The sequence below is a fragment of the Parapedobacter lycopersici genome, from assembly GCF_040395035.1.
Classification (GTDB): domain Bacteria; phylum Bacteroidota; class Bacteroidia; order Sphingobacteriales; family Sphingobacteriaceae; genus Parapedobacter; species Parapedobacter lycopersici_A.
On sequence record NZ_JBEBRB010000013.1, the window covers coordinates 1 to 51,014 of the forward strand.

The 51,014-nt window shown below is 50.9% G+C and carries 43 protein-coding genes and 1 tRNA gene; 16 read left to right on the top strand and 28 right to left on the bottom strand.

The window, feature by feature from the left end; genetic code table 11:
- The 3 genes from ABWO75_RS04815 to ABWO75_RS04825 form a co-directional block, all read left to right on the top strand.
- Positions 1–327: ATP-binding cassette domain-containing protein (locus tag ABWO75_RS04815; protein ID WP_353183121.1), on the top strand; the 327-nt coding region annotated here is incomplete at its 5' end.
- 23 nt (positions 328–350) lie between these two features.
- Positions 351–1,634, top strand: a complete 1,284-nt coding sequence (locus ABWO75_RS04820; RefSeq protein WP_353183123.1) for an ABC transporter permease — start codon at positions 351–353, stop codon at positions 1,632–1,634.
- A gap of 1 nt (position 1,635) precedes the next feature.
- Positions 1,636–2,109, top strand: a complete 474-nt coding sequence (locus tag ABWO75_RS04825) for a hypothetical protein (protein WP_353183125.1) — start codon at positions 1,636–1,638, stop codon at positions 2,107–2,109.
- A 2-nt stretch (positions 2,110–2,111) separates the two neighbouring features.
- On the opposite strand, the gene ABWO75_RS04830 is transcribed toward ABWO75_RS04825, so the two are convergent.
- The 9 genes from ABWO75_RS04830 to ABWO75_RS04870 form a co-directional block, all read right to left on the bottom strand.
- Positions 2,112–2,819, bottom strand: a complete 708-nt coding sequence (locus ABWO75_RS04830; protein ID WP_353183127.1) for a 16S rRNA (uracil(1498)-N(3))-methyltransferase — start codon at positions 2,817–2,819, stop codon at positions 2,112–2,114.
- Positions 2,820–2,830: 11 nt separating this feature from the next.
- A complete protein-coding gene (locus ABWO75_RS04835; RefSeq protein WP_353183129.1) occupies positions 2,831–4,117 on the bottom strand; it encodes a hemolysin family protein in 1,287 nt (428 codons plus the stop codon).
- Entirely contained in the window at positions 4,117–4,668 is a 552-nt protein-coding gene (locus ABWO75_RS04840) for an inorganic diphosphatase (protein ID WP_353183131.1), read from the bottom strand. Before ABWO75_RS04840 ends, ABWO75_RS04835 begins: the two co-directional genes overlap by 1 nt.
- Before the next feature lie 31 nt (positions 4,669–4,699).
- A complete protein-coding gene (locus ABWO75_RS04845; RefSeq protein WP_257656937.1) occupies positions 4,700–5,353 on the bottom strand; it encodes a DedA family protein in 654 nt (217 codons plus the stop codon).
- A 129-nt stretch (positions 5,354–5,482) separates the two neighbouring features.
- Positions 5,483–5,896, bottom strand: coding sequence for an HIT family protein (locus ABWO75_RS04850; protein WP_353183133.1), 414 nt, complete (start codon positions 5,894–5,896; stop codon positions 5,483–5,485).
- Positions 5,897–6,032: 136 nt separating this feature from the next.
- The gene (gene greA / locus ABWO75_RS04855; RefSeq protein ID WP_353183135.1) at positions 6,033–6,506 is read right to left on the bottom strand and encodes a transcription elongation factor GreA; all 474 of its coding nucleotides are present in this window, start codon (positions 6,504–6,506) and stop codon (positions 6,033–6,035) included.
- Positions 6,507–6,659: 153 nt separating this feature from the next.
- Positions 6,660–7,355, bottom strand: a complete 696-nt coding sequence (locus ABWO75_RS04860) for a winged helix-turn-helix domain-containing protein (protein WP_353183137.1) — start codon at positions 7,353–7,355, stop codon at positions 6,660–6,662.
- Positions 7,356–7,397: 42 nt separating this feature from the next.
- Positions 7,398–9,068 (bottom strand): sensor histidine kinase, encoded by a 1,671-nt coding sequence (locus ABWO75_RS04865; protein ID WP_353183139.1) that lies wholly within the window; start codon positions 9,066–9,068, stop codon positions 7,398–7,400.
- Positions 9,069–9,074: 6 nt separating this feature from the next.
- Positions 9,075–10,964 (bottom strand): S9 family peptidase, encoded by a 1,890-nt coding sequence (locus ABWO75_RS04870; RefSeq protein WP_353183141.1) that lies wholly within the window; start codon positions 10,962–10,964, stop codon positions 9,075–9,077.
- Positions 10,965–11,122: 158 nt separating this feature from the next.
- On the opposite strand from ABWO75_RS04870, the gene ABWO75_RS04875 reads away from it, so the two are divergent.
- Positions 11,123–11,422, top strand: coding sequence for a DUF4286 family protein (locus tag ABWO75_RS04875; RefSeq protein ID WP_353183143.1), 300 nt, complete (start codon positions 11,123–11,125; stop codon positions 11,420–11,422).
- Positions 11,419–11,967 carry a dTDP-4-dehydrorhamnose 3,5-epimerase gene (gene rfbC, locus ABWO75_RS04880; RefSeq protein WP_353183145.1) on the top strand — a complete coding sequence of 183 codons (549 nt, stop codon included), beginning with the start codon at positions 11,419–11,421 and terminating at the stop codon, positions 11,965–11,967. Before ABWO75_RS04875 ends, rfbC begins: the two co-directional genes overlap by 4 nt.
- Here rfbC and ABWO75_RS04885 read toward each other — a convergent pair.
- From ABWO75_RS04885 to ABWO75_RS04915, 7 genes are all read right to left on the bottom strand, one after another.
- Complete coding sequence (locus ABWO75_RS04885; protein ID WP_353183147.1) at positions 11,964–12,284, bottom strand: DUF983 domain-containing protein; 321 nt, start codon at positions 12,282–12,284, stop codon at positions 11,964–11,966. The two genes, rfbC and ABWO75_RS04885, sit on opposite strands and share 4 nt — an antisense overlap.
- Before the next feature lie 126 nt (positions 12,285–12,410).
- Positions 12,411–12,692 carry a CAMCR motif-containing small membrane protein gene (locus tag ABWO75_RS04890; RefSeq protein ID WP_257656946.1) on the bottom strand — a complete coding sequence of 94 codons (282 nt, stop codon included), beginning with the start codon at positions 12,690–12,692 and terminating at the stop codon, positions 12,411–12,413.
- Positions 12,693–12,752: 60 nt separating this feature from the next.
- Entirely contained in the window at positions 12,753–13,445 is a 693-nt protein-coding gene (locus tag ABWO75_RS04895) for an RluA family pseudouridine synthase (RefSeq protein ID WP_353183199.1), read from the bottom strand.
- A gap of 42 nt (positions 13,446–13,487) precedes the next feature.
- Positions 13,488–14,936 (bottom strand): bifunctional 2-methylcitrate dehydratase/aconitate hydratase, encoded by a 1,449-nt coding sequence (locus ABWO75_RS04900; protein ID WP_502922392.1) that lies wholly within the window; start codon positions 14,934–14,936, stop codon positions 13,488–13,490.
- Between the two features lie 67 nt (positions 14,937–15,003).
- Positions 15,004–16,161 carry a bifunctional 2-methylcitrate synthase/citrate synthase gene (gene prpC / locus ABWO75_RS04905; RefSeq protein WP_353183149.1) on the bottom strand — a complete coding sequence of 386 codons (1,158 nt, stop codon included), beginning with the start codon at positions 16,159–16,161 and terminating at the stop codon, positions 15,004–15,006.
- Positions 16,162–16,191: 30 nt separating this feature from the next.
- On the bottom strand, positions 16,192–17,118 hold the full coding sequence (prpB, locus tag ABWO75_RS04910) for a methylisocitrate lyase (RefSeq protein ID WP_353183151.1): 927 nt from the start codon (positions 17,116–17,118) through the stop codon (positions 16,192–16,194).
- Positions 17,118–17,951, bottom strand: coding sequence for a universal stress protein (locus tag ABWO75_RS04915; RefSeq protein ID WP_353183153.1), 834 nt, complete (start codon positions 17,949–17,951; stop codon positions 17,118–17,120). Before ABWO75_RS04915 ends, prpB begins: the two co-directional genes overlap by 1 nt.
- A gap of 168 nt (positions 17,952–18,119) precedes the next feature.
- On the opposite strand from ABWO75_RS04915, the gene panB reads away from it, so the two are divergent.
- Positions 18,120–18,935 carry a 3-methyl-2-oxobutanoate hydroxymethyltransferase gene (panB, locus tag ABWO75_RS04920; RefSeq protein WP_353183155.1) on the top strand — a complete coding sequence of 272 codons (816 nt, stop codon included), beginning with the start codon at positions 18,120–18,122 and terminating at the stop codon, positions 18,933–18,935.
- A gap of 3 nt (positions 18,936–18,938) precedes the next feature.
- On the opposite strand, the gene obgE is transcribed toward panB, so the two are convergent.
- The 3 genes from obgE to ABWO75_RS04935 form a co-directional block, all read right to left on the bottom strand.
- A complete protein-coding gene (gene obgE, locus ABWO75_RS04925; protein ID WP_353183157.1) occupies positions 18,939–19,937 on the bottom strand; it encodes a GTPase ObgE in 999 nt (332 codons plus the stop codon).
- Positions 19,938–19,962: 25 nt separating this feature from the next.
- A complete protein-coding gene (locus tag ABWO75_RS04930) occupies positions 19,963–20,538 on the bottom strand; it encodes an adenylate kinase (protein WP_353183159.1) in 576 nt (191 codons plus the stop codon).
- A 66-nt stretch (positions 20,539–20,604) separates the two neighbouring features.
- Positions 20,605–20,678: transfer RNA gene (locus ABWO75_RS04935), tRNA-Arg, on the bottom strand.
- Positions 20,679–20,834: 156 nt separating this feature from the next.
- Here ABWO75_RS04935 and ABWO75_RS04940 point away from each other — a divergent pair.
- On the top strand, positions 20,835–21,683 hold the full coding sequence (locus ABWO75_RS04940) for an alpha/beta fold hydrolase (RefSeq protein WP_353183161.1): 849 nt from the start codon (positions 20,835–20,837) through the stop codon (positions 21,681–21,683).
- Here ABWO75_RS04940 and ABWO75_RS04945 read toward each other — a convergent pair.
- Complete coding sequence (locus ABWO75_RS04945; protein WP_353183163.1) at positions 21,678–21,926, bottom strand: hypothetical protein; 249 nt, start codon at positions 21,924–21,926, stop codon at positions 21,678–21,680. The two genes, ABWO75_RS04940 and ABWO75_RS04945, sit on opposite strands and share 6 nt — an antisense overlap.
- A 229-nt stretch (positions 21,927–22,155) precedes the next feature.
- Between ABWO75_RS04945 and ABWO75_RS04950 the strand changes: the two genes are divergently transcribed.
- Positions 22,156–23,079 (top strand): helix-turn-helix transcriptional regulator, encoded by a 924-nt coding sequence (locus tag ABWO75_RS04950; RefSeq protein WP_353183165.1) that lies wholly within the window; start codon positions 22,156–22,158, stop codon positions 23,077–23,079.
- Between the two features lie 97 nt (positions 23,080–23,176).
- Complete coding sequence (locus tag ABWO75_RS04955; RefSeq protein ID WP_353183167.1) at positions 23,177–28,774, top strand: alpha-2-macroglobulin family protein; 5,598 nt, start codon at positions 23,177–23,179, stop codon at positions 28,772–28,774.
- On the opposite strand, the gene ABWO75_RS04960 is transcribed toward ABWO75_RS04955, so the two are convergent.
- Positions 28,771–29,784 carry a D-alanine--D-alanine ligase gene (locus tag ABWO75_RS04960; protein ID WP_353183169.1) on the bottom strand — a complete coding sequence of 338 codons (1,014 nt, stop codon included), beginning with the start codon at positions 29,782–29,784 and terminating at the stop codon, positions 28,771–28,773. The genes ABWO75_RS04955 and ABWO75_RS04960 overlap by 4 nt on opposite strands.
- A 199-nt stretch (positions 29,785–29,983) precedes the next feature.
- Between ABWO75_RS04960 and ABWO75_RS04965 the strand changes: the two genes are divergently transcribed.
- From ABWO75_RS04965 to ABWO75_RS04995, 7 genes are all read left to right on the top strand, one after another.
- Positions 29,984–30,742 carry a PASTA domain-containing protein gene (locus tag ABWO75_RS04965; protein ID WP_353183171.1) on the top strand — a complete coding sequence of 253 codons (759 nt, stop codon included), beginning with the start codon at positions 29,984–29,986 and terminating at the stop codon, positions 30,740–30,742.
- A 33-nt stretch (positions 30,743–30,775) separates the two neighbouring features.
- Entirely contained in the window at positions 30,776–31,822 is a 1,047-nt protein-coding gene (gene mltG / locus ABWO75_RS04970) for an endolytic transglycosylase MltG (protein ID WP_353183173.1), read from the top strand.
- Positions 31,822–32,229, top strand: a complete 408-nt coding sequence (locus ABWO75_RS04975; protein WP_353183175.1) for an acyl-CoA thioesterase — start codon at positions 31,822–31,824, stop codon at positions 32,227–32,229. The genes mltG and ABWO75_RS04975 overlap by 1 nt, the downstream gene beginning before the upstream one ends.
- 5 nt (positions 32,230–32,234) lie before the next feature.
- Positions 32,235–33,227, top strand: a complete 993-nt coding sequence (locus ABWO75_RS04980) for a YihY/virulence factor BrkB family protein (protein ID WP_353183177.1) — start codon at positions 32,235–32,237, stop codon at positions 33,225–33,227.
- Positions 33,228–33,695: 468 nt separating this feature from the next.
- A complete protein-coding gene (rpsA, locus tag ABWO75_RS04985; RefSeq protein ID WP_353183179.1) occupies positions 33,696–35,639 on the top strand; it encodes a 30S ribosomal protein S1 in 1,944 nt (647 codons plus the stop codon).
- A 190-nt stretch (positions 35,640–35,829) separates the two neighbouring features.
- Positions 35,830–36,390: a YdeI/OmpD-associated family protein gene (locus tag ABWO75_RS04990; RefSeq protein ID WP_353183181.1), complete on the top strand. Its 561-nt coding sequence runs from the start codon at positions 35,830–35,832 to the stop codon at positions 36,388–36,390.
- 5 nt (positions 36,391–36,395) lie between these two features.
- Positions 36,396–36,830 carry a DUF1801 domain-containing protein gene (locus ABWO75_RS04995; RefSeq protein ID WP_353183183.1) on the top strand — a complete coding sequence of 145 codons (435 nt, stop codon included), beginning with the start codon at positions 36,396–36,398 and terminating at the stop codon, positions 36,828–36,830.
- Between the two features lie 83 nt (positions 36,831–36,913).
- On the opposite strand, the gene ABWO75_RS05000 is transcribed toward ABWO75_RS04995, so the two are convergent.
- The 7 genes from ABWO75_RS05000 to ABWO75_RS05030 form a co-directional block, all read right to left on the bottom strand.
- The gene (locus tag ABWO75_RS05000) at positions 36,914–39,136 is read right to left on the bottom strand and encodes an NADP-dependent isocitrate dehydrogenase (RefSeq protein ID WP_353183185.1); all 2,223 of its coding nucleotides are present in this window, start codon (positions 39,134–39,136) and stop codon (positions 36,914–36,916) included.
- Positions 39,137–39,251: 115 nt separating this feature from the next.
- On the bottom strand, positions 39,252–41,141 hold the full coding sequence (locus ABWO75_RS05005) for a RecQ family ATP-dependent DNA helicase (protein WP_353183187.1): 1,890 nt from the start codon (positions 41,139–41,141) through the stop codon (positions 39,252–39,254).
- Positions 41,138–43,282, bottom strand: a complete 2,145-nt coding sequence (locus tag ABWO75_RS05010) for a ComEC/Rec2 family competence protein (protein ID WP_353183189.1) — start codon at positions 43,280–43,282, stop codon at positions 41,138–41,140. Before ABWO75_RS05010 ends, ABWO75_RS05005 begins: the two co-directional genes overlap by 4 nt.
- Before the next feature lie 107 nt (positions 43,283–43,389).
- Entirely contained in the window at positions 43,390–45,168 is a 1,779-nt protein-coding gene (locus tag ABWO75_RS05015; RefSeq protein WP_353183191.1) for an L-lactate permease, read from the bottom strand.
- A 194-nt stretch (positions 45,169–45,362) separates the two neighbouring features.
- Positions 45,363–46,499, bottom strand: a complete 1,137-nt coding sequence (locus tag ABWO75_RS05020) for a lactonase family protein (protein ID WP_353183193.1) — start codon at positions 46,497–46,499, stop codon at positions 45,363–45,365.
- 119 nt (positions 46,500–46,618) lie between these two features.
- Positions 46,619–47,914 carry a RagB/SusD family nutrient uptake outer membrane protein gene (locus ABWO75_RS05025; protein ID WP_353183195.1) on the bottom strand — a complete coding sequence of 432 codons (1,296 nt, stop codon included), beginning with the start codon at positions 47,912–47,914 and terminating at the stop codon, positions 46,619–46,621.
- An 11-nt stretch (positions 47,915–47,925) separates the two neighbouring features.
- Positions 47,926–51,014: SusC/RagA family TonB-linked outer membrane protein (locus ABWO75_RS05030; protein WP_353183197.1), on the bottom strand; the 3,089-nt coding region annotated here is incomplete at its 5' end.

Consider the following 51,014-nt stretch of genomic DNA (forward strand, 5'->3'; position numbering starts at 1 on the left):
CGTATAGACATCGGCCGGATCCGCGAAGTGCTGGATATACTTGATTTGTCCGATAAAGAAAACAATTATCCGGATACCCTGAGCCGCGGACAGATGCAGCGCGTAGCCATTGCCCGGGCAGTAATTAACCGGCCGGCCATTTTAGTCGCCGATGAGCCGACAGCTTCTTTGGACGACCGGAATACGGCCAGTGTGGTTGAGCTGCTGCTTCGACAGGCAGATGATCAGGGTGCCACCCTGGTTATTGCAACGCACGATAAGCGGGTAAAAACCCGGATTCCCCATGCCTACCAGGTAGGCGCAGGACTTCGTCCAACACTTAAATAGCCAACGGACTACAATCTCGCCAAATGAATATACTGCATATAGCATGGAAAAATATACGGCAAAATCCCGCTGCTTCCATTTTAGGGATCTTGCTAACCGCGTTTGGAACAGGGATATTATGTGTATTGCTCGTGGCATCCAAGCAGATTGAACAGCAACTAACCAACAATAGCCAGGGAATAGATCTGGTAGTTGGCGCCAAAGGAAGTCCAATCCAGCTTATGCTGAGCAGTATTTATCACATCGACAATCCGACGGGAAATATCAGCTACCGTGAAGCCCGGGCCCTAGCCGCAAACAGACTGGTGAAACTGGCTGTTCCCTTATCTTTGGGTGATAATTATCAGGGTCACCGGATTGTCGGGACCGACAGCTCCTTTTTGCAATTGTACAGCCTGGAACTGGAAAAGGGTCGCCTTTGGCAATCCGATTTCGAAGTCGTCGTTGGCACAACGGTCGCGCGCGATTATCGACTCCAATTGGGAGACCAACTGTATGGTGCACACGGTTTGAGCAAAGAAGGAAACACGCATAGCCATCCCTATACCATTGTCGGCATCCTGCAGTCTGCAAAGAATGTCGCCGACCGATTGGTATTGACAAACCTTGCCAGTGTGTGGCATACGCATGAAGACGCACATGGTTCCGGCGGCGAAAATCCGGAAAACGAACCGGAAAACGCACCTATCGCGGGTCAGGGGCTTCCGGACAACCAGCCTCCCCAACTGGTAAAAAACATGTTGGAAGGCTTTGGCAGCGGAGGCCGCGAAATCACCAGTCTGCTCATTCAATACAGCAACCCGTCGGCTATTGCGATACTTCCCCGTCTTGTTAACCAAAGTACTTCTATGCAAGCCGCATCGCCTGCCCTCGAGAGCGCGAGGCTATTCTCCCTGCTGGGTATCGGTATCGACTCGATTGAGGTACTCGCATATGTGATTATGGTAATGGCCGCCCTCAGTGTATTTATCAGCCTGTACAGTGCCCTCAAGCGACGTAAATACGATTTGGCTATTATGCGGACATTAGGCGCATCGCAGGGAAAATTATTTGGCATTGTCATCGCAGAGGGGATTTTACTTACCTTTACAGGAGCACTGGTCGGCCTGATTATCGGCCATCTCGCTTTTTTCCTGATCAGCATCCGAACGGGCGACGCAGCGACGTTATTACAGGCATCCACGTTATACCTCCAGGAAATCTGGTTATTGGCAACAGGCGTATTAATCGGCTTGCTGGCCGCCGCATTACCGGCCATCAAAGCATATAACACATCAATATCAAAGACATTATCAGGAACACAATAACATGAAAAAGTTAATTATTATACTGACTGTTGTATTGGGTATACAAACAGCAAAGGGGCAACAGCCATTCCAAGGCGTGCCTGACCATACGCCTATGATGAATGAATCGTGGGAGGCAATCAATAAGCTGCGGTATAAGGTTACCCAAAACAATAATGAAACCATATACACGCCATTTTTCCCAGATGAATTAAAGGCGATAGATAACAAACTCATCACACTGCCAGGTTACCTCATCCCATTGAACGGAGGCCGGGATCATGAAACGTTTATGTTATCAGTGCTGCCAATCATGCAATGCATGTTCTGTGGCCAGAATGACGTTCCGCCAATGGTGGAAATATTTATGAAAAAGGGAGATCGGGTACGGTTTACAGAGGCCCCAATTAAAGTGAAGGGAAGAGTAAAACTCAATGTTGACACATCGAGGGGAAATTCAGAAATACAGATCCTGGACGCTGAACTGATCGACTAAGATCAGCGGTTCACCAGCGCCGATTCCAGGCATGCTGCGAGGGCGGCGGTTTCCGTACGTAACCGCGCATTGCCAAGGGTGATGGGCAGAAATCCAGCAGCTGTTGCCGAAGTGATTTCAGCGGCGTCAAAATCCCCCTCGGGACCAATCAGCACCAGCGCAGCTTCTTGTGGCCGGAGCAATTCGCCCATGTACTTTTTATCGCCATCTGCACAGTGTGCAATAAAGCGTTTACCCGGAAAGGGCATAGCCATGAAGGCATCAAATGTCTTTGGCTCATTCAATGTCGGCAACGCAGCTTTCAACGACTGTTTCATGGCCGCTACCATCACCTTTTTTAAACGATCCGTCTTTACCTCTTTCCGTTCGGAATGCGCACAGATTAGCGGTGTGATTTCATCAACCCCTACTTCGGTGGCTTTTTCAAGGAACCATTCCATACGGTCTATATGCTTGGTAGGTGCTACGGCCATATGCAGGTAATAGGATCGTTTTCCATAGTCCGGGTGCATATCCAGGATTGTCAGCACCGCCCGTTTTGGATGGGCATCCACGATCTCAGCGGTATATAATCCTCCCCGGCCGTCCACCAGGTGAAGCCGCTGTCCCTCCACCATGCGCAGTACCCGCACGGCGTGTTTACTTTCTTCTTCGTTCAGTTTGAACGTTCGGTCGCCGGGTTGTATTTCGGGAGTATAAAACAGTTGCACGTCGAAACCTATTATTCAATGTCCTGGTCGTCGGATGTGTCGATGAGTTCCAGCTTAACGAATTCGATATTCTGTTGGGTCTTTTTCATAATAATAAAATTATACCCATGGAATTCCATATGTTCCCCCACGTCCGGAATCCTGTCGAACAGGTCGCTTACCAGACCGGATACCGTATCATAGTCACTGCTTTCCGGCAGTTCAAGTGGAAGCAGTTCATTGACATCATGTACATTGGCACTGGCATCTACCATGTATTCCGTTTCCGATATTTTCTCCACAACGGGAATCTCTTCGTCATATTCATCCTGGATTTCCCCAACAAGCTCTTCCACGATATCTTCGAGGGTCACCATCCCGGCCGTACCGCCAAATTCATCAAGCACAATGGCCAGCTGTATACGTTTCTGCTGGAACTCCGCCATTAGGTCATTGATCTTCTTCGTTTCCGGAATAAAATAAGGTTTCCGGATAATGTTTTTCAATACCAGTTCCTTTCCATTGGAAATAATGGGCAGCAGGTCTTTGGTATGTACAACACCAATAATCTGGTCGATACTGTCATCATATATCGGTATACGGGAATAACCTTCCGCAGTGATCTTCTCCAGAAATTGGTCTACCGGACAGTCCATTTCGACAGCAGAAATTTTGTTCCGGGGCACCATAATGTTCTTAACGATCCGTTCATTAAAATCGAATACGTTCTTTATCAGTTCATGTTCGGAGGTATCCAATGCGCCGCTTTCCTTCCCCTGGTCAAGCAGGTGTTGGAGTTCTTCTGCCGAGTGGTAAACCTCACTGATATCGGCCCGGAAACCGACCAGACGCAGCAGAAAATGGACGACGCCATTAAGCAGCCAAGTAATCGGCCCGAGAATCAGATACAGCGCGCGCAACGGTAATGCGGCACTCATTGCTGTGCCTATTGGTCGCCGCATGGCAATTGCCTTAGGTATCCATTCACAGAAAATAACATGGATGAGAACAACCGCCAGAAAAGCCAGTCCATAACCCAGGTTTTCGGACCAGCCAAATGCATCAATAAAAAGGCTTCCGATGAGCATTACCCCCATCCAGCCGAGTGCCAATGATGAAACCGTAATACCAATCTGGACAGCCAATAAATAGCCCCGCACATTACCAATAATGTGCTTGACTATTTGAGCAATTTTACTGCCCGTTTTGACTTTGATTTCGATCTGCGATGCTCGTACTTTTACAATCGCATATTCCGCCGCCACAAAAAAACCATTGACAACGATCAAAACCAATGTCCAGAAAATTTCCCAGCCCATTAGGTGAATGTGAGGTTAGCAAATTCTTTTTGGTACAAATCAATACTTTCCTGTATCACTTTGTACGCATATGAACGGCCGAACAGCTGCTCTATTGTAACGTTTTTATGTTCCAATGCTTTGTAATCCTGGAAAAAGCGCACAATCTCTTTCATCGTATGCGGTGGCAGCTCCGAAAGGTCATTAATGTAGTTTACCGACATATCGTGTTTGGCAACAGCGATAATTTTATCATCCTGCTCTCCGTTATCGATCATGTGCATCACGCCAATCACTTTCGCTTCAATGACACTCATCGGATAAACATCAACCGAACAAAGTACCAGAATGTCCAGCGGATCTTTATCGTCGCAATACGTCCTTGGAATAAAGCCGTAATTCGCCGGATACATGACAGAAGAAAACAACACGCGGTCCAATTTGATCAGGCCGCTTTCTTTATCGATTTCGTACTTTGCCTTGGATCCCTTCGGAATTTCAATAATTGCGTTTACCGATGCCGGGATTTCATCACCGGGGGATACTTCATGCCAGGGGTGTGCTATGCTCATTATGGAAAGAAATTAGGTATTTTATATTAAATTATTCATTTTCAATTGTCTTTTTCGTCCGATGAGCGGCTTTCCTTCTGATCAGTGCGATCAGGATGGGTGTAAAGGTCAACATAATGAATCCGACAATAATATATTCGATGTAATTAATGATTTGTGGAAACTCGCGGCCAAGGAAATAACCTGAAAGTGTCAGGATCGTTACCCATATCACGCAGCCTCCCAGGTTATACAGTACAAATTTCCGGAAGTTCAGCTGTACAATTCCTGCAAATATTGGCGCAAAAGTCCGTATAATGGGAACGAAACGGCCAATAATCAATGCAGCTCCCCCGTATTTATGATAAAACTCTTCCGCCATTACAACATATTTCCGCTTAAACAGCCAGGAATCCTTTCGTTTAAACAACATAGGGCCCGTTCGCCAACCGAACCAGTATCCGGTGAAATTCCCCAACACCCCGGCCAGAAACAGTCCAACACAAAGCGTCGTGATATCCACGTCAAGCATTCCGGAGGCACAGAACAGACCCGCTAAAAACAGCAAATAATCTCCAGGGAGAAAAAAACCAAAAAAGAGTCCGGTTTCCGCATATACAACAAACAACACCAGATAGAAACCGCCTGACTTTATTAACGCTTCGGCATCCAGCAATTGTAAGAATGATCCCCAGAACTCTTGCATAAATATGGTTACAAAATTACGAATATAAAATTGAAATGATGCGGATATTTTAATCAGGAGCTACCTCGGTATACTGACAGGGAGATCAGGTAACTGAGATCCGGAGAATAACAATAAACGTATCTGCGGTTATCCGTTCTGTGTAATTGACAAGACCGCGTTTTTTACGGCTTCGGCACTTTCCGCAAGTTCATCAGGACCGAGTTGCAATTTCGGCTTATTAAAATTCATGTCGCCCACTTCATCAATGGGAATCAGGTGAATGTGCGCGTGCGCCACTTCCAGACCAACCACCGCAACTCCCACCTTTTCACAAGGATAGACTTTCTTTATACCCTGTGCCACAATTTTGGCGAATATCCACAAGCCGGTATATTCACTGTCGTCCATGTCAAACACGTAGTCTGTTTCTTTTTTGGGAATGACCAGCACATGCCCTTTAGTCAGTGGATTAATGTCCAAAAAGGCCAGATAATCGTTACTTTCAGCAACTTTATATGCTGGGATTTCCCCATTGACAATTTTAGAAAAGACGGTGGGCATGTTTTTACTGTTTGATCAGTTACAAATATAATAAAAACGGCCACTTTGATAAGCGGCCGTTTGAATAAATAACGAATAAGGCTTGACCAGGTTACTATGTGCGGTTATGGCAACCCGCACATAACCGTTACTGACCCTACCTTGAGATATCCAGGATTTCCAGCTCTACTTCGCCGGCCGGTACCTGGATCTGAGCTTTATCACCTACTGATTTACCAAGCAGCCCCTGAGCAATAGGTGACTTAACCGATATTTTACCGGCCTTAAGGTCAGCCTCTGTTTCAGAAACCAACTGATAGGTCATTACTGCCCCGTTTTTTATGTTTTTTAGTTTCACAATGGACAGCGCCAGCACTTTAGTTGTATCCAATGTGGACTCATCAATCAGGCGGGCGCTGGCCAGGGTACTTTCCAGTTTGGCAATTTTAGCCTCATGCAGCCCCTGAGCCTCCTTTGCGGCATCATATTCTGCATTTTCGGACAAATCCCCCTTATCCCGCGCCTCGGCAATGGCCTTGGCAATCTTGGCTCTCCCCTCTGTTTTAAGATACTGCAACTCTTCCTTGAGTTTTTCCAATCCCTCTTTGCTGTAATACGTTACTTCTGCCATAATTTGTTATGAATTAAAAAAATAAAGTCAAAAAAAGAAGCAAGACCACGTCACCGTTTGGGACGTGGCCTTGCTCGTTTACACGAAGATAGAGAATCTTTTTGAATAAAACAAAAAAAGCCAACGAAATACGTCAACCCATCGTTATCGTATTCAATCGGGATTATTCACAAACTTATATCCCATGCCCCGTACCGTCTGCAGGTAAGCGGGTTTGTCCGGGTTAAGCTCAATCTTCTTGCGTAAACGAACAATATGCATATCTAATGTGCGGGTGTTTACATTGGAGCTGTATCCCCAAACCACCTGCATCAGCTCATCCCTGCTGATCACCCGGCCCACATGCTGCAAAAAATACAGCAGGATCCGGTTTTCAAGGATTGTTAATTCAATTTTTTTGCCATCCCGAACCAGGGAATGAATATTGGGATGGTGCTCAGTATCGCCGAAGGCGTATAAATCCACCCCCTGGCTGTTAATAAAATACTTGATTTTATTTTCGATCATCGCCACCAGTACGTCCATACTGAATGGTTTGGTAATGTAATCAGACACGCCAAAACTATATGCATCAATCTTGTCAATGTCCTGCGACTTTGCGGTCATCATAATGACCAGGTTAGCGAAGCCGCTTTTCCGGAGATTATCACAGATATCGGAGCCCTGCTTTCCCGGCAGCATCCAGTCCAGCAGCACGATATCCGGCTTATGTTCCAGTATCAACGCCTCGGCCTCGTCGCCATTGCCGGTCTGCAAAATTGAATAACCTTCCGATTCCAACCGATGTGAAACGAGAAACCGTAAGTTTTCATCGTCTTCAACAATCGCTATTTTGATGTTATTATGCATAGTTATTTGCTATTTTAGTGTTGGGTATCTGTTGTTTTAATTTTAGTCTGTCGGAAATATAATTTTAAACGTCGTTCCCTTGCCCAACTCACTTTCAACCGAGATGGCTCCACCTAAAAAATTGACCAGCTCCTTACAGAATGCTAATCCCAGCCCCACACTGCCCTGTTGATTGTATTGATTCTGTACCCGATAGAATTTCTTAAAAATATGTGCGAGTTCATTTTTCGCTATCCCGATTCCCTGGTCCCTAAATTGTATTTCAATATTCTTCTTTGAATCACTCACGATAATACGCAACGTTTTATTGTTTGGTTTGGAGTATTTATATGCATTATCGATAAGGTTCTGGAATATGCTGTTCAGCAGCACCGGATCAGTATACAATACCCGTTCCGTTTTAACCGTGCACTGAATGGCAAGATCAGCATATTTTATACTGGATGCAACCAGTATTTTATCACAAAATTCGTGCAAATCAATATCTTCCCGTTTTATTTTAATCGATTTATTTTCAATCTGCGTAAAGGAAAGCAGCGTATTCATCAAATTATTGAGCTTGTCCGCTTCTTCATCCAGTATCTTTCCGTAATGCATCCGTTCCCCGTCAGATAGCTGTTTGGCGTGATGGATATTGTTGCCGGCAATTTTGATTACGCTAACCGGGGTTTTGAATTCATGGCTCAGGTTATTGATGAAATCATACTGCAACTTGAACATACGCTTGTTTACATAGAGATTGCGGTATATCAAGTAAGCAATAATAGCTAATAATAGGTATATCGCCAAAACACTTGCCATTACCGGCAAGAACCGACGGTTGACCTCGGTACCTAAAAATGAACGGCTGGAACTGAAATAGATCTTATAGTCGGCCAGTGCTCCCGGCAATGGCGTTTCCGTTGAAAGGAGGTCAGGATTGGTATCAATCGACTCATATACCAACGGCAGAATCTGTACACGCTGGTACAGTTCGGGAACCGTATTCTCCAACGATAGTTTATTGGGGTCAATAAAAAAAGTAAAAATATCCTGTTCGTAACTTGTTTCATGCGGATGTTTACCATACATCAACTCCTTATAAACCTTAAGGTCATTTCTTCTGGGGATATTCATGTAGGAAATTTTCCCCGGGTTTACGGAATAAAAAACCTTAAATATATCGTCGTTATAAACACTTTTTGCCGTATCAACCCGTTCAATAAATGCAGCAAATTTAACCGCCATATTATTAAAGTCGTCCGAGAGGGAAAGGGGGAACTGTCCGTGACGGTTGGGCTCTACCGTCGTTCCGGACGTGGTATCAGGGGCACGGAACACATACACACCCTTCGGATTAATCACCAGGTTATTGGCCGAAAAGCCACGGTTTACCAGGGGGTCATTGCTTAAGGACACATCGTAAAAAACAATCCGCTCAATAAACGGATAACTCTTCAGCACACTATCGACATACGTATAAACGCTGGATGAATCCAGGTAGCCCTGATAGAATGATATTTCGGGAATCCGATTATGAAAAAAGTCGTTGAATGGTGCTATATTATGTTCAAGCACCTCGGTCTTTCTGGATGTAAACTCATTTTCAACATACTTGACCGTCAGGTCACGGGCCAGGAAGACCGCCAGCACAAAAGAAGCGATGACAACCAGGATAAATGCAATAACTAACGCATAGTTTTTGCGATACGTATGGCGTTGCTGCTGCTTCATGCCGCCCTACTTTAGGTACTTGTCAAAAAATTGACCAAGCTTCCGGTAAAACATGATCCGGGTTTCCTCGTTATGGAAATACCGGCCCTCTTCCTCGCGCAGCATATAAGTAACAGGGATTTGCCGCTTTTTTAGTTTTTGCACAAACTGATTGGTTTCGTTTACGGTACTCCAGCTGTCCTTGCCGCCCTGAGCAATAAAAACAGGAATCCGGATGCTGTCAGAATAAAAAACCGGCGACATTTCCTTGATCAGATCAGGTTCCCGTTCCGGGTTACCAACGATCTCATAATACATCTGCAGGTAAGGTTTCAGGTGTGGCGGAAATTCCTTCAGGTAAGTAAACAGGTTCGTAAATCCGGCATACGATGCCGCACAGGCATATAAATCCGAATTAAAACACGCGCCATGGAGGGCCGAATATCCGCCAAAGCCAGTACCGTATATCCCAATACGCGCCGAGTCCACAATTCCCTCGCCGATCAGCCACCGCACGCCGTCGGTGATATCGTCCTGTACTTTGCCTCCCCATTCCTTAAAGCCGGCAGTCCAGAACGCCTTGCCATAGCCGCCTGATCCCCTGTAATTCAACTGGAAGACAGCATATCCGCGACTGGCAAAGAATTGAACTTCCGGATTAAACTCCCACTTAACGCGGTCGCCGGGACCATTATGCGGATACACGATCAGGGGTACTTTTTTGCCTTTGTGCCAGGTCGGCATGGTCAGGTAGCCCTGGATTTCCCGACCGTCGCGCGAAAGGAACTTAACCGGTTCCATGGCGGCCATCGTCCGCCCGTTCAGTGCCGGATTGTCATCCGCCAGCTTAACCAGGCTGTCTTTGACAATGTCATAGTAATAAACAGCGCCCGGGTCCTTGTCGGTATAGGAATGCACAATAAAACGGTTGTGCGCTGTATCCCGGTCGATTATGTCAATTTCATACCCTTTGAGCTGCTGCTCAATGGCCCGGTAAACGCGTTCTGACCGGGCCGTCAGGTAATGCCGGCGCTGCTTCCACGTCGAATAAAGCGCGTAAGACATCTCGCCCCGGTCACTGGAATACCCGCCGTAATCAATATCCACGTCGGGGTGACTGTAAATCTCTCGCACCTCCTCACCTGTTTCCATATCAATCTCCACCAGCGCAAGTTTGTCGCGGTTTACGTTGGAAAGCGCAAAAACATGGCTCTTGTGCTCACGCGAAAAGCCCAGCGGGCTAATTGATGTTTTAAAACTATTACTCAATACCGGTCTGAACTTTTCCCGTTCACTGTCGCGGTACAGCATAGTTTCCTGCACACTGTCACTGGCCAGCGCCAGTCGCAATTCTCCGTTCTGATCGGCATACCATTTAATGATATTGCCCGGGTTTTCAGCTACCAGTTCTTTCTTGCAGGCGTCCGTGTAAAGCCGGTAAACATCAAATACCGAGGAGTCGCGTTCATTAAGGGACACCAGGAGGCCATTATTCTGCACCTTGGCGGGTGAAATCCACCGTAATTTCACTTTTGACGGCTGCATAAGGAGCCGCACGGCCAACGACGTACGGTTTACGCCGAATACCCGAAGGCTATCATCAAAGTACTTGTCCTTGGTGAATATCAGCTCATCGTTATCCGCCCAGAAATAAGAATGAATTCCCATATCCGTTTCGGACGTAATGCGCGTCTCTTTATTGTTTTCGTCGAGGCTGATGACGTAAATATTCTGTTGGCCATTATACAAGCCCAAATAAGACACGTATTTTCCGTTCGGCGACAACTGGAACCCGACTTTCTCCGAAGAAGAAAAAAAATCTTCTACGGGGATCTGGCGGCTTTTCCTGTTATCGCACGCGCCCAGCAGGGCCGCAACAGCCAAAACGATTAATAATTGTACATAATTACGCAGCATTAACCATACTCCTTACTACTTATCCAAAGGTGTAAAATTTTATATTAAAAGCCCTTTATGCAACCTTAATTTTACAACTTCACCCGATTCCCTCACAGGGTACAGCCAGGCCCGGTTTATGGATCTTACGATCCGGTTAGATTGTGTATCTTCGCAGCATGTTTTTATACAATGTCACAGTCATAGCCGATACCGACATCCACGGGGCAATACGGGAAGCGATCGAACAACAGCTACGTTCCTACCCCAAAACAACTGTCCGGCTATTGGAACTGGTAGATTCTCCGCACGAAGGCGTTACCTATTGCATTCACCTGTACGCCGAAGATGAAGCGGCTATCGGGCAGTTCCAGCAAACCCATTTGCTCCGTTTGCAACAGCTGGCCAACAGCGAATACGCAGGCAAGGTATTGTTTTTCGACAGTAAAATGAAGTATTTAATCGATTTTTCCCAATGAATTTTTTATCAACCCCTATCAGCGGCCTCCTCGTCATCGAACACCAAGTATGGGAAGACAGCCGCGGCTTTTTTATCGAAACCTACAACGAAAAACCGTTCCGCCTGAACGGAGTCAATGAAACATTTGTCCAAGACAACCTTTCCAACTCCCGCCGGGGGGTGTTACGGGGCATGCACGCCCAAAGCGGACCGAATGCGCAGGGCAAGCTGGTAAGGGTGCTTCGCGGCAGCGTACTCGATGTTGCAGTCGATATCCGAAAAGATTCCGCCACCTACGGGCAGCACTTTTCCATCGAATTAACGGAACGCAACGCCCGGTCGTTATGGATCCCCAAAGGGTTCCTGCACGGATTCCTCGCCCTTGAAGAAAACACGTTGTTTGCCTATAAGGTAACCGGGTTTTACGATAAAGATGGTGAGATAGGCGTACGTTGGGACGACCCTGAACTCGGGATCACCTGGCCGATTCCGGAAGACCAGCTCATCGTTTCCGACAAGGATCGGCAGCTGCCTCTCCTGCACGAAATCAATAACCCGTTTTAACTCACCCGGTCGTCCTCATTCAGTCCCTGCTCCTGCAGCAGGTCTTCATATTTCGGGTCATACTTAATCTTGGGGGTCAGGTAATGGAGCAGGACGAGCCTCGAGTACCGGTAATTAAATGGCGAGAACAGCAAAATGGTACTCAGCAATACGCCGAGGTACAGCCACGGTGATTCGCTGCGTGTAAGCTGGTAGGCAATCATGGCCGCCGCTATCGTCTCAATCACAGAGAATGCATAGCTCACGTACATGGCTGCATAAAAATAGCCCGGCTCAATTTCGAAGCGAAACCCACAGTGCGGGCACACATCGTTCATCCGTTGTTTTCTAAGGCTGTAAGTTCTTCCGACAAACATTTTTCCTACCCGGCATTTCGGGCATTTGGAAGCGGCGACCGCCTTGATCCTCGAGGTATGGACGCGGTGCATAGCGTACGTTCCGGATTAATTCAGGACAATGGGTTTGTCGTCTACCTTCACCGTTTTCTTGGCCCGGTATTTCTTATACCAAAGCACGCCGACAGCCGCGGCAGCCAGGTACGGCATCGCCAGCAGGAACAGGATCCCGTTATTTAATCCTTTCCCATCCGTATTACCGTTCTGCGTGGCGTTCTCCGCGGTGAGTGTACACATCGCACATTGCGCCCGGGCCGTTGTATAGGATACTGCCGTGGATAACACCACAGCAACAGCCAATATTCCCAAAAAACGCTTAATTGATTTCATGTTACAAACTTAGCTAAACACGTTTGCAAAAACAAGGATTTTTTACTTGCTCCGCGGCACCTATTGTTCAAACAATTCAAAGCGCTCCCAGAACCCGTCCCGGGGTAGTCCGGCCTTTAATTCCATTGGTTCTTTTTTTATCGGGTGGACAAAAACCAGTTTTTTTGCATGCAGGCAGATTGTTCTCCGGAGACTTCCCCTGGGATAACCATATTTATGATCGCCCACAATCGGGCATCCCATTGCAGCCAGTTGTACGCGGATCTGATGGGTCCGCCCCGTAACCGGGTATACTTCAATTAGGTAATATCCGCCCAGTTCACCGATTAACCGGTAATCCAGCTCTGCCCGCACGCGATTTGGCGCTTCCTGCAGATGTGCCTTGGTGATGTTCTGCTTACGGTCGCGCGACAGCCAATGGACCAGTTTTCCCTCGGGCGATTCGGGAGGGGTGCGCACCACTGCCCAGTATGTCTTTTGGATCTGCCGGTCCTTAAAGAGCCTTTGCATCCGTTCCAGGCCCTTGCTGGTCTTCGCAAAAAGAATAAGGCCGCTTACAGGTCGGTCCAGCCGGTGGACCACCCCCACGAATGCACCATTTGGTTTTTGGTATTTGTGGGTCAGGTACCGATTGACCATGTCTTCCAATGGTTCATCGCCTCCCGGATCGGCCTGCACCAGGTATCCCGCACGCTTATTTACAGCCAGCAGGTGATTATCTTCGTAGATGATGTCTTTATCGGTAATAGGCATAATCCCCTCTTCGCAATTACGTGGCAAAGATAAAGATTTTGGCTACAACACCATCATATCCACGAATTCATTAACGGGTTTTGCCATCAGTCGCTCCATATCCAGCGAAGCTTCCAGAATCCTGGCCCGCTGTTTTTCGGAAAATACACGGGCCAGATTGGTTTTGTACTTTTCCATCAGCATCGGTATTCCCTCCGCTCGGCGCCGTTTATGGCCGATCGGATAAGCTACCTCGACTTCATCCAGTACCGTTCCGTCCGTCAGGGTAACGGTAAGCGCATTGGCAATCGACCGCTTTTCGGGATCGTGGTAGTCCAGTGTAAACTGGCTGTCCTCTGCCGTTTCCATCTTGGCCCTTAGCGCATCAATCCGCGGATCGGTCGCTACCCCATCTTCATAGTCCGCCGCCGTAAGCCTGCCGAAAATCAACGGCACGGCAATCATGTACTGAATGCAGTGGTCGCGATCGGCGGGGTTATGCAACGGCCCTCTTTTATCGATGATCCGGATCGCCGCCTCGTGTGTCCGGATGCGGATATGGGCAATGTCTGCCGCGGTTTTCCCCCGCGCACGAAGCTCGTCATACAGTATCATGGCCGCCTCTGCCGCCGTCTGCGCATGGAACTCTGCCGGAAAGGAAATCTTAAACAGTATATTTTCCATCACATACGAGCCGTAGCCGCGTTGGAAGGTAAATTCCCGTCCCCCGAACAGCACATCATAAAAACCCCACGTCTTGGCGGTCAATACCGAAGGGTAACCCATCTCTCCTGTCTGTGCAATCAATGCCAGCCGGACTGCCCGCGATGTTGCATCTCCGGCCGCCCACGACTTGCGGCTTCCCGTATTTGGCGCATGTCGGTATGTCCGCAGTGCCTGGCCGTCCACAAAAGCAAGCGAAATAGCGTTTTGCAGCTCTTCGCGCGACAGGCCAAGCAGTTTTCCGACAACGGCCGTGGAGGCAACCTTGACCAGCACCACGTGGTCCAGTCCCACCCGGTTAAATGAATTTTCCAGGGCAAGTATGCCCTGGATCTCATGTGCGCGCACCATCGCGTCCAGCACCTCACGCATGGTCATCGGCGGCTTGCCTGCCGCCACCAACGTGCGTGACAACCAATCGGCTACGGCCAGGATTCCCCCCAGGTTGTCAGACGGATGGCCCCACTCCGCCGCGAGCCAGGTGTCATTGAAATCAAGCCAGCGGATCAGCGTACCAATATTGAATGCCGCCTGTACCGGGTCAAGCTGAAAAGCCGTGCCCGGCACCTTCGCGCCGTTGGGCACTACCGTACCCGGTACAATCGGGCCCAGTAATTTTGTACATGCCGGGTAGGTCAGTGCCTCAAACCCGCAGCCCAGGGTATCCAGCAGGCAGTAATATGCAGTCTGCATGGCTAAGTCGCTGTTGACCTCATAGTCCAGCACGTAGTTGGCAATATCGTTTATCACACGGTCCGTTTCAGGACGTACATTAGTAGTAGAAGACATGATGTTAATTGATGATCGTCAGTAATTAAAGTAAACGGCTGCTGTTTGCCGGGTCGGATTGTCCGGTTTATTGCCGCAGGTCAATGGGTATGAATTCCCGGTTATCCGGCCCGGTATAATTGGCGCTCGGACGGATAATCTTACCATCCTGCCGCTGTTCCATGACATGCGCGCTCCAGCCTGTTACGCGTGAAATAACAAAGAGCGGTGTAAAAAAAGCCGTCGGAATACCCATCAGGTGATACGAAACCGCCGAAAACCAGTCCAGGTTCGGGAACATATTTTTTTCCTCCCACATCAGTTTTTCCAGTCGCTCCGCTACGTCGAACAGCGTCATGTCACCCGCCGCTTCCGAAAGCTGCTTGGCCACCTTTTTGATCACCTGATTCCGCGGATCGGCTACCGTGTAAACCGGATGGCCAAAGCCGATGATGATCTCCCGGCGTTCCAATCGTAACCTGACATCTGCTTCCGCCTCCTCCGCACTCGCATACCGGCTCTGGATTTCATAGGCTACTTCGTTGGCTCCACCATGTTTAGGGCCCCGCAGCGCGCCTATGCTTCCGGTGATGCACGAATAAATATCCGCGCCTGTACCGGCGATGACGCGGCCGGTAAATGTAGAGGCGTTAAACTCATGTTCGGCATATAAATTCAACGATACCTCCATGGCCCTGCTCCATGCCGCATCCGGCGCTCTACCGTGCAGCAGGTGCAGAAAATGGCCACCGATGGTTTCATCGTCCGTTTCCACATCAATACGTTTGCCGTTATGCGCATAATGATACCAATACAGCAGCGCGGAAGCGTACGAAGCCAGCAGCTTATCCGCGATATCGCGGGCTGCCACCGGATTATGATCGTCTTTTTCCGGGTAAATGGTACCCAGTATCGAGGTATACGTGCGCAGCACGTCCATCGGATGGGCAGCCGCACGGATTTGTTCCAGTACATTTTTAGCAATCTGGGGCAATCCGCGCAGTGAACGGAGTTTCTCCCGATACGCTTGGAACTGCGCTTTGTTCGGTAATTTCTCGTGGATCAGCAGGTACGCGACCTCTTCAAAGGATGCCGACTCCGCAAGATCAAGGATGTCATATCCCCGGTAATGCAGGTCATTACCACTTTTTCCAACGGTGCACAACGCAGTGTTGCCGGCAGGAACGCCCGAAAGCGCCACCGATTTTTTTGGTTTAAACCCGGTATCCTGATGCTTTTTATCCATAAATTTCCATTTTAAATATCACCGATCCCATCAGCCGTCATTCCCATACAGCTCGTCCAGTTTTTTTTCAAAGCGATGGTAGCCGATACTTTCGTAAAGTGCCGAGCGGGTTTGCATGCTATCCAGCACCTGTTGCTGTGTACCGTCTTTGCGGATATGGCTATATACAGTCGATGCGGCCTGATTAGCTGCGCGGAATGCCGATAACGGGTACAGTACCAACGCTACCCCCGCTGCGGCCAATTCCGTAACAGTCCATAAGGGTGTCATCCCGAATTCCGTAATGTTCGCCAGCACGGGAAGCCCTGTGGCATCCGCAAAAGCGCGGTATTGCGTGAGGTCACTTACTGCCTCCGCAAAAATAAAATCGGCTCCAGCCGCCGCATAAGCAACGGCGCGTTCCAGCGTACGATCCAGCCCCTCGTTAGCCAACGCATCAGTGCGGGCGCCAATGGCGAACTGCGCATCGGTACGGGCATCCACCGCGGCTTTCAGCCGGTCGGCCATTTCCTGTTTGCTCACCAGTTCCTTGTTTGGGCGGTGTCCGCAGCGTTTGGCCCCTACCTGGTCTTCGATATGCATCGCCGCCGCACCGGCCTTGATTAAGGCCCTAACCGTACGGGCAACATTGAAAGCCGAAGGGCCAAAGCCGGTATCGGCATCCACCAGCAGCGGGGTATCGCACACGTTCGTGATGCGTTCCACGTCAATAAGCACGTCCTGCAACGTCGTTATTCCCAGGTCCGGCACCCCCAGTGATCCTGCCGCTACCCCACCCCCGGACAGGTAAATCGCCCGGAATCCGGCCTGGGTTGCCAGCAACGCGTGGTTGGCATTGACAGCGCCCACGATCTGCAGCGGGTTTTCCCCGGCGATAGCCACCCGCCAGCGGGCGCCGGCCGACTGCTGATGATCCGTTATGTTATTATTCTTTTGGGTATGCATATTCGAGGTCATTAGGCACGGATGAACAGCGACGGAATTGCCGTGGAATAACCCGCTACCGCTTTGGTGAGACTTGGTGCAAATATCGTATGAAAAAATGTCCTGTGAGGGCGCGTAAAGATCAGCAGATCCAGCTGCTCGTCGGTCGCTGCCGCACTTACGGCATTTATATCCACCTTATCGACCTGGACCGCCTTAAAAGTGAAGTTTCCGTCCGGAAAAGCGGCACGCACTTTCCGTTCCCATTTGGATAACGACTTCTCCGTGGCATCCCGGTGCTCGCCATCCGTATAAAAATGCAATACTGACAATTTCGGATTCAGCGGGATACTCCGGCTGAACGTAAGCAGCGCATCCAGTTCACTGTCGTTATAATCGGTAAAAAACCCGGCATTTTTAAACGCAAAATCAGGGGTATCCGTCGGCACTACCAGCACCGGAATCGGCGATTTCTTGATGACTTCATAAGTGGTGCTGCCCAATATACTCTCCGCAACATTAGACACCCCCTTAGTTCCCATAACCACCAATGAAAACGGACCGTCTTTCAGCTTTTGGGTTACCACATCAATCATAAAACCCTTCACGTATTCGCCTTCAATCGTTACGTCCGGAAATTGTTTCTTCAGGGTTTTTACAATATTTTCCATTTCCTTCGCTGATTCACTCTCCGCCCATTTGATTTGCTTTACGCTGCTGCCCTCTTCCTTATATCCCGAATACAGGGCAATATACACATGCAGGAGCAATACCCGCTGTCCTGATGCGGCGGCCAGCGCACAGCCATATTCAGCGGCAACAAAGGCGTTTTTGGAAAAATCCGTAGGGATCAGTATTGTTTTCATAGGCGTTCTCAATAGTTCGTGTAAGATACGTATTTCAGGATGAATTACACAATCCGGCAGCCGGCAAATCCCGGATGCCGGAAAAAGATGCATCCGGTTAATCACGGCTCACGGCAAATAGCGGATTTTTTTTTAGGTTTGCATCATATCCGTAAATCAAGGAATCACATGTCCGTAAATAAAGAAATCAAGCGCATCACCACCCACAGCATCCGTGAAATGAAAGTGCGGGGTGAAAAAATTGCCGTACTCACGGGATACGACTACTCCATGGCAAGGATATTGGACCAGGCTGGCATCGATGTCATCCTTGTTGGCGACTCTGCTGCCAATGTCATGGCCGGATACGAAACCACGGTTCCCATCACACTGGATGAAATGCTTTATCATGCTTCCGCGGTGGTGCGGGCAGCAAAGCGATCGTTAGTTGTGGTAGATTTGCCCTTCGGCACCTACCAGGGCGACAGCAGCGATGCGTTGAAGGCGGCTGTCCGGGTGATGAAGGAAAGCGGCGCCCACGCGTTAAAAGTGGAGGGCGGTATTGAAATCAGTGACACCGTTAAACGGATTGTGGATGCCGGCATCCCGGTCATGGGGCACCTGGGACTTACCCCGCAGTCCATTTACAAATTCGGCACCTACACGGTACGCGCCAAAGAGGAAGCGGAGGCCGAGAAATTAAAATCGGACGCCCGACTGCTTGAAGACGCCGGCTGTTTCGGCGTGGTGCTCGAAAAAATACCTGCGAAGCTGGCTGCCGAGGTTACACGCGACCTGACAATTCCCACTATTGGAATCGGTGCCGGCGCTGCCTGCGATGGCCAGGTGCTGGTTGTGCATGATATGCTGGGCATCAACCAGGACTTTAAGCCGAAATTCCTTCGGCAATACCTCAATTTATTTGATGAAATCAGCGGCGCTGTGACGCGGTACATTGCCGATGTGAAGCATGCGGAATTTCCCAACGAAAAGGAGCAGTATTAACCGTTAACCGTTAATCGCCTGCCAGATCAGGTCTTTCAGCTGGGCAATATTTTTATTGGAAACCGCTGAAATGAAAATGCTGGGTATGCCTTTCGGGATTTCCTGTTTCAGGGCTTCCTGCAACTCATCATCCAGCAGGTCGGACTTCGTAATGGCCAAAATACGGGGTTTGTCTTTCAGCTCCGGATTAAATGCAATCAGTTCTTTCAGCAGCACCTCGTATTCTTCGGCAATGGTCCGGTTGGTATCCGCGGGAACCATAAAGAGCAGTACGGAGTTCCGTTCAATATGGCGGAGAAAACGGTGCCCCAGTCCCTTGCCCTGGGAAGCCCCTTCGATAATCCCGGGAATGTCGGCCATAACAAACGACTTATTGTCGCGGTACGACACAATCCCCAGGTTAGGCACCAGCGTGGTAAAAGGATAATCTGCAATTTCGGGCTTTGCAGCGGAAACCACCGAGAGCAGGGTCGACTTCCCCACATTGGGAAAACCTACCAGGCCTACGTCGGCCAACACTTTCAACTCCAGAATAATCCATTCTTCCCTACCGGGTTCACCGGGCTGGGCGAAACGGGGCGTCTGCTGTGTCGGGCTTTTAAAGTGCCAGTTTCCCAGTCCGCCGCGCCCACCGGCGGTCAACACCTTTGTTTCACCGTCGACGGTAATCTCAAACAGCATTTCGTTGGTTTCCGCATCACGCGCCACGGTACCCAGCGGCACCTCCAGCACCTCGTCCTTGCCGTTGGCACCGTGCCTGAGCGCACTGCCGCCGGGTTGGCCGCCTTCGGCAATGATATGCTTGCGGTATTTCAGGTGGAGCAGGGTCCAGAGCTGGCTGCTTCCCTTCAGGATGATGTGCCCCCCTCTCCCGCCGTCGCCACCATCGGGACCACCCTTTGCCGTAAACTTGTCGCGGTGCAAATGGGCAGAGCCGCCGCCGCCATGGCCCGAGCGGCAGCATACCTTTACGTAATCTACAAAATTCGAGCCCTGGGCCATTTGCTATTCAGTTTCAGGCGTTTTTTTACTGCTTCCAGGTATCCACTACGCTTTTTATCGCGTCGAAAATTACCTCGATATCGCCGATGCCATTAACCTTGGTCAGTTTACCCTGTTGCTCGTAATACGGAAGCACATGAACGGTTTTACCGAAATACTCTTCAATCCGTTTTTTCAATTTTTCCGCATCATCATCCGCCCGGTTACTGATGGCTTTGCGTTTCGCAATGCGGGTGGTCAGCTCTTCCTCAGTCACGTCAAGCGCAACAACACCGGTAATGCCGGTCTGCTTACTTTCCAGGAATTTATCCAGCGCCTCGGCCTGCGCCACCGTGCGGGGAAATCCATCAAAAATAAAGCCTTTTGCCTGCGGGTGCTTACCGATTTCTTCCTCCAGCATCGCGATGGTAACGGAATCAGGCACCAACTCTCCATCGGCAATTAACTTGCTGACCCGTTGGCCCAATTCGGTCTGATTGCCAATGTGCGCCCTGAAAAGGTCGCCCGTTGAAATATGAACCAGTTGATAGTGATCAATCAGCTTCTGTGACTGGGTACCTTTCCCTGCTCCCGGAGGGCCAAATAAAACAAGGTTTAGCATAGTAAATACAAGTGTAAAAAATAATAGCCTAATCGGATTCAGATTAGGCTATTGGGGTGAAACATGTGCGCTTGAAGGGAGTCGAACCCCTAACCTCCTGATCCGTAGTCAGGTGCTCTATCCAGTTAAGCTACAAGCGCATTCCCGAATCGGTTTGCAAAGATAGAAATCAGATTGGTATATCTGAAATATTTTTAGAAAAAATACCCAATTCCCCTGTATATGCCCACAAATACCGTTACTTTATTATCTTTAAAAGCTCAAAACTTATTGACTACTATATTGTTGCTTCCCATATGGCAAACCACGAAGAACTGATCAAAAGAAAACGAATCCGCATTGGCGACATCAGCATAAGCTACCTGATCCGGGAAGGTACCCACCCGGAAAACACCGTGCTTTTCATCCACGGTTTCCCCTTCAATAAAAACATGTGGCGCTCCCAGCTGTCGGCACTGCCACCGCACATCACGGGGATCGCGATAGACGTACGGGGCCACGGCAACAGCACCATTGGTCATGGTTTCTTCAGTATCGACGTGTTTGCCAAAGACCTGTTGGTTTTTATGCGGAAAATAAACATCGGAAAAGCCGTGTTATGCGGCGTTTCCATGGGCGGCTACATTGCCTTGCGGGCCTATGAAATCCAACCGGAATCCATTTCAGGCCTCATCCTGTCCGACACCAACTCACTTGCCGACAATAACGCGGCCAAACAGAAGCGGTTTGATACAATCCAGTCGGTGCTGAAGAACGGGAAACGCGCGTTCTCCATCGGTTTTGTCAACAATGTATTTTCACAGAAAAGCCTGGCCGAAAACCCTGAAGCAGTAGATCTGATCAAAAGCAGCATCCGCAGGAATGTGGAAAGCGCCATATGCGCCACGTTATTGGCGCTGGCCTCGCGTACCGATACCACAGAAAGCTTAAAAACAATACCGGTTCCGGTGCTGGTTATCCGCGGTGCGGAAGATACCCTGACGACGCGTGAACAGGCCGAAATACTCGTGCAGCACATTCCGGATGTCACGTTTGTTGAAATACCGGAGTGCGGCCACTTACCCAACCTGGAAGATGAGGCGCAGTTCAACCGGGCGATGAACGATTACCTGGCGCGGCTGGCGCTGCCGGGTAGCGGACTATAGAATTTCGCATAGCAATCCTTCATCGTTAAAAAAACGGACTACTGCCCCGACGATGTCATCCGTGGCTTCCATACGGAAGACCCGGTCACAGTCCCACAGGTCAAAAGAAAACCGCGCGCCGGGGAACCGTTGCTGCAGTTCGTTAATAATAAATTGCGCCTGCTGCCGCTCGGCTACATCCGTGCGGAATATGGTAATCATCGTCTTTCCGTCGGGAGAAGGTCTCATATATACACTATTCATGCGATGCAGTTTTGATAGTCAGGTGACCGGCCGGACCGAAGTCAGCGGTGCAGGCCAAAGATGAAAAAGTAAACTGTACCATCGCCCGTTCAAGACGGATTAAAAACCCGCCAAAAATTATAATCGATTGGTTATTTGTGGAATAGCAAAAATTTACACTCCTTTTTATACCGATGTCCGATTAAAATTTAATTTTGTGTTGCAGATTATGTCACATTAATGGTACGATATGGAAGCCTACCTTGATTTCCTGCAGGCCAATCTTACAAATCTCTTCATTGAGAATCCGAATGATTTAAACGCTGATGTTCATCTTTCACTCGGTGGCCTGGAGATTTTTTCAGTCAGCAGCCAACGGCACCAATGGCTTTCCGTAAGCGACTGCTACAAAGAGCCCACATTGACCATGTATTTTTCCTTTGAAGGTATCTGCATGGGGGAAGACAGGCGGAATGCCAGCTTAACAACCCTCCAGACCAATCAGCATATCCTCAGTTTTTCTCCTTATTTTGAAGGCAATTACTCCATACGGGGCCAGCGGATCAACAGTTTTGGGGTGAGCATGACTGCTCCTTTTTTCAGGCGGTTTATGCTGGATGACCTGAATTGCCTGGAGCAGTTCTGGAATAAGGTAAATCGGAATGAGGAAGCCGATATCGCACCCCAACCGCTTCCGATCACACCGCAGCAGGCAGCCATCGTCAGCGAATTACAGCACTGTGTTTACCGCGGCCAGATGAAACAGCTGTTTTATGAATCGAAGATTGCGGAGCTGTTTCTTTCGCAGGCACAGCAGGCGGAGTCCATGACCTCCCTGAAAAAAAGCACCCTGTCATCGCGTGAAAAGGAACAACTGTACATGGCCCGGGAATATGTGGAGGCCAACATGCTGCATCCCATCAGCCTGCGGAACATCTGCCAGGCAACAGGACTGAATGACTTTAAACTCAAAAAAGGATTCAAAGCGCTTTTCGGCGTTACGGTTTTCGAGTACCTGTCCAATCTGCGGATGCGACATGCGCACAAGCTGCTCACCGATACCTCCTCCCCTGTGTTTGAGGTTGCCTATTCCCTGGGATACAGCGATCCGTATAATTTTACCAAAGCATTTAAACGGCATTTCGGTTACCTGCCCAGCAAGCTCAAGGCCTAAAGGTATCCCGGAAATCCGTGATTTTCATTTTCCTGCCACCGGCTGTTACCATTTCCCCCTAAATTACAGTACATTCGCTTAGCTATAATCCACTACCATGAGTAATACTCCGCTACCTATCCCGCGCAAAAACATCCTGATCACGGCTGCCGCTGCAGCGGTGGTCATCGCGGCGGCCATCTTTACGATATGGAAATACAGCCAGGCCGATACGGTAAACGCAGGCAATACGGCCTTTGCCAAATACATCGAAGGGTACACTACCGGGGTGATCTCCCGCGAAGGTACGGTGCGGGTACGGCTGGCCACGCAGGTTAATACCCTGCACCAGCCCAATCAGGAGGAAAGCCGCAAACTTTTCGACCTGAGTCCTTCGGTCAAGGGCAAAACGTATTGGATAGATGCACGTACCGTTGAATTCCGGCCGGACAAGCCGTTCGAACCCGGAGAAACGTATGTCGCAACCTTTCAGTTGGACCAGGTGGCCGACGTCAGCGAAGCGCTTAAGCAGTTTACGTTTGATTTTAAGATCATTGCGCCATCTTACCTTGTCGAATTCGACGGCCTGAAAGCACAGACCGGTAACTCGACCGACCGGATGAAATTTACCGGAACAGTACTGCTTGCGGATGTGGAGGAACCGGCAGCGGTGGAGAAAATCGTAAATGCCACCTATGGCGGCAAAGCGACAGCCATCAGCTGGCAGCACCAGCCCGGGTCGCGTACTGCGACATTTACGATTGATTCACTTGTCCGCGGCAAACAGGCCACTAAGCTGATGCTGGCAATCGATGGCCGGCCAATAAGGTCCGAAAAGCAAAGCAAAAAGGAAATTGAAGTACCCCGCTTGGGCGATTTCAAGGTACTGGATGTCCGTGCCGTGCACGAACCGGAACAGTATGTATTGGTGCAGTTCTCCGATCCCCTGCTGGTTGCCCAGAACCTCGATGGCCTCATCCAGATCAGTGAAACGAATGACACCCGCTATACCATTGATGGCAGTGAGGTAAAAGTATATGCACCTGATTTACTTGAAGGCAGTTATTCCATTGCCATCAATGAAGGGGTGGAAAACATCAATTCCCAGAAAATCAGTACGGCTTATGCGGCCAACATAAATTTCGAAAACAGGCTGCCCGCGGTAAGCATACCGGGTATGGGTACCATACTGCCGGGTTCCGACCGGCTGACCATGCCCTTTGAAGCGGTCAACCTGCGGGCGGTGGATGTAACCATTGTCAAGATCTTTGAAAACAACGTACCGCAGTATTTCCAGAACACCTACGACAGCAAATACGAATTACGCAGGGTCGCTAAGCCCGTAGTACAGACGACCATCGCGCTTGACACCGACAAGAGTGTCAACCTGCGGCGAAAAAACCGGTTTTCGCTGGATATCGATCACCTCCTTAAGACGGAACCAGGGGCTATCTACCGGGTACTTATCGGTTTCCGGCAAAGTTATTCCATCTATCCCTGCAGCGATCAGGACATGGAGGCCATCCGGGAGGCCGAGGAAGCGTATCAGGGCAGCTATTATGCCGATAATATTGATGAAGACGACGAATTCTGGGCACGCTATAACAGCTATTATCCATACGATTACGATTGGGATGAACGCGACAACCCCTGCCACAGCTCCTATTATACGACGGATCGATGGGCCAGCCGCGACATGCTGGCATCCAATATCGGCCTGATCGTCAAAGGGGGCAACGACAACAGCATGACGGTGGTGGCAACGGATATCCTCACGGCACAGCCGATGGCAGGTGTCGAAGTCAAGGTACTCGACTACCAGCAGCAGGTGATCCAGACGGCGACCACCGATAACGAAGGTTTTGCACGTTTCGACGTATCCCGCAAACCGTTTATGCTGATTGCATCCCGCCGGGATGAACGGGGCTACCTTAAATTAGACGACGGTGCCGCACTTCCTCTCAGCCGGTTCGACGTGGGGGGCGATGTTGTTCAGAAAGGCATCAAAGGCTTTATTTACGGCGAGCGCGGGGTGTGGCGACCGGGCGATTCGCTGTATATCGGATTCATCATGGAAGACCTTTCGGCTAATTTACCCGAAGGGCATCCGGTTACGTTTGAACTGTATAATCCCAAGGGACAATTGAGCAAACGCCTTGTCGAATCCAAACATACCAACGGGTTTTACACCTTCCTTACCAACACCGAAAGCACCGCACCCACCGGCAATTGGCTGGCCAAGATCAATGTGGGTGGCGCAACATTCCAGAAAACGCTGAAAATCGAAACGGTAATGCCAAACCGGCTTAAGCTCACCCTCGATTTCGGCAATAAAAAAATACTGGGCAAAGGCACCGATACCAACATCGGCTTATCGGCAAACTGGCTGTTCGGAGCCAGCGGCCGGAACCTGAAAGCCCGTGTGGAGGCCACAGTGTCGCCCATGAAAACGGAGTTTCCGGATTTCAAATCGTATACGTTTGACGATCCTACACGTGCTTACGCAACAGAAAGCCAGGTGCTGTTCGACGGCACGCTGAACGAACAGGGAAAGGCTGCGTTCTCTTCGGATATTTCGGCGGTCAATAACGCGCCGGGTATGCTGCGGGCCAGTTTCACCACGCGGGTGTTCGAGCCGGGCGGTAACTTCAGCATCGACAACGTGAGCATGCCTTACAGTCCGTACAACAGCTATGTCGGCATCCGTACGCCCGAGGGCGACCGCCTATCGGGCATGCTGCTTACCGATAAAGACCATGAGGTAAGCATTGTCATTGCAGATGCCAACGGCAAGCGGATCAGCGGAAACCGACGCGTACAGGTCGAGTTTTACAAAATCCGCTGGCAATGGTGGTGGAATCAGGAAGGAGAATACCTGGGCAATTTCACACAGGACAAATACAACCAGCTGCTCAAAAAAGAAACCATTACTGTACGGAATGGAACCGGCAAATGGAACCTCCGTGTCAACTATCCGGACTGGGGGCGCTACCTGATCCGTGTAGTAGACCCCGAGAGCGGACACGCGTCCGGCAAGACGCTGTATGTCGACTGGCCCGGATGGGCACAGCGCGAACAGCAGAACAATCCTACGGAAGCTTCCATGCTTTCGTTCACGTCGGACAAGGCGCAATACCGCGTGGGCGACGAGGTAACCCTGACCATCCCTTCATCTGAGGGGGGGCGCGGACTGATCAGTCTCGAAAATGGCAGCCGGGTGCTCCGGAGCTGGTGGATCGATACCAAAAAGGGACAAACAATACACCGGTTCAAAGTGGAAGAAGCCATGGCACCTAATCTGTTCGTAAACGTGACCCTGCTGCAACCGCATGCACAGACCGCAAATGACCTGCCCATCCGGATGTACGGTGTAATACCGCTGATTGTAGAAAATCCGAAAACCCAGCTGAAACCCCGGATCGATATCGCGGAAACACTACGCCCGGAAACGAAATCAAACATCACAGTAACGGAAACGGGGGGCAAGGCCATGACCTATACCATCGCGATCGTAGACGAAGGGCTGCTTGACCTCACGCGGTTTAAGACCCCCGATCCGCACGCAAGCTTTTACGCCCGCGAAGCGCTGGGCGTAAAGTCGTGGGATCTGTTCGATCAGGTCATCGGAGCATGGGGCGGCGACCTGGAGCGGATTCTCAGTATTGGCGGCGACGGTGACATCAACCGGAACGTAAATCCGGCGAAAGCCAACCGTTTCAATCCGGTGGTCAAATTCCTGGGTCCTTTCACACTCCGCAAAGGAGGCAAAAATACCCACGAATTCACGCTGCCCCAATATGTCGGATCGGTGCGGGCGATGGTTGTGGCCGGTCAGGACGGAGCCTATGGGTTCGCTGAAAAAGCCGTGGCGGTAAAGAAACCGCTGATGCTGCTGGCTACGCTTCCCCGGGTAGTCGGCCCCGGGGAAACATTTAAACTGCCCCTGACGGTCTTTGCGATGGAAGACCGCATTAAACAGGTACAGCTGCAGGTAACTGCCGGTGGCGGCCTGTCAGTTACAGACGCCAAACAAACGGTTTCGTTTGCCGAACCGGGCGAGAAAATGGCCTATGCCACCGTCAGCGCCGGCAACAGCACCGGGGTCGGCAAAATCAGAGCGGTTGCCAAAAGCGGCAATGAAACGGCAGTTTACGAAGTGGAAATCGACATCCGTAACCCCAACCCGTTCGTTACCGCCGTCAGTGAGTCGACGGTTAAGGGCGGGTCCGACTGGCAGCAGGAGATTAAGCCGCTGGGCCCGGGAGACGGCAACAGCATGATGGTCGAAGTATCCACACTCCCGCCGATTAACCTGACCAAACGGCTGAGCTACCTGATCCGGTATCCACACGGCTGCCTCGAACAGGTAACGTCGGGCGTATTCCCGCAGCTGATGATCGACCGGCTGACGGCGTTGACAGCAGACCAGAAACGTGCGGTGGACCGCAACATCAAAGCCGGTATCAACCGGATACGGGGATACCAATTGCCCCCGGGCGGTTTCGGCTACTGGCCTGGTGCCAGCGATGCCGATGAATGGAGTACAAATTACGCGGGCCACTTCCTGCTGGAGGCCCAGGACAAGGGATATGCTGTCCCGGCCGGCATGCTCGACGCATGGAAACGGTACCAGCAGCGCATGGCGCAGCAATGGGCGCCCAGTCAGTACAACTGGCGGGGCGGCGACCTCGTACAAGCCTACCGGCTGTACCTGCTTGCCCGGGCTAAGGTACCTGAAATGGGAGCCATGAACCGGCTGAAGGAATTCCCCTACCTGTCGGATGAAGCCGCATGGCGCCTGGCTGCGGCATATCAACTGGCAGGCCAGGGCATCGTCGCCGGTCAGCTGATCAAAGGCCGGAGCACGTCATCCAAACCGTATGACCACGCCGGCTATACGTTCGGATCCAACCTGCGCGACCAGGCCATGATCCTGGAAACACTGGAGCTGATGGGCCGGAAGCAGGAGGCGGAAAAGGTGCTGCTGGCCGTGGCCGCCAGTCTGGGTAACGAAAACTGGTACAGCACGCAGACCACTGCCTACGCCCTGCTGGCCATTGCCAAATTCGGTGGCGGTGCAACCGGCAAGAACAGTTTTACCTATACACTGAACGGCAAGAATACGCCGGTTGAAATGGAAACATACCTCCACCGGATTACGCTCGACGCAGCTAACCCGAACAACCGGATAGCCATCCGGAATCCGGGCGACAAGACACTGTATATCCGCGTGATCCGCGAAGGCCAACTGCCCCCGGGTGAAAACCCGCCGCTGGACAATCATCCCGAACGGCTTTCCATGACGGTACGGTATACCACGCCCCAGGGTGAGGTCATTAACCCCGCCCAACTGACACAGGGCACGGATTTCGTTGCAGTTGTGACACTCAAAAACACGGGAAACATGGGTACGTATGAACAGGTGGCACTGACGCAGATTTTCCCTTCGGGATGGGAAATTATCAATACCAGGCTCAGCGACAACGATACGGCTTTGCAAAGTGCCCCGGCAACGTACCGCGACATCCGCGACGACCGTGTGCTTACTTATTTCAATATCCAGCAGCAGGAAACACTGACCTACCGCGTGTTGTTGAATGCATCTTATACCGGCCGGTATTTTCTGCCACCGGTACATGCAGAGGCCATGTACGACAACCGCATAAGTGCGTCAACCACCGGCAGCTGGGTAGCGGTAACTCCCGAGCAGCATTAGGCCACGTCAGCGGCGGCCTTCAATGCCTGCTCAATGAGCTCGCCGTAGAAGGCGGATTCCTTCATGCCGGCCGCACGCACCTGCTGGGGGATAAAGCTTTGAGCGGTCTGCCCGGGAATGGTATTGATCTCGATGAAGTAAAACCGGTCCGTGCCGCGGTGGAGGAAAAAGTCTACACGCACCATGCCTTTGCAGTTCAGCCGCAGGTAAATGGCCTTCACAATTTGTTCCACCCGCTCGCGCTGTTCCGGGCTAAGGTCGGCAGGGGTTACCTCTTTGGTCAGGCCCGGTGAATATTTGGCCTCAAAATCGAAAAACTCCCGATCGGTGATTACCTCTGTTACCGGCAGCACCACCAGTTCCCCGGCGCGGCGGTAAATGCCGACGGAAAACTCGCGGCCTTCCACAAATTCCTCCACAATGACCTGTCTTCCGGTATTCGCGGCATTGAATGCTTTTTCCACCGCTGCTTCCAGTTGGTCGCTCGCCGTTACCTTGCTCATCCCGATACTGCTGCCCCCGGCGTTCGGCTTTACGAAGTAGGGTAATGCCAGTCCGCTCAACAATGCTGTCGCCTCGCTGCGCTGCGCATCAAACAGCTGTACGGATTTGGCCAGGTGCAGCTCAGGGATGCCGTTAAGCACGGCTTTCGTATACGCTTTGTTCATGGTCAGTGCCGAGGTCAGCGTGTCGCACGATGTATAGGGCAGTCCAATCAGGTCCAGGTATCCCTGAAGACGGCCGTCTTCGCCGGGCGATCCATGAACCATGATGAACGCCACATCAAAACGGATGGTATGGCCAGCAACGGATAGGGTGAAATTTTCACGGTTTACCGGATATTTTTCTCCGTTTTCCGCCGGATGAAACCAGCCATCGGGTGCAATCACGACCGGATATACGTCGTATCGGGAAGCATCAAGCTGCCGGCCGACAAATTCGGCGCTTTTCAAAGAAACTTCGGCCTCGGCCGTGTATCCACCGGTAATTAATGCTATTTTTGTGCGCATGGTCGTTCGTTGAGTTCAGGCAAACATAGCTAAACTCATTTTGATATGCAAGCAGGGATCCGGACCGATCAGCTGGAAATTTTCAGGATATGCAGCCGGCAGGCACGGGGTGCCCGGTGGATGATAAATTATGGCGTTAATATTGCTATGACATACGCGATACGGATGTATCGGATAAATCGACAATGCAGGATTTGATATGAATAAATTCTTCCAATACCTAAGAACGGAAACCTTCAGGAAAACCCTTATTGCGGCACTTATTGCCTTGGTTGCCTTCTTTTTAGTCATCTTTTTCGGGCTCAGGCAGTATACACGGTATGACGAATCGATACTCGTGCCGCAGCTCAAGGGCATGCTGATCAACGAGGCGGTAGAGAAGCTCGAGTCACAGGGTTTCTCGTACGACCTGGATTCGGTATACCAGATGGACGCACGACCCGGACTGGTGATTGAGCAGGACCCGGATCCCAATACCAAGGTAAAAGAAAACCGGACGCTGTACCTGACGATCATCACGCGTACGGCGCCCGAAGTTGCGTTTCCGGACCTTGTGGAAAAAACGTTCATCGAAGCCCGGGCGATGCTCAACAGCTACGGCCTCAAACTGGGTGACACCACCTATATTCCGGACATTGCACGCGACGTGGTGCTGGATGTCAAATTCGGCGGGGAAAAGCTAAATGCCGGACGACCCATTCCCAAGGGATCGATCATCGACCTGGTGTTGGGCGACGGCCGGGGAGCCAATGAAGTGCAGGTACCCGACCTAACCGGACTAACCCTGGAACAGGCGCGGTTCGCCCTCCGGGGCGTATCACTGACGCTCGGCGCAATCAACTACATGGGTCCCGTGGTGGACAGCCTCTCCGCGGTCATCGTATCGCAGACCCCCACACCGGAAAATCCCCGGGTAAGCATCGGAACGCCCGTTAACGTGGCACTGACCAACCAATAATCACCAATAAGGAGCCCCAACCAAATCAGTCATATGGGAGAAAAAAAGAAAGGGAATATTGTCAAGATCAGCGTAGCCGTGCTGATCGTCGCTGTTGCAGTCGGCGGCTTTATTGCATTTAAGTTTTACCAGCGTTTTTTTGCACCCAACGTCACCGACAGGGAAACATACCTGTATGTTCATTCCGGCTGGGACTTTGAAGACCTCATAGCCAGCATGGGCCAGCTCGGAATCGTGCAGGATACCGCATCTTTCCGCTGGGCGGCTGAAAAAATGGATTACCCCGGCCGGGTCAAAGCCGGTAGGTATAAGCTGGAACCCGGCACAAACAACCGTACGTTAATCAATAAGTTAGGCGGCGGGTTTCAGGATCCGGTGCAATTGCGGTTCGCAAACGTTCGGTTAAAGGAAAATTTCGCGGCGCTGCTGGCCAGCCAGCTGGAACCGGATTCCCTGGCGTTTATTAACCTGCTTAACAGCGACAGTGTAGCGGCGAAATACGGGTTTACCACCCAGGATTTTTTCAGCATGTTCATCCCCAACACGTATGAGGTGTACTGGAATACCTCTGCGGAAGGCTTCATCGACCGGATGGCTACGGAGTACAACAAATTCTGGGACGATGGACGACGGGCAAAAGCGGCCAGCCTGAACCTCACCCCTTCGGAAGTCAGCACGCTGGCTGCGATCGTCAAGGGTGAAGCCCTTCACGTCGCCGAAATGCCCACGATCGCCGGGCTATACATCAACCGGCTGCACCGGGGCATGCTGTTGCAGGCCGACCCTACAGTCATTTTTGCCGCCAATGATTTTACCATCAGGCGGGTATTGTATCGACACCTGGCCCTGGATTCGCCCTACAACACATATAAATACACCGGCCTCCCCCCCGGCCCCATTATGATGCCCAGTATCGCGTCCATCGATGCCGTACTCAATTATCAGAAGCACGACTACCTGTATATGTGTGCGAAAGAAGACTTTTCGGGCTACCACAATTTCGCGGTAACGCAGGCCGAGCATAACGTCAACGCCCGGCGGTTCCAGCAGGCCCTCAATGAACGAAATATCAAACGCTAATGTTTACCTTTGAAACAAAAGTAAGGGTTCGATATGCGGAAACCGACCAGATGGGTTATGTTTATTACGGCAATTATGCTACCTATTATGAGATCGGCCGCGTAGAAATGATGCGTAGCCTCGGCACATCATACAAGGCACTGGAGACGGGCGGCGTCATGCTTCCTGTGCTGGAGATGCAAACCCGGTTTATCAAGCCGGCCAGATACGATGAGGAGCTGGTGATCCGGGTGCATTTAAGGGAAATGCCGACTGTAAAAATCGCATTTGACTATGAATTGTTTAACGAAGCAGGCGAACTGATCAATACCGGCAATACGACGCTGGCCTTCATCGACATGAAGCGCAATAAGCCCTGCAGGGCACCCGCAGATTTTACCGAACGCCTGCAACCCTATTTTGGATAACAAACATGAGTTGGGCACACCGCAATTTACTGAAATTCAAACCCTACTATCAATTTTTGGAGTGGACGAAGGTCGTGGTGCTTCCCGGTTTCGGCTCCCTACCGCTGTATACCGTTGCCACCTTTTTTTTTCAGGAAATTGCCCGGGAATCAATTCTCAACAAGGCTTCTTCACTGGCCTATAATTTTATGCTGGCCATTTTTCCGGGAATCATTTTTTTATTTACGCTGATCCCCTACATCCCCATCACGAATTTCCAGGAAAAACTGCTTGATTTCATTGAAGTCGTTATGCCCCATAATGCTTTCCTTGCTGTGGAGACTACGCTCGAGGACATCGTGCGGAACCAGAACAGCGGGCTCCTGTCGGTCGGTTTTATCCTGGCGACCTTCTTTGCCACGAACGGGGTGGGTTCGCTGATGCTGGCCTTCAATAAGGCTTCCCTGGTCAGGGAAAGCCGCAGCTGGGGGCGCCAGCGAGTGGTAGCCATTGGGTTAACCATCATGATCATCATTGCATTGGCTATCGGCATGACCATATTTACCGCCGCTGGATACATCATCGGGTATCTCCGTGAAAACATCCATATCAATGCGGCTTTCTGGGGTTTTGTTATTGCTGCTTCGCGATGGCTAATCTTATTCGGGATTTACTTTCTTACGGTCAGCATCCTATATAAATTCGGACCTGCATCATCAAGACGGTGGAAATTTTTCAGTCCGGGCGCCATGCTGGCGACCATATTGGCCATTCTTACCTTCTCGGGCTTCGCATTTTACATCAACCAGTTCGGCACGTATAACAAACTCTACGGCTCCATCGGTACACTCATTGTGATCATGATCTGGATTTACCTGAACTCCCTGATCCTACTGGTCGGTTTTGAATTAAATGCCGCCATCGCGCTGTCCAAACAAAGCATTAAAATCGTCAAACCCCGGAATTACAACACGTTCAAAGCGAGTCAGCAGGCTGCCCAGGAACATAAAACCCACTAATGATCGGCGGATCACGGACGATTGCCCTCCGTTGCATTCCAAATGGGCCTGCCTCGGCGTGTTTACGGGTATCCGTTGGCAGTTATTCGGGATTTCGACGGGATTCCTTCGGGGTCGCTTCGGGATTCCTTCGGAGCTTCTTCGAAGCGCTTCGGAATGCAAACGGTTGCACCTGAAGCAGCGTCGAAGCGGACTCGAAGCGTGGTCGAAGCCCAGTCGAAGCGCGGTCGAAGCCATCTCGAACAAGTGTCGAACAAGTCCCGAAGCGTCCCCGAAACCGACCCGAACAACGGTCGGACACACCCGGAAGCCGACCCGACCATGCTTTTGTATCGTCGCCGGACGTCCCCCGAACCGAAGTCGGGTGTCACAGATTACGAAAAATATAACGAATAACTACCTAATAATAAAACTTTTTCATACCTTTGCAGTCCCGATAAAAATCGGGAAAAGGAGACAAATCAATTAATGGCAAAAAAACAAGAAGTAGAAAAAGAACTGGCAGCAAAAAAAGCTGAGCTTCAGGGCGCCGAGGACACCTTGGTGAAAGAACGGGAAGACATCGAATCAGAAGCTGATTCGAATCTGATCGATGAAATCAAATCGACCGCCTGGAGCACCCCTGATTCCGATTTCGATTGGGAAAAGGACGACAAAGGCTTCAGCAACTACAGCGACGAAGAGCGCTCGAAGTTGGAAGAATTGTACGCAGGCACATTTAACTCCATCAACAAGGGTGAAATTGTGCAGGGTACCGTGGTATCCATCAACAACAAGGATGTGGTATTGAACATTGGCTTCAAGTCAGACGGTTTGGTATCGCTTTCCGAATTCCGCGACACGCCCGATTTAAAAATCGGCGACACCGTGGATGTGTATGTGGAATCACAGGAAGACGCCAACGGACAGCTGGTGTTATCACGCAAGCGGGCAAAAACCCAGAAATCCTGGGAAGAAATCAACGAAGCGCTTGAAAATGATACCATCATTGATGGCTTCGTGAAAAGCCGTACCAAAGGTGGCCTGATTGTGGACATCAAAGGTGTGGAAGCATTCCTGCCCGGATCACAGATTGATATTAAGCCGATACGCGACTACGATATTTACGTGGGTAAAACCATGGAGTTCAAAGTGGTCAAAATCAATCACGAATTCAAAAACGTGGTTGTTTCGCATAAAGTACTTATTGAGGACGACCTGGAAAACCAAAAATCCGAGATCGTTTCCAAACTTGAAAAAGGACAGGTGCTTGAAGGAACCGTTAAAAACATCACAGATTTCGGTGTGTTCATCGATCTTGGTGGCGTAGACGGCCTGCTGCACATTACCGACATTTCATGGGGTCGCATCGAGCACCCACGTGAAGTGCTGGCCCTCGATCAAACCATTAACGTGGTTGTGTTGGATTTCGACGACGAGAAAAAACGCATTGCGCTCGGCCTGAAACAACTGACCGAACATCCTTGGGAATCCCTGGATACCGCATTGGAAGTAGGTTCCAAAGTAAAAGGCAAGATTGTAACTGTAGCCGACTACGGCGCATTCCTCGAAATCACACCGGGTGTGGAAGGATTGATCCACGTATCCGAAATGTCTTGGTCACAAAGCCTCCGCAGCCCGCAGGAATTCCTGAAAGTGGGTGACGAAGTGGAAGCGGTTATCCTTACACTGGATCGCGAAGACCGGAAGATGAGCTTGGGTATCAAACAATTAACCCCTGATCCCTGGAAAAACATCGCCGATCGCTACCCGATTGGATCGAAGCAAAAAGCGGTTGTTAAAAACATGACCAACTTCGGTGTGTTTGTAGAGCTCGAAGAAGGAATCGATGGCCTGATCCACATTTCCGACCTTTCCTGGTCTAAAAAGATCAACCATCCCAACGAATTCACCAAAGTTGGTGAAGAGCTGGAAGTGGTCGTATTGGAACTCGATGAGGAAAACCGGAAACTGAGCTTAGGACACAAGCAATTGGAAGAAAACCCATGGGATACTTTTGAAACCATTTTCACCCTGGATTCCATCCATCAGGGAACGGTAATTAAAGTTGGTGAAAAAGGCAATATCGTATCACTGCCCTACGGCGTTGAAGGTTTCTGCCCGGCTAAGCACAGCGTGAAAGAAGACGGAAGTTCATTGAAACTGGATGAAACGGCTGATTTTAAAATCATCGAATTCAACAAAGAGAACAAACGTCTGGTGATTTCGCACTCCCGCATCTGGGAAGACCAGCGTGCCGAAGCGCGGATGGAAGATTTCAACAATCGTAAGAAAGAAGCCAAAGCTGCTTCCTCTGCCGTGAAGAAAGTGAAGGAATCCGTTGAGAAGTCCACTTTGGGCGATCTGGATGTACTTGCACAGCTGAAAGAGCAGTTGGAAGACGAGGAAAGCGCTAAAAAAGCGAAAAAATAAGCAGGCAGCGGAATTAATACCGCTGTTGGAACTCCCACTACGCCCCGTGCATGGTGGGAGTTTTTTTTGTGCACCGCGCTGGTTTTAATGAAACTTTGCCGAAGTTTGTTTTACGATAATGAAATGTTTACCGCCCCGCCTCCAGGCAACCCCGGAAGCCCGATGCGGGACAGCACGAGAATGATACAACATGCAGGAACGTTGGAAAGGAGGATTGGAACTGTTGCTGGCCATCCTCCGAAAAACACCGATGGAAGAAACCATCAAATGGGGCATACCGGTATTTACATTCAACGGACGGAATGTCGTTGGAATTGCCGGCTTCAAGTCCCACTTTACGCTGTGGTTCTACAACGGCGTGTTTCTCCGGGATAACCATCATGTGCTCACCAATGCACAGGAAGGCAAAACAAATGCCCTTCGCCAATGGCGGTTTACGGCACGCGAGCAGATCAATGAAGCGCTGATCCGCGCTTATGTTGAGGAGGCGATAGCGAATGAAGCCGAGGGAAGAACCTGGAAACCGCAGCCGAAAGGGAAACTGCCCGTCCCGCCCCAACTTGAGGATGCCTTAGCAGACGATGTGCTCCGGCGACATTTCGAAAACCTGACTCCTTACCGGCAGAACGAATACGCCGCCTATATTTCCGAGGCTAAGCAGGAGACCACAAGGTTATCACGGATTGAAAAAATCAAGCCGCTGATCCTCCAGGGGGTTGGACTTCACGACAAGTACAAAAACAAAAAATAGCTTCGATGGCTGGCACTGCGAATAAGACTGTGGAGACTGCGGAAAACGCATTTGATTTTATCCGCACCGTGGTCAATGACACCCGGCGGGAAGACAGCCTGCGGCTGATTGCCATCATAAGGTCCGAAACGGGGCTGGAGCCCCGTATGTGGGGTACGAATATCGTGGGGTTCGGCCGTTACCATTACCGGTACGACAGTGGACACGAGGGGGATGCGCCCCGGATCGGTTTTTCGCCGCGCAAGCATGAACTGGTGCTCTACCTCGCCGCTGACTTTGAGGGGCGGGCAGCATTGCTGCACGATTTAGGCAGGCACCGGAGCGGAAAGGCCTGTGTGTACCTGAAAAAGCTTGCCGATGCGGATGAGCAGGTATTGCGGAAGATGATTGCTGCCACGGTAGACTGGACACGCAAGCACTACCCGGAAGGCGACCGATGACACAACAGTTGTCGCGTTGGACATAAAAAAAGGGAGTTTTCCGTTAAACGGAAAGCTCCCTTTTGGAAATAACCTGCTGTTTATTAGCCCAGTTGGCTGATAATACCGTTGAGTGTCTTACTCGGCCGCATGGCCTGCTCCGCCAGCCGGTCATCTACAAAGTAGTAGCCGCCAATGTCCTGGGACTTGCCCTGCGCATCTATCAGCTCCTGGTTAATCTGTGCCTCGTTGGTAGCCAGCTGCCCGGCGACCGGCGCAAACAATGCGCGAATTCCGGCATCCTGCTGCTGGGCGGCCAGTGCCTCTGCCCAATACAGTGCCAGGTAAAAATGAGAACCTCTATTATCAATCTGCCCCACCTTCCGTGCAGGCGACTTATCATTTTCCAGGAATTTCTCCGTAGCCGCATCCAGCGCTTCTGCAAGTACCAGCGCTTTGGCATTGCCCTGTGTCTGCCCCACGTGCTCCAAAGATACAGCAAGGGCCAGGAACTCACCGAGGGAATCCCAACGCAGATATCCTTCGTCTACGAATTGCTCTACGTGCTTTGGTGCTGATCCGCCGGCTCCGGTTTCAAATAACCCGCCTCCGTTCATCAACGGAACAATGGACAGCATTTTTGCCGAAGTACCCAGTTCGAGAATAGGGAACAGGTCGGTCAGGTAATCGCGCAGCACGTTTCCCGTTACCGAAATCGTGTCCTCCCCTTTCCGGATCCGCTCCAGCGAGAATTTTGTTGCTTCTATGGGGTTTAATATGCGGATATCAAGTCCGGCAGTGTCATGTTCTTTCAGGTAGGTGTTTACCTTTTCAATGATCTGCCGGTCATGTGCGCGCTGCTCGTCCAGCCAGAATACCGCAGGGGTACTGCTGTTCCGGGCACGGTTAACCGCCAGTTTCACCCAGTCGCGGATGGGCGCATCCTTCGTCTGGCACATCCGGAAAATATCGCCCGCTTCCACCTGCTGCGCCATCAGCACATTGCCTGCCGCATCAACAACCTGGATCTTGCCTTTAGCTGTTGCCTGGAATGTTTTATCGTGTGAACCGTATTCTTCTGCCTTCTGCGCCATTAAACCCACGTTGGACACCGATCCCATCGTGGCGGGATCGAAAGCGCCATGCTGCTTGCAGTCTTCAATCGTCGCTTCATATACACCGGCATAATTCCGATCGGGAATCAGTGCAATGGTATCCTGCAGTTCGCCTGCTTTGTTCCACATTTTTCCGGAACTGCGGATCATTGCCGGCATGGATGCATCGACAATAACGTCCGAAGGCACGTGCAGGTTGGTAATTCCTTTATCCGAATTAACCATGGCCAGGTCGGGGCCGTTCGCTATCGCCGCGTCCAAAGCCGCCTTGACCTCCGCTTCCTGTGCATGTCCGGAGATTTTCGCATAGACATCGCCCAGTCCGTTCCGGGTATCTACGCCCAGCGAGGCAAACAATGCTGCATATTTCGCGAAAACGTCGGCAAAATAGACTTCCACAATCGCACCGAAGATAATCGGATCCGATACTTTCATCATGGTTGCTTTCAGGTGAGCCGACAAAAGCACACCTGAAGCCTTCGCCGCGGCGATTTCTCCCGCAACGAAGCTTTTCAATGCGCCCAGGCTCATGCGCGAGGAGTCGATGACCTCGCCTGCCTGTAGTGGTGCGGCGGCTTTCAGTTCGGTTTTCGTGCCGTCTTCCGCAACAAATTCAATCCTAAAGGTCGTTGCCTGCGGCACCGTAACCGATTGCTCGCTTCCATAAAAATCGCCATCGGTCATGGAAGCTACACGGGTTTTGGAGTCGCTGCTCCACTTGCCCATGGAATGCGGATGCTGCTTGGCGTAATTTTTCACCGCGCGGGGTGCCCGACGATCGGAATTCCCCTCCCGCAACACTGGATTTACCGCCGAACCCAACACCTTGGCGTATCGTGCCTTAATTGCTTTCTCCTCGTCCGTTTTTGCTTCTTCCGGATAATCGGGAACCGCATAACCTTTTGCCTGCAACTCTTTAATGGCCGCTTTCAGCTGCGGGATAGAAGCCGAGATATTCGGTAACTTGATGATATTTGCCTCCGGCGTGGTAGCCAGCTGACCAAGCTCGGCGAGGGCATCCCCTATCTGTTGTTCAGCGGTCAGCTGCTCGGGAAAATTGGCGAGAATCCTGCCAGCAAGTGAAATATCTTTCTCTTCCACGGTAATCCCTGCGGGGGCCGTAAACGCTTTGACAATAGGTAAGAACGAATACGTCGCCAGCGCAGGCGCCTCGTCGGTCTTGGTGTAAAGAATTTTGGTGTTTTTTGACATAATATTGTTAATCGTAATCAGTGTAGCTAATATGTGCAACAAGCATTGGAATGCGGTCACAAAAGTAGCTAAAAATGACGTGTTTTACAAGAGGAAACAGGTATTAACCTGTGCGCTATCGCAGGGAATAACGATCGCCTGTTACCCTGACTCTACCCTGATCCAGGTATTGCCCCAGCACGCGGATCCAGTCCGCTTCCTCACCAAGCTGTGCTTTCGATACCAGGTCGTGAACCGTCATCGGACCATGGGTTTCCAGCAGCCGGATGAGTTCCCTGCCGATTTTCTCTTCGTCGCCTGCCTTCTTCTGTGCACGGATACATCGGTCGCAGTTCCCGCATGGCGGGGCATCGGGTTCATCAAAATAGGTCAGCAGGTATGTGCTCCGGCAGCCGGCCGTATCGAGGTACCCAAACACACTGTCCAGCTGTGCGCGTTTGATCGTTTTACGCGTTTCCATGTATTGCCGATCAATGTACAGGTGCTGGTTATCTACACGCGGACGGAGAAAAGTCAGCTGGGGGTGGTCTGTTTTAGGTAAATAGCTTATTACCTCAAGTTGTTGAAGCTGCTCCAGGGATTGCACGACCTCTTTGTAACTGGTTCCAGTCCGCTTCGCCAGCTCCTGCTCCCGGACCTGGACGTAATGGTCGAACGCGCCGCCATAGCTTCTCAGCAACGTTTTGATGAGGTTGTCGAACCGGGCATACTGCACCTGGAATTTATACAGTTCCTGCGCATTTGTCTCCATTTTTACCCGCGAAGGCAGGTACACACTGTCCGATACGTTGATCCAGCCGTCGCGCTCCAGGAACTTGAGGGCGTTGAGTGTCTGGATTGCGTCCAGCTTGTATTTGTTGCAGAAATCGCCGATATCAAAATCAAGCACCAGCTGTTCGCCTGCTCCGTAAGCCAGCTGATAGTAATTCCCCAGCCGTTGGTAAACCATGCCGATGAAATCGACCGAGGGAAAGCTTAACGTAAATGCGTTTTCCAGCCGGACACGGTCGCTTTTGTGGTAGAGTAGCACGGCATGTGCCTTCCGTTCGTCGCGGCCTGCCCTTCCGGCCTCTTGGTAATAGGCCTCCAGCATATCCGGCAGATCAAGGTGGATGACAAACCGGACATCGGGTTTGTCGATGCCCATGCCGAACGCATTCGTCGCCACGATAACGCGGGTGTGGTTGTTTTTCCAGGCCGCCTGTTTGTCCATACGCAATGGCGTTTCCAGGCCTGCGTGATAGAAATCGGCCGAAATCCCTTCATGGAGCAGGAAGCGGGTTACCTCCTGTGTTTCCCGGCGGTTGCGCACATACACGATGCCGCTGCCGCCGATCCGGCGGATGATGCGGAGCATCCGGCCCATTTTATCCTCTTCTTCAAAGACCATGTAGGTCAGGTTTTCGCGAAAGAAACTTTTCCGGAACACCTGTTTTTGTGAAAACGCCAGCTTTTCCTGGATATCGGTAACGACTTCGGACGTGGCTGTGGCTGTCAGCGCAAGGAAAGGCACCCGGGGGTGCAGCAGCCGCAGCTGTGCGATATTCAGGTAAGCGGGACGAAAATCATAGCCCCATTGCGAAATGCAATGTGCCTCGTCTACCGCATAGAGGTTGACCCGCATATGACGTATCCTTTCCTGCACGAGGTCGCTCGACAGCCGCTCAGGCGACAGGTACAGGAATTTAACCGATCCATAGATGCAGTTGTCGAGTGCGATGTCCACCTCCCGCTTTGTCATTCCGGAGAAAATGGCGACAGCGGAAATCCCCCTGACCTTAAGCTGTTCCACCTGATCTTTCATCAGTGCAATCAGCGGTGTGATAACCACGCATATACCGTCACGTGCCAGCGCGGGAACCTGAAAGCAGATTGATTTGCCGCCGCCGGTTGGCATCAGCGCAAGCGTGTCCCGCCCGTCCAGCACCGATTGGATAATCGATTCCTGCAGGGGACGGAATTTATCATATTGCCAGTATTTTTTGAGGATAGCGGCGATGTTCATGGCAACGGTGCTTCAGTTGGCCAAACATACGCAAAATTGCGCTTCAATACGTAAACGGGAATACCTGCGCTTTTGGCTTCCGCGGTAAAACGGGTTATAGTACGGTCGTAATTGGAACCATCCAGTATCAGCTGCCGGAAAGAAAATACCCGGCGCAGTTCGTCGACTCCTACGTCTGGATTGTTCCGCAACAGCAGGATGTCCACATCCAGCCGACCGTGATATGATTTTCCGCCATCGTAAACGAGAACGCGTCTGTCGCCGAACTGGATTAGGCCTGACCGCATATAAAGCTGGTCGTCCCGGTATGGGCGGTCCTTTCGGATAAAATGAATACGGTTGGCGGCAACAGCGGATTCCAGCTTCGGCATTACCCGGAACCGGATGGTAGGATGATCGGCAGCAGGTAGATCGCTGTAGAGCCACGCGTCATCCGGCCCGACAAAACCGATTGCCATATGACGGCCTGTATTAAACAGCACTACTTCATGCCTACCGACCTTTCCGGATTCAGTTATACTGGACGAAAAACCCAGCAGCAGGACAGCTCCGAGTGCGCCGTACAGCATCCGCTTATTACGCCCGGAACATGCGCATACAAACAGGATAATAGCCAGGTAAAGCAGCAGGTTTTCCCACCACGACATCCAGATGCCGGCAATACGTGCCAGCGGCCATTGGGCCATGCTGTCCAGTAGCCAATAGGTCAGCAAAATCAGGTATTCCAACAACTGGCCTATCCAGGTTAAATATTCGCCGTAAGGCAGCAACAACAGGGCAAATCCCAGGTACATGATGGCGCTTACCGGCAGGACGATCAGCAGGTTGGCCGGCAGGAAATAAAGCGGAAACTGGTGAAAGTAATACGCGGCCAGTGGCCCTGCACCGGTTTGTGCGGCAACGGACATCGCTGCGTAGTCTGTTACCGGCCTGAGGTAAGGATGGCGGACGCGGAACAGGCGTTGCAGGATTGGAAGCAGGAAAACCATGCCCAGCACAGCCAGATACGACAGCTGAAACCCAATATCAACCAGCCAGTTAGGATGGTACCACAACAGGAAAAATGCCGAAGCGGCAATGCTGTTGTATCGCTGGTGTGACAACCCAAAGCCGGTCGCCACCATGATTATACTGATCATCATGGAAGCCCGCAACACGGCAGGTGAAAAACCGGTGAGTAGCGCGTATCCCCAGATACCGGCGAGCAGCAGCACCAACCGGGTAATCCGACCATAAGTACCACCGCCCATCCGGCCAAGGAGTTTGGCCAGCAACCAGCATACAATGACGACGTGCATGCCGGAAACGCTTAATACATGGATGGTACCCGTGACGGAAAATGAATCAATCAGTTCCGGACTCAAGGCCGCCCGGTAGCCCAGGATCAGCGTGGACGCCACCGAAAGGGCAACACTGTCGGAAAGGCAACGGGCAAATTTCGCAACCATACGTGCCCGCAGCGCAAGCGCATAAGCAATCAGGGGGTGGCCACCGCGCGAATCCAGTTTGTATACATCCGTGGCAGGGAAATAGGCCTGGTGCCAGGTATGCTGATTGGCCAGGTAGCGCCTGTAATCCATCTCGCCGGGGTTATACGGTGGTTCAACCGATTCGTAATCCGCCGGAATGACTAACCGGTCGCCATAGGCAAATGGCGATCGCTCCATACGATCGTCGCGGCGGATAGTCAGCATCAGCGTTCCTGAACAGCCCATCAGCGTATCCGCCCCCTTACAATGGGTTACGGCCAGGAGAAACCGGATATGCCGATCACGGACCGATGGTTCATCGGCAATGTAGCCCGACAGTGTTGTGGACCCGGCACGACTGAAATGCGTAGCGTCAACCGCCGGATGGGGTTGCCATACGCGCACCCAGCCCGAGGCTGCGAGGAACAGGAGGAAAAAGACACTAGGTATCCCGGGGTACCGGCAACCCCGTAGTCTATCCAAGCAGGCCATTGCCAGAAAAACAACCATGGAGCCCAGGCATACCGTTACAAGAATTGCATAAACCGCGTATGCCGGAGCGATCAGGTTTCCAGCGATGATTCCGGAGGACAGCGCTAACAGGAATCGGACAAAGGGAATGTGTCCGCTATAAACCGCATGTTCCGGTGTTATTTCGGTTGGTTGAAACAAAATGACAATAGCAGGCAGAGCCCGGTTTAGGTGACTTCATGCTAAGGTAAAAAATATACGGGAGAGATAAAAATAGAAAAAGGGGGCTATATACCCCCTTTCTGTTTTTATTGTTGGTTATTTTTCGGAATCAGATCCTCGTTCCGTGAAGACAGCCAGATCAGCAGACAGATTGCTGCCAGCAGGGCGGCGAACACTCCCAGATACAGAACACCGTCAGCCACATTGGGCGAAGTTGCCGCGGCGTGCTGTACTGCCGATATTTCCGAATACGCCGGAATGATCCAGTCGATTACATAAGCCTGCAGGCAAACGATGCAACTGACAAAGAAGAGCATGATAAAGCTGTGCTTTACGGTAAAGCGGAAAAGTTCGGATTCGCGCCCGATAAGTCCGCCTGCACCGGCAGCTACCGCAATGGATTGGGGCGAAATCATCTTCCCGACGACTCCACCCGAAACATTCGCGCTCACAGCGACAACCGGATCGACGCCGATCGACGCAGCCGTAACCGATTGCAACTTACCGAACAGTGCATTGGCCGAAGTATCCGAGCCGGTGATAAAAACACCGAGCCATCCGAGCACCGGGGCGAAAAACGGAAATAACGGACCGGTGGAGGCCAGCACATAAGCCATGCTGATTGTCATGCCCGAATCGTTCAATATGTAAGCAAACCCGAGTACGGCGCCCACGGTAATAATAGGAAACTTCAGCTGGTTCAGCGTATCGGCAAACACACGCCCGGCCTGTTTCAGGCCAAAGCCGATCAATGGCAAGGAGAGAAACACCGAGAACAGGATGGCGGTTCCAGCCGCAGACAGGTAATTGAACTTGAACGTATGGGGCATGGGGTTCCCCTCGACATCGAGGATTGAAAGGTGAATTCCCGGAATTTCAAATGTGATAGCACCCCATTGATCAAGTATTGCTTTAATGGGCCCTATCCCCCAACCGATCACCATGATGGTCAGGATAATAAACGGAGACCACGCCCGTAAGATCTGTCCAGTTGAATAAACCCGCAGTTCCCGCTCCTGCGCCGGATCCTCATGTTTGAATTTCCATGCCTGCCGGGGTTTCCAGAACTTAAGAAAAATGATCAGGCAAATGGTAGCTCCCAGCCCGGAAATGATATCGGGCAGGTTGGGCCCCAGAAAATTAGAGGAAAACCATTGCAGGCCCGCAAATGAACCGCCGGTAATCAAAATCGCCGGCCACACTTCGATTGTTTTCCGGAACCCGGCCATAATCATTACCAGATAAAAGGGCACCAGCAGCGATAGAATCGGCAACGTACGGCCAACCATTTGCGAAATGGCCATTTCCGGTATATCGGATACCTGCGATGCCACCAAAATCGGTGTACCGATCGCACCAAATGCCACGGGGGCCGTATTCGCAATGAGACAGATTCCGGCCGCATAAAGCGGGTTGAAACCGAGACCGACCAGCATTGCTGCAGTGATGGCAACGGGGGCACCGAAGCCCGCCGTACCCTCCAGAAACGAACCAAAGCAAAAAGCAATGATCAAAGCCTGCAGTCGCCGATCGTCGGTAATGGATGCCATAAAATGCTTGATGATTTCGAACTGGCCGCTCTTGACAGTAACATTAAACAGGAATACCACGGTAATGACAATCCAGCAAATGGGAAATAAACCGTATAGCACGCCATGCCCGGCCGAGAGCAATGCCAGATTAACAGGCATGCCGTAAATACCAATGGCAATAACAAGGGCAGCGGCTGTCGCCAGCAGGCTGGCCTTATAGCCCTTCATCTTTTTGATGATAAGCGCCCAAAACAGCAAAAGTATGGGAATGACCGCGGCAATGGCGGATAAGACCATATTGCCTAATGGGTCGGTAGTCTGTGTCCAAGTCATGGGATGATTTTAAATACACGCCATCGCTGTGCAGCGGTGTGTGTCGTCTTTTCTTAATTGGTTAAAAATTATCTTCGGTTACATTGGGGGCTGCCAACGTGCATTGGCATTGCGGAATCATTTAAAATCACATTGGCCATTTTCCCCGTCATCCGGTTAAAATGGCCAATGATCAAAGCGTGTAATTACATCAGTTAATTAACTGCTACGAATTTGAGGCAGACCGGCCGCCCTAATTCAAGCTTATTATCTGTCAACGAGAGTAATCCCGTTTCTTTATTGCGTTTAAACACGTAGATGTCATCGGTATTCTGATTGGCAACCAGCAGGAAGTTACCCGTGGGATCGATGGCAAAATTACGGGGATGGTTACCCATTGACGATTGCCGTCCTACGAATGTCAGCTTGCCTGTTGACTGATCTACCGAATAAATTACGATTTCATTCAAATCCAACCGGTTGGAAGCGTAAACAAACTTACCATCCGGAGAAACATGGATATCTGCTGCACCGGTTTTGCCTTCAAAATTATCGGGCAGCATGGTGATCGTCTGAACCGGGGTCAGCTTACCGTTGTCGTACGTAAACGCGGTGATGTTCGCATCGAGCTCATGCACCGAGTAAGCAAATTTACCATTGGGATGAAAATCAAAATGGCGTGGACCGCTACCTGGTGCCAATGATACGAATTCCGGATCAGCCGGTGTTAGCGGGTGGCTTTTCTTCGTGGCATCAAAATGGTAAATACCGATTTTGTCGGTTCCCAGGTTAGACGCAATCAGGAATTTGTTTTCCGGATCCATCACCACGGAATGCATCCTGGGACTTTTCTGCGAAGGTTTTACCATGCTTGCTCCGGTGTGATCGATCTGCTGGAGGTCCGGACCCAGGGACCCGTCTTCCAATACCGGCACCGCGGCCAGACTTCCGCTGCCATAGTTCGCTGTAAAAACAAACTTTCCGGTGTGGTCAATCTCTACGTAGCACGGTCCTCTCCCGCCGGAAGGTTGCTTATTGATAAAAGACATTGCTCCGGTAGCCACGTCATAATTAAACGCCGATACCGAGCTGTTCTCTCCCGATTCGGAAATAGCGTAAATAAATTTCCGGTCCGGCGAAACCGTAAGGTACGACGGGTTGTCGACATTGCCCACCTTGTTTTTATAGGTCAGCGCGCCGGTTTCCTCGTTGAAAGAGTACACATAAATCCCTTCGCTTTTACCGGTATTGGTATACGTACCGATAATCACGTCGTATTTCTTCTGTGCACACGCCGTGCCCATAAATAATAACACTGCTGCCCCCAAGGCAGATAACTTTGTTAGTTTCATAATTGATTTTTTAATCCAGCAATAATAGCCAAATATAAAATATATTTAGAGAACCGGTGGATTATACCAAAGTTTTTACGGAGCCGCCAACAGAAGCGCGGCTCCGTAAAAACCGGACATTAAAATGCGGGATCTTCCGGTGTATTCGGATTTTGATCACGCTCGGCAAATGGATAGTTCACAAAATTCCGCTTGCGCTCTTCCTGCGGGCGTCCCATCCGACGTGAGTCTTCCAGACGCAGGCCGGACATGAACAGCTCAATGGATTTGTGCTTATAAATCGCAGCCAATAACCCTTCCGGTGAAAGCGATTCCAGCGGTGATAAGCCGGCACCAACGCCAAAAGCATCTTCGGCAGGTGTCTTAGTCACCACCTTGTTCAGTTCGAGCAGGGCATTCACGTAATCCGGTGAAGCCTTGCGCGCATATGCTTCAGCCTTAATAAGGGTCATCTCACCCGGCAGGTATACCGGCCAGGCTCGGTCCAGGGCATCGCCAAAACCACCTACCCGGAAACGGGGAGCAATTTCCTCGTTGATGTCCAGGTAAAATGGAATCCGCTGGTCATCTGCATCCGGCTGCAGGCCTTCAGGTAAGCCCAGGGAATCGTCAATCGGCTGCCAGATGTTATTGGTAGACGTTACTTGGGAGAAAATAGGATTCTGCGCCAAGGCATCGTAGTTAAACGTCGACGGCTTGGTTAAGTCAACCGCCTCAGCTGCCGCGAGCGCCAGGTCGTAATCCTCGGCAAATAACGCATACCGCGCCTTCAGTGCCTTCAGGGTATTCGGAATATCAATACCTGCCGGAATGGTGCTCAGGAACGCACTGCTGATCGGGTTGGCGTCAATGCCAGCCAATGCTTCGTCAATCGCAGCAATTGCACGTACGTAGCCCTCTTTCCGGGGAATAAAGGTAACCTCCTCACCGTTACCGTTCGGAATCTGCTCCCAGAACATAGCTAAGTCGCCGATTGCCAGCGCTTTAAAAATCGTGGTATACGCCACAATGGCACTGGCTACCGACTGATCGCTTAAATTGCCTGCACTGGCGATAATCAGGTCGGCATCGCGGATAATTTTATTGCTTCTTGACCACAGGCCAGCCAATAATGTATTCCGGCCATCCAGTTCATCTCCGCCGACACTCAGCTGATACTCGGCCGTGTTGCCCTGGTTCAGCAGAAATAATTCTCCGGCCAAAAACCCACTGGCCGTTACGCGGTTATAAAGATTAGTCCGGTCTACAGAGTACGAACGCTGTAAGCCAGCTGCGGCTCCCGTGAGGCCTTTTACATCGGCAATCAGCTGATCTTCGGTAGCGCGACCCGGGTCCACATAATCTTTCACACAACTTCCGGTCGTCAACGCAATCGCAATGGCTAACACCGGTATATTAAATAGTTTCCTTTTCATGATTGTAATACTTAGAATTTAGCTTGAATACCTAAATTAAAACTTCTTGGCAAAGGGACCGCGCTGAAGTCAATGCCACGTTGAAGGGTGCTTTGACCGCTTGAGTTAACCTCAGGATCGTACCCTACGTAGTTGTCCCAGGAATACAGATTCCGGCCCGACACGTTTACAGTTAAACTGCTGAATGGCTTCAGGTTATTGAACGTGTAAGCAAAAGAAACATCCCTCAGCTTCACGAAAGATCCCTGATGCACACGCCATTCTTCGACGTTGTATGCTCCGGCAATGTAGCCCCGCGGCAATTGCCCTAAGTATTCCATTTCTGAAATTTTACCTGAACCAACACCCTGCGCAGTCCGCCAATCGGCATTCCACATGTTGCCGCCCTGCTGGGTATCAAACTGTACCCGGAAGCTCAGTCGCTTGTAAGAAACCTCGCTCACAAATGAGCCGCTCCAGTCCGGATTCGGATTACCGATTACTTTCCGCAATACCTCGCCCGTCGGTTGTCCGTTTTCATCACGCTGCGGTGTTGGGTTTAACAAATCTGATTGAACACCGCGCTCGGTCTGCGGCGCGCCGCTCGGCGTTAACAACAGTTCACCATTTTCGTCTCGCGCAAAGTAGGTGCCGTAAAAGATACCTACCGGTTCTCCGTTAACGATAGCTACCGGTGCAGAAGAACCGGGTGTAAAGAAGGTAACACCTTCACCGATATTCAATGCCTTATTCCGGTTCCGGTTATAAATAAATGTCATATCCCAGTTCCAGTTGGTATTCCGCACGGGGGCTACCTGCAGCAGCAATTCAAAACCGTTGTTCTGCATGCTGCCGAAGTTATCCAGCCGGCTGGTGAAGCCTGTTGTCGGTGCCACCTGGCGGTTAAGCAGCATATCGGTTACTTTTTTATGATAAACGTTTACCGTTAAGCCCAATCGGTTCTGCAGGAAGGACAGGTCAGCACCATATTCCAATTCCCGCTGGCGCTCGGGTTTTACTGTCTCATTGGCCTGTACAAAACTCGAGGAGAACGACGTTTTACCAAGATAAGACAGGGTAGAATACGCATTGAAGCGATCGTAAGCACCAATGCCGGTCAGGTTACCCGACTCGCCGTAGGCCAACCGCAGTTTCAGCAGATCCCACCAGGATGAAACAGCCATGTTTTCCCAGAACCGGGTCGACGAAACCACATAGCTACCGCTACCTTTCAGGTAAACCTGATTCCGTTGATCAACGCCAAACATGCTGGAGCCATCCAGGCGGACAGCACCGGTGATGAACAATTGGTTATCGTATTTAAAGGTCTGCTGGAAATAGCCGCCTGCAACCGAAAACTCACTGCGGTTATCCTGGCTTTGGCCTGGCGTGCTCGCACCCTCCACCGTTTCAACGAATGGAGCCAAGCCCCGTCCGTTTACTTCGCTGGCCGTTTCATTCTGGTACTGGTACGAATAACCCAACTGGCTGGTCGACGCCCATTTATCTGAAATATCGACATTATAAGTGATGTTCAGATCGGTATTGAACATATACTGAGAAGCAGCGACTTTCCGGGCATAGCCATTCAGGGAAGGGTCCAGTGTCGGGCCGCCGCCGTAAGAGCCTGTGCTCACGTTATACGTATATGGAGGTACCAGCAGCGTACCAATTGCCGAAGAATTGTCAACCCCAACGTTGTAGTCGATAATCAGGTTTTCGATCGGAGTCAGTTTTACACCCAAGTTGGCCAATACCCGATTGTTTCCCTGCCGTTGCTTAAAATCTTCGATAATAGATACCGGATTAACACGGCCGCGCTCACCTACTGCCTTCAGATTGCCCAGTTCGTCGCGTTCCCAGATATTGTGAAAGTTAGCGATGATCCACTGGCTGCCGATTGGTGTAACCAATCCGTTTCCATAGGGTTTTTCATTGGCATCACTACGCACATAGTTGATTCCCGCACGGACCGTTGCCCAATCCGTCAGTACCTGATCCAGGTTGGCGCGCAGGCCGAAACGCGTATAATCCGTATTTTGTATAATACCTTGGTTATCAAAATAGGAAGCGGAAGCATAGTATTTCGTTCCTTCCGTACCTCCGGCAATGGATACGTTGTTATCCGTACCGAATGCGTTCCGGAAGATATAATCCTGGTAATCGTACCGGGTTACTTCCGTTGTTGTCGTCTGAAGAGGTGCCGTGATCAGGTCCTGGGTGAAAGCACCCGGGCCGTCCGTCGGACCGCCGAATTTAATAGGCGCCATGTTCATCGGCAGTTTTTTACGCACCTGGTTGGCCATCAAGGTGGTCGAGAACGTTACCGAAGGCTTTCCAGTTGTGCCGCGCTTGGTAAATATCTGTACCACACCCGCATTTGCGCGGGAACCGTAAATGGCTGCCGCTGCCGCGCCGTTTAATATCTCGATGCGCTCAATATCCGCTGGGTTAATATCAACCAGACGGTTTTGCTGGTTGTCGGTTACACTCGAAGTGGAATTATTGGCAATTACCCCATCGATAATATATAACGGCTCAGAAGAAGAGCTGATGGAACTGATACCACGCAGGCGAACCGAAATTCCGCCTGCCGGATCACCCTGGTTCTGGGTAATCTGTGCACCGGCTACCTTGCCCTGCAGGCCGGTCAATACGTTTCCGGCAGCGCCTTTCGTCAATTCTTCCGCGCTTACACTTCCCACGTAGTTACCCAGCTGCCGACGCGTAGTACCGGCCGAAGTTCCGGTCACGATCACTTCGTCGAGTCCCACGACATCCTGAGCCAATTGCGCATCGACCCGGACAGAAGTGGCACTACCGAATTCAACCGTTTGCGCCTGCCGTGAATAACCCACGGAAGAGAAGGAAACAGTGTGTGTGCCTGCGGCAACGGATGTTGTAATGGTAAACTGGCCATTGTCATCCGTAGATGCAGCCGCGTTCGTACCCTCCAGGCGTACGGCTACTCCCGATAAGGGACTGCCTGTTCTGCCATCTGTTACTAATCCACTGATCGTGTAATTAGCTGTCTGTGCCTGCACGTGACTGCACAAGGCGGTGACTAACAGTATTCCGGAGAGGACATACCATAGTTTTGTCCAGTCAGAAAAGTAGTTTT

Bases quoted from the DNA above. Each gene is read 5' to 3' on its own strand.
- ABWO75_RS04975 (WP_353183175.1), top strand. From the start codon at position 31,822: ATGTTTACCTTTGAAACAAAAGTAAGGGTTCGATATGCGGAAACCGAC.
- ABWO75_RS04840 (WP_353183131.1), bottom strand. From the start codon at position 4,668: ATGAGCATAGCACACCCCTGGCATGAAGTATCCCCCGGTGATGAAATC.
- ABWO75_RS04955 (WP_353183167.1), top strand. From the start codon at position 23,177: ATGAGTAATACTCCGCTACCTATCCCGCGCAAAAACATCCTGATCACG.
- rfbC (WP_353183145.1), top strand. From the start codon at position 11,419: ATGAATTTTTTATCAACCCCTATCAGCGGCCTCCTCGTCATCGAACAC.
- ABWO75_RS04900 (WP_502922392.1), bottom strand. From the start codon at position 14,936: ATGTCTTCTACTACTAATGTACGTCCTGAAACGGACCGTGTGATAAAC.
- ABWO75_RS05015 (WP_353183191.1), bottom strand. From the start codon at position 45,168: ATGACTTGGACACAGACTACCGACCCATTAGGCAATATGGTCTTATCC.
- ABWO75_RS04940 (WP_353183161.1), top strand. From the start codon at position 20,835: ATGGCAAACCACGAAGAACTGATCAAAAGAAAACGAATCCGCATTGGC.
- ABWO75_RS04950 (WP_353183165.1), top strand. From the start codon at position 22,156: ATGGAAGCCTACCTTGATTTCCTGCAGGCCAATCTTACAAATCTCTTC.
- ABWO75_RS05000 (WP_353183185.1), bottom strand. From the start codon at position 39,136: ATGTCAAAAAACACCAAAATTCTTTACACCAAGACCGACGAGGCGCCT.
- prpB (WP_353183151.1), bottom strand. From the start codon at position 17,118: ATGACCTCGAATATGCATACCCAAAAGAATAATAACATAACGGATCAT.
- ABWO75_RS05020 (WP_353183193.1), bottom strand. From the start codon at position 46,499: ATGAAACTAACAAAGTTATCTGCCTTGGGGGCAGCAGTGTTATTATTT.
- ABWO75_RS04945 (WP_353183163.1), bottom strand. From the start codon at position 21,926: ATGAATAGTGTATATATGAGACCTTCTCCCGACGGAAAGACGATGATT.
- ABWO75_RS04825 (WP_353183125.1), top strand. From the start codon at position 1,636: ATGAAAAAGTTAATTATTATACTGACTGTTGTATTGGGTATACAAACA.
- ABWO75_RS04870 (WP_353183141.1), bottom strand. From the start codon at position 10,964: ATGCTGCGTAATTATGTACAATTATTAATCGTTTTGGCTGTTGCGGCC.
- ABWO75_RS04865 (WP_353183139.1), bottom strand. From the start codon at position 9,068: ATGAAGCAGCAGCAACGCCATACGTATCGCAAAAACTATGCGTTAGTT.
- ABWO75_RS04930 (WP_353183159.1), bottom strand. From the start codon at position 20,538: ATGCTAAACCTTGTTTTATTTGGCCCTCCGGGAGCAGGGAAAGGTACC.
- ABWO75_RS04850 (WP_353183133.1), bottom strand. From the start codon at position 5,896: ATGCCCACCGTCTTTTCTAAAATTGTCAATGGGGAAATCCCAGCATAT.
- mltG (WP_353183173.1), top strand. From the start codon at position 30,776: ATGGGAGAAAAAAAGAAAGGGAATATTGTCAAGATCAGCGTAGCCGTG.
- ABWO75_RS05025 (WP_353183195.1), bottom strand. From the start codon at position 47,914: ATGAAAAGGAAACTATTTAATATACCGGTGTTAGCCATTGCGATTGCG.
- prpC (WP_353183149.1), bottom strand. From the start codon at position 16,161: ATGGATAAAAAGCATCAGGATACCGGGTTTAAACCAAAAAAATCGGTG.
- obgE (WP_353183157.1), bottom strand. From the start codon at position 19,937: ATGGCCCAGGGCTCGAATTTTGTAGATTACGTAAAGGTATGCTGCCGC.
- ABWO75_RS04995 (WP_353183183.1), top strand. From the start codon at position 36,396: ATGGCTGGCACTGCGAATAAGACTGTGGAGACTGCGGAAAACGCATTT.
- ABWO75_RS04990 (WP_353183181.1), top strand. From the start codon at position 35,830: ATGCAGGAACGTTGGAAAGGAGGATTGGAACTGTTGCTGGCCATCCTC.
- ABWO75_RS04885 (WP_353183147.1), bottom strand. From the start codon at position 12,284: ATGAACGATGTGTGCCCGCACTGTGGGTTTCGCTTCGAAATTGAGCCG.
- ABWO75_RS05005 (WP_353183187.1), bottom strand. From the start codon at position 41,141: ATGAACATCGCCGCTATCCTCAAAAAATACTGGCAATATGATAAATTC.
- ABWO75_RS04835 (WP_353183129.1), bottom strand. From the start codon at position 4,117: ATGGGCTGGGAAATTTTCTGGACATTGGTTTTGATCGTTGTCAATGGT.
- rpsA (WP_353183179.1), top strand. From the start codon at position 33,696: ATGGCAAAAAAACAAGAAGTAGAAAAAGAACTGGCAGCAAAAAAAGCT.
- panB (WP_353183155.1), top strand. From the start codon at position 18,120: ATGTCCGTAAATAAAGAAATCAAGCGCATCACCACCCACAGCATCCGT.
- ABWO75_RS04860 (WP_353183137.1), bottom strand. From the start codon at position 7,355: ATGCATAATAACATCAAAATAGCGATTGTTGAAGACGATGAAAACTTA.
- ABWO75_RS04895 (WP_353183199.1), bottom strand. From the start codon at position 13,445: ATGCCTATTACCGATAAAGACATCATCTACGAAGATAATCACCTGCTG.
- ABWO75_RS04845 (WP_257656937.1), bottom strand. From the start codon at position 5,353: ATGCAAGAGTTCTGGGGATCATTCTTACAATTGCTGGATGCCGAAGCG.
- ABWO75_RS04875 (WP_353183143.1), top strand. From the start codon at position 11,123: ATGTTTTTATACAATGTCACAGTCATAGCCGATACCGACATCCACGGG.
- ABWO75_RS04890 (WP_257656946.1), bottom strand. From the start codon at position 12,692: ATGAAATCAATTAAGCGTTTTTTGGGAATATTGGCTGTTGCTGTGGTG.
- ABWO75_RS04960 (WP_353183169.1), bottom strand. From the start codon at position 29,784: ATGCGCACAAAAATAGCATTAATTACCGGTGGATACACGGCCGAGGCC.
- ABWO75_RS04915 (WP_353183153.1), bottom strand. From the start codon at position 17,951: ATGAAAACAATACTGATCCCTACGGATTTTTCCAAAAACGCCTTTGTT.
- ABWO75_RS04965 (WP_353183171.1), top strand. From the start codon at position 29,984: ATGAATAAATTCTTCCAATACCTAAGAACGGAAACCTTCAGGAAAACC.
- ABWO75_RS04820 (WP_353183123.1), top strand. From the start codon at position 351: ATGAATATACTGCATATAGCATGGAAAAATATACGGCAAAATCCCGCT.
- greA (WP_353183135.1), bottom strand. From the start codon at position 6,506: ATGGCAGAAGTAACGTATTACAGCAAAGAGGGATTGGAAAAACTCAAG.
- ABWO75_RS04980 (WP_353183177.1), top strand. From the start codon at position 32,235: ATGAGTTGGGCACACCGCAATTTACTGAAATTCAAACCCTACTATCAA.